We start from the raw sequence: 54,299 nt of genomic DNA on the forward strand, positions 1-54,299 counted from the left end.
ACGATGCGGCGGGTCGCGCCGTCCACGCGATAGAAGCCGGCCTCGAAGGCGCGGCCGCCCAGGTCGGTCTGATCCAGCCGGTCCATGGTCTCGATCAGCAGGTCGGACAGGACCCGCTCTACGTCCTCGGGCGCCGAGATCGGCTCGAAGAAGACGCGGTCGACGATCACGGGCGCAGGCGGGCGATGCGGGGTGATGCGCATGTCCTCGTCGCCCAGAACCCGCGCCAGTCGGGTCGGGAAGTCGGCGCCGAAGCGGGCGGCCAGGGGCGCGCGGGGCCGGTCGTCCAGGTCGCCCAGCCGCTTCAGGCCCAGACGGCGCAGGGCCTCGTCCTCCCTGTCCGAAAGCTCCAGGGCGGCGACCGGCAGGCGGCGCGCGGCGGCGCGGTCCTGGCCGGGCTCGAACCGGCCGTCGGAGCCGAAGCGAGCCAGGGCGCGAGCGACCTGGGGCGTGCCGGCCAATGCGCATCGCGTCTGAAGGCCGGCGCGTTCGGCCCGCGCCTGGACCGTCTGCATCAGGCCCGTCTCTCCGCCGAACAGGTGGGCGCAGCCGGTCACGTCCAGCATCAGACCGTGCGGCGGGTCCAGCGCAATCATGGGGGTGAAGCGGCCGAAATCCTCCAGCACCCGTGCCAGCAGGGCGTCGTCGAGGTCCGGTCGATGGGCGACGACGCGCAAGGCGGGCGTTCGCGCTCTTGCATCGGCCAGGGCCAAGCCGGGGATCAGTCCCGCCCGCGCCGCCGCCGGATCGACGGCCGCCAGCCTCAGCGCGCCCTTGATCTTCTCAGCCAGGACGACCGGCGACGCATCCTCAGGCGGCGCGTCGTCCCGCTGCTCCTGACGCCGCAGCCGGTCGCTGGGCAGCCAGGGGAACCAGGCCGCCAGATAGCGGCGCGGGCGGGCGGAAGGTTCGCTGTTCACGATCCCACTCCATGATCCAGGTTCCGGTCGCCCCGCCGCCGCGCCGCCGCAGCAGGGTCGCGGAAAAAGACGGCCGCCCCGGCGCTCCGCCTTCCAGAGGCTCTGAAGCGCAGGACGCCACCGACCAGCGGGTCTCGACCGCGCTGGGGCAGGGCAAGGCGCCCGCCCGCGCCAGGAACAGGGTCGCGCCGCTCGTCTCGGCCGCCAGAGCCAATCGCCGGCTGGCCGTCAGGTTGAAGGCCTTGGCCTCGCCCCAGGCGCTCAACAGCACGGCGCCCACGGCGGGACTGCGCAGGGCTTCTTCGCCCACCGCCAGCAGGGTCTGCACGTCGCGCGTCCGCACCAGCAGCAGGTCGCGCGGCGACAAGCCCATTTCATGCAGGCCGGGCCCATGCGGCCGTCCCGCCTCCTGGGCCATCATCTCATGCAGGCCCCAGACGATAGGCCGCCCCGCCGCCGCCCGCAGCGCCATGCCCAGGCCGAAAGCGTTGACGGCCGCTGCATCGGCAGGCGCTGCGGCGTAGAGATCATGCAGAACGCCCGTAGCCAGCGGCGCAAAGGCGTCGCCGCCTCCCGCGCGCACGCCTGCGCCGACGCGACGACCGCCGGCCCGATCCAGGGCCTCCAGGCGAGTCTTCAGCGCCGCTAGAGCGTCAGGCTGAGAATGAATGTTCCGCATATGTTCTTATATGCGCGCCAACCCCCTGGGGGAGTCAAGCGAAGCGGGAGACAAGACTCGATACGGTCACTGACAACGACCGATCCTGGCGTTTGGTTGGCCTCAATCCCCACTTCGCCGTCGTGCAAACGCGGGCGTGTCTGATGCTTCCAGCCGAACACCCGCCCCGACCACCTCGTCCGCAGGCAGAAACACCACGCCTAGATTCTGAAGCACTGTGACCAACAAGTTGGCGTTGGCGCGGTTGATGGGGGCGAAGTCGTTCGTCGCTTCGGCGCGCTTGATGGTGTTCACGGCTAGGCCGGTGCGCTCCGACAGGTCCAGGACCGACAGATTTAGAAGGCCTCGGGCGCCTCGCAGTTGGGCGCCTGTGGGGTGGTTGGGGGAGCGCGCTCGAGGTGTCTTCATAATTAAATTTGACTCTTTAGACTCATTTTGAATTCATGGACTCATTATCAACCTGGAGTCTTATCTGTCCATGAAGAACCAATTCGAATTGAATTGTCCCATTCACGGAGCCCAGCTGAAGCGCGCGGACTGTCGGCGCTGCAACGCTCTCTATATGAGCGCCTATATGCGCCAGCGGCGGCGTCGCGACCCGGTTGCGGCCTTGCTGGACCGGGCACGAGAAAGGGCGGTGCGCCTGGGCTTGCCGTTCAATCTGCGCAGTCGCGACGTGGTGGTGCCGCCGGTTTGCCCCGTGCTCGGCGTGCCGCTGGCGGCAGGTTCCGAACGGTCGAGCGGATCGCCTTCGCTGGACCGCATCAGGCCCGCCCAAGGTTATGTGCGCGGGAATGTTCGCGTGATCAGCGACCGCGCCAATCGCCTCAAGGGCGCCTGTACGCAGGAGCAGGCCAAAGAACGCGCTCGGTCGGCGCCGCCGCCGCGTCGACCTGATCTGGAAAAGATCGCGGCCTATATCGAACGGGAGGAACTTTTGGCGGAGGTGCGCCGGAAGGCCGCGCAAGGCGGTCGTGCAGGCGCCGAATGGGAGAAGGTGGCGATCTTTTTGGACAGGACGTTTGTTTCTGCAGAGTGGTTGCAGAAAAAATAGAAGAGGTGCGGTCCAGATCAAGACCAATCAGCAGTGGATTAGCAGAGTGGAACTATATGTTACCTCACCTGTAACCATTCACCGACCAGTGAGAAGATCAAGCGGATCAACTTTCAGGACCTCTGCGATTCGCTCTATGACACCCAGCGTTGGGTTCCTTTGTCCGCGCTCTAGCTGCCCCAGGTAGCTGTAGGCCAGCCCGACCTCATGAGCGAGCGTTTCCAGAGTCATTTCCCGCTCACGCCGGATACGCCTTACATTTTCGCCAAGAACCTGGGCCATTCGCATCGCCCAAAGCGCAAGGAAATCTTCACCTTCATCCAGTCATTATAGTGACTAAATTGGGAGGGCGTGATGGAAGCTGTGGTTGTTATGTGTCTGGCCGCCTTAGTGTGGTTCGGTCGATGGATACATTTGCGGCTTCGTGTGACCGAAGTACGGGTCGATGAGCTCCGCAGAGATTTAGATAGTCTGTCTGAACGACAAACGGTCAAATTCCCGGAATTTGGCCGACGCTTACAACGGCCTGATGTGAAAGAGATCGCGCGCTCGTAAATGGGTCGGCTTCTAATATCGCAGCGCGCGTGGAGGCACTAAGAACGTGATCTGCTGATATGCGCATATCATTTCTTAACAAAAACAATAAGATAAGTGATTTTTCTTGTTGCAATCGGAACGCTGTTCGGTATATATGAACGGCGACGACAAATGACGCCCGTCGGGGTGTCTGTCCCGGTATCCCGCCGGTCGCCTTGCGATTGTCGTCTCTGACGATCGAGTTCGCTGTTTTGTCCCATGTAGAGCGTTATCTTCACGGCCGCGGGTCTGACGCCATCACGTCTTCGACCCCGCTTCGCCTGTCTGTGGCGGCGCGTCTCGCCTTTCCTGACGGCTCCGTCTCGGTGCGCACGCTGCGGTTGGAGGCCAGCCGAGGGCGCCTGGTCATCGAACGGATCGGCAACAAGGATTTCACCACTCTGGCCGCCATCGAAGCGATGAGGGAAATGTGCCGCGTCCCGCCCAACCCCCGCGCCTCTATCTGCGTGAACGAAAGGGCCGAGAGGCCCGCTATGTCATCCTCGACCGTGGACGTGAAATCGGCACGGGCTTTGGCGAGTCGGACCAGCGAGGCGCTGAAGAGGCGTTCGGCTGCTATCTAGCTGACAAGCACCGGCCTGATTTTGGCGATGGCCACCCGTCTAAGGTCGCGGTCGCCGACGCGCTGACCTATTATCTGGAATCTCTGCGGGACGATCATTCCGGTCCGGAGCCCTATCATGTCGACCGTCTGCTGGAGGGTTTGGGCGACCAGACCTGCGACGCCATCAACATCGAAGCCTGCCGCACGTATGTGAAGGCGAGAACCAGCGGCGCCCATGGGCGCAGGCCGGTGGTGGAGGCCACCGCCCGGCGTGAACTCGAGACCCTGGCGGCCGCGCTGAACCTGCTCCATCGGCATGGAAAACTGGATCGGCCGATCCCGATCGCGAAGCCGGATGCGGGGCAGCCCAATGAGCGTTGGCTCACGCGGATGGAAGCGGCGCGGCTTCTGCGCGGGGCATTGGGGTATGAGGCGGTCGGCGTTGACGATCAGGGCGGCGTCGAGGCGTGGCGTCGTGTCGCCGAGCCCAACTATCATGTGGCCCGTTTCATTCTGATCGCCCTCTATACGGCGACGCGCCATTCGGCCGTTTTGGCTCTGCGCTGGACGCGGAGCCCGACGGCAGGCTCGGTCGATCTGGTCACGGAAACCATCCATCGTCGGGGCTCTGCGGAACGGGAAACGCGGAAGCGTCGGCCGCCCTGTCCGATCCCGCATCGGCTGATGCCGCACCTGCGGCGATGGCGTCGGCTGACGATCCATGGCCCGTGCGAATACGAAGGGGAAATCATCCAGCGTCAGCGCAGCGGCTTTGAAAGCGCCAAGGAGCGGGCGGGCCTGGGTGCGGACGTGACGCCCCATACGCTGAAGCACACCTGCATTACCTGGCTGCTTCAGAAGGGGGTGCCGACCTGGCAGGTCGCCGGCTTCACCGGCACCAGCGAGGGGCTGATCACCAGGGTCTATGGGCACCACAGCCCGAACTACATGGAAGAGGCGCGCTCAGCGATTGGTCGGCGATGACCTGGGCGGGGAGCGTTTCATGGGCGTTTCCTGGGCAGGGCGACTTCCCGAGTAGGGAGCAGTTCCAAAAAGCCTAAGGAAAAGAATGGTGGACGCGACAGGGATTGAACCTGTGACCCCTACGATGTCAACGTAGTGCTCTCCCGCTGAGCTACGCGTCCGCCTGTTCTGCGGCCCCTCGGCGTGTGCGCCGGTGGGCGGGAAGGCGGCGTCTATAACCCGCCGTTTGCGGGGGCTGCAAGGGGCTTTGACGCCTTTGTTCGACTTTTCTTTCGGTTAGGCCGCGATCATGCGTTCGACCTCGTTCACCAGGTCGCGCAGGTGGACGGGTTTGGACAGGACCTTGGCCTGGGGCGAGGCCTGGGCGGCGCTGAGGGCGACCGCCGCGAAGCCGGTGATGAACATGATGCGCAGGCCCGGCTGGCGGGCGGCGGCGACGCGGGCGACCTCGATGCCGTCGGCGCCCGGCATGACGATGTCGGTCAGCAGCAGGTCATAGGGACCCTGGTCCAGGGCGTCGATGGCGTCGTCGCCGTTTTCGCAGGCCACGACCTCGTGGTCGGCCCGCTCCAGGGCGCGGGTCAGGAAGCCGCGAAGAGAATTGTCGTCTTCGGCCAGAAGAATGCGCGCCATGATCGAATCGAAACCGTTGGGAAATTGGCGGCCAGCCTAGGCCCTGCGGAGTAAACCGGCGGTGAAGACGACGACGGGCGCAACGGCTTCGGGCGCGCCTTTCGCGACAAAGCAGGCTATGGCCAAGGCATGGATGCGCATCAGCCGCCCTTCTGGATCGTTCCGGCCGAGGCCGGGCGGGCGACGCCTCTGGTGTTCGCCTCGCCGCACTCGGGCGACCTCTATCCCGAGGACATGGAGGCGGCGGCCTCGATGCGCGCGGTCCGCAGCGCCGAGGACGCGGCCGTCGATCAGTTGATCGATGGGGGGCCGGCAGAAGGCGCGGCCCTGATCGCGGCGCGGATCGGTCGAGCCTACGTCGATCTGAACCGGGCGCCGGACGAGTGGGATCCGGCGCTGATCACGGACGCCGTCGCGCCGCGCGCCAGCGCCAAGGCCCAGGCGGGGTACGGCGTGGTGGCGCGATTGGCGGGGGACGGCACGCCGCTCTACGATCGACGGCTGACGTGGCGCGAGGCCGAGGCGAGGGTGGCGCGGGTCCATGCGCCCTATCATGCGGCCTTGCAGGAGATGATGGAGACGGCGCGGGCGCGGTTCGGGCGAGCGGTGCTGATCGACTGGCACTCCATGCCGGCGCGGGCGACGAACGGGGCGGTGGACGTGGTGCTGGGCGATCGACACGGGACCAGTTGCGAGGCGTTGCTGACGCGGCGGCTGCGGCGGCTGTTCGAGGCGCAGGGGCTGACGGTCGGCCTGAACCGGCCCTATGCGGGCGGCTATGCGACCCAGCGCTGGGGGCGGCCGGACGAGGGCTTTCAGGCGATCCAGGTGGAGCTGAGCCGGGGTCTGTACTGGGATGAGGCGGCCTGGGCGCCCTCGCCGGGCTGGACGCGATGTCGCTCGGCCTTGCGGCGGGTCATCGCCGGCCTGTGCGCGGACCAGAGCGCCTGACGACCGCGAACGAGGCAAAAAAAGAGCCGCGCCAAACGGCGCGGCTTTGGAAAGTCTATAGGGAGGAAACGCCCAGGAAGGGCAAGACGCTCGAAAGCGTCGAAAAACAAGTTAGTTTGCAGCGCACAAAAATACAAGCGCCGAGTCAATCTTATACAATCACGGGGTGTTACGAAGTCTGACGTCGCCTCTCGGCGGCGCGAGGCGGCGATGACGATTTCGCAGATGCGAGATAATCATCCGCGTTCAAGCAGACGGCGGGCCTGGCGAATGGCGCTGGCGGCGGGCGAGGCCAGCTGACGCCAGGCCAGAAGGGCGAACACCGACACCGCGCCCAGCATCAGCCACAGCGGCCCGAACAACCAGGCGGCGGCGGCCAGGGCGAAATAATAGCCGCGAACGCCCTGGTTGAAATTGGTCAGTGCGGGGTTCAGCAACCGCCCCACGGCGCGGCCATAGGCGACGCGATCGGCCTCTTCGTGGATTTCCGGCGCGGCGCCGATCAGGGCCAGGGTGTAGTTCAGCTGGCGCAAGGCCCAGATGAAGTCGAGGAAACCGCGCGCCAGGCAGACCAGAACCAGGGCCAGCTTAGCCTCCATCAGGCGCGGAGCGACGGGCTCGGCCCCGACGGCGGCGAAACCGCGCATCGCCGCCTCGCCCCCGAACAGCACCCCGGCCACGGCGGCGATCAGCAGCAGATTGGTCGAGGCGAAGAAGGAGGCCGAGTTGATCGAATGGCCCATCAACTGGCTGTCGATCAGCCGCATCTCGCGATGGGTCATGGCGCGCATCCAGGCGTCGCGCACCGACAGCATGTCCATGTTGAGCGAGCCGCTGCGCCGCGCCACCAGGCGGATCAGCGGGCCATAGCCCAGCCAGGCGACGACGAAGACGAACAGGGCGATCCAATCGAACAGACTCATGTCTGGATTGACGCCACGTCAGCCGCCGCAAGGCAAGCGTGATCGCCGCGACGCTTGCCGTAAAGCCGCGCAAAGCTTATCACGCGCGTCAATTCTCCCCGTTCGCACCTGCAATAAGAGCGTACCATGAACATCGACGCCATCCCGGTCGGCCCTAACGCGCCGTGGGACATCAACGTCATCATCGAAATTCCGCAGGGCGGACTGCCGGTGAAGTATGAGATGGACAAGGAGTCGGGCGCCCTGTTCGTCGACCGCTTCCTGCACACCGCCATGTACTATCCGGGCAACTACGGCTTTGTGCCGCACACCCTGTCGGACGACGGCGATCCCTGCGACGTGATCGTGCTGAACCCGACGCCGGTGGTGCCCGGCTGCGTCATCCGTTCGCGCCCGATCGGCGTGCTGAAGATGGTCGATGAAGCTGGCGGCGACGAAAAGATTCTGGCTGTGCCGGTCGACAAGCTGAACCCCTACTACACCGAGGTCTCCAGCTACCGTCAGCTGCCCGCCATCCTGATCGAGCAGATCGAGCACTTCTTCACCCGCTACAAGGATCTGGAGAAGGGCAAGTCGGTCAAGGTCAACGGCTGGGGCGACGCCGGCGAAGCCGCAGAACTGATCGCGGCGGGCATGAAGGCTCACCAGGCCAAGCTGGCCGCCAAGGCCGACGCCGCCGCCTGAGGCGAGCCTGTCTGAATAGAGAAAGACCCCGTCGGGCGAGCCGGCGGGGTCTTTTTTGTGCGTTGCCGCTCGTCCCATTGAGCGCCGTTTCTGAAGGGGAGGGAGAGGGTCAGCCCTTCGCCCGGAACGCCGCGATCGCCTCGACAGTCTGGCGCACCTTGGCCTCGATGCCGGCCCAGTCGCGCGCCTGAATGGCGGCCTCGGTAATCAGCTTGGAGCCCATGCCGGTCGCCACGATGCCGGCCCCGAACCATTTGGCGATGGAGGCTTCGTCCGGGTCGACGCCGCCCGTCGGCATGATCTTGCTCCAGGGCATGGGGCCCAGAACCGCCTTGACGAAGTCTGGCCCGCCGACGGAGGCGCCGGGGAACAGTTTGACGATCTCGCAGCCCAGCTCCTGCGCCTCGGAGATGTCGCGCACCGAGCCGCAGCCGGGCGAATAGGCCACCTGTCGCCGATTGCAGACCCTGGCGACGTCGGGAACCAGGCAGGGGCTGATGACGAAGCGCGCGCCCGAGGCCAGGTAGAGGGCCGCCGTCGGCGCATCCAGGATCGAGCCCACGCCCATGATGATGTCGGGATCCGTGCGGCTGAATTCCTTGGACAGGGCGGTGAAGGTCTCCCAGGCGAAGTCGCCGCGGTTGGTGAACTCGATCGCCTTGGCGCCGCCGCGGGCGCAGGCCCGGATCACCTCGGCGCAGACCTCCTGGTCGGGGTGATAGAAGACCGGCACCACGCCCTGGGTTTCAAGGGCGGTCAGCACGCTGAGGCGGTCGTGGCGCATGGAGGTCTCCTTCAAGATCCGAGGCCCGCAGATCGGCGCGCGACGCCCCTGACGTCAAGGGTAACCGGGATCAATCCTGGTAAGCGCCGCTATTCGGCGGTCGCCAGCTCCACCAGCCGCTTCACCATGGCGCTGTCGGGATCGGCCAGCGGGTCCAGGACGGTGAAGTGGTCGGCGCCCTCCACGATCTCGACGCGGGTATCGGCGCCCTTGCCGCCCCAGGCGGCGGCCATCTCGCGGCTCTGGCGCACGAACTCATTGCTCTCCTCGCCGCCGACCCAGCAGTCCAGCGCCGTGCCGCCGGGCGTCGAGCCGTTCGGCGCGGGCCAGTGAATGGGCGACAGCGCGCGCGCGATCGGCGCGTCCAGTCCCAGGGCTTCGTTCAGCGAGGTGTGGACCAGCGGCTCCAGATCGAACACGCCCGAGATCGCCAGCGCCGCCCGCGCTCGGCCCTCGGACAGCATCCCCGCCGCCATATGGCCGCCGACCGAATGGCCGAAGACCAGCGGCCGCTTGCCGGTGCGGGCGCGGACCGCTTCCGTCGCCTCGCGCATCTGGCTGATGATCTTGCCGACCGAGACGGCGGGCGCGAGATCGTATCCCGGCACGGCGACGCTGATTCCATGCTCCAGCAGGGCGGGCGCGACCCAGGCGAACCAGCCCCGATCCAACGACTGCCAATAGCCGCCGTGTATGAAGACGGCGACCGGCGCGCCGGACCCGGCATCGAACCACTCCATCTTCTGCCGTTCGGACGGGCCGTATTCGATCGTCTCGGGCCGACGGGCGTCGATCACCCGCAGCGAGTCCTTGCGCCAGCGGTCCAGGATAGCGGGGTGCCCCGGCACGCGGGCGCGGTTGTTATAGGCCGCCTCATAGGCCGCGGCCCGTTCCATCGTCAGCGTCGCCTCGGGCGACAAAGCCTTACCCATGTCGTCTCCATCCGCTAGAGACCTCCACTTGAACGGGAGGCTTGAAGGCCATGATGACCGCCATTTTCGTCTTCATCAAATGCGAGTTGGGCCATGCCCACGATGTTGCGGCCGATCTGGTCGACAATGTCGAGAATGTGAGCGAGGTCTATTCGACCTCGGGCCAGCACGACCTGCTGGCCAAGTTCCAACTGCACCGGGACGCCGACATCGGCGCCTTCGTCACCAAGCAGGTGCAGACGCGTCCGCACATCCGCGACACCTTCACCGTCATCACCTTCTCCCCCTTCATGCCCACCAAGAAGTAGGTTCCGTTTCCAAAAAGGACCGGCTAGCGTCCTCTCCAAGCAAGAACGCGAGGGAGGGCGGCCATGGCCGATCTGGAGACGTTCCGCGCCGAGACGCGCGCCTGGCTGGAGGCGAACTGCCCGCCTGAATGTCGCGGCGCCGCGCCGGGCGAGGCCGAGATGGTCTGGGGCGGCCGCAACGCCGTCTTCCCGACTCCTGCGCACAAGGTCTGGCTGGACCGCATGGCCGAGCGCGGCTGGACCGCGCCGGAATGGCCGCGCGAATACGGCGGCGGCGGGCTGAACCGCGAGGAGGCCAAGGTGCTGGCGTCGGAGATGCGCCGCATCAAGGCGCGGCCGCCGCTCTACAGCTTCGGCGTCTGGATGCTGGGCCCGGCGCTTTTGGCCTTCGGCACGGAAGAGCAGAAGCAGCGCTTCCTGCCGCCCATCGTGCGCGGCGAAATCCGCTGGTGCCAGGGCTATTCCGAGCCGGGCGCCGGGTCCGACCTCGCCTCCATCCAGACCCGCGCCGTGGATCAGGGCGACCACTGGATCGTCAACGGCCAGAAGATCTGGACGTCCTACGCCGACAAGGCCGACTGGATCTTCTGCCTGGTCCGCACCGACCCCGAGGCGCCCAAGCATCTGGGCATCAGCTTCGTCCTGTTCGACATGGCGACGCCGGGCGTGACGACGCGGCCCATCACCCTGATCAGCGGCAAGTCGCCCTTCTGCGAGACCTTCTTCGACGACGTGCGGGTCGAGAAAGAAAATCTGATCGGCACGCTGAACCGGGGCTGGGACGTGGCCAAGGCCCTGCTGGCGCATGAGCGAACCATGATCGGCGCCATGGGCGACACGGGCGTCGGCCGTCCGCTGGGACAGGTCGCGGCCGATCATCTGGGGCTGGACGAGGCCGGGCGGCTGGACGAGCCGCTGCTGCGCGCCCGCATCGCCGACTATGACATCGACGCCGCCGCCTTCCGCCTGGCGATGGAGCGGGCGGGCGATCAGATGAAGGCCAAACAGGCCCACCCGGCCATCGCCTCCATGCTGAAATACTACGGCTCCGAACTGAACAAGCGCCGTCACGAACTGGCCATGGCGGCGGGCGGATCGGACGCGCTGGAATGGGAGGGCGACCGCTCGAACGACGGCCAGGCCGCCCGCGACTGGCTGCGCACCAAGGCCAACTCCATCGAGGGCGGCACCAGCGAAGTCCAGCTGAACATCATCGCCAAACACCTGCTGCAACTGCCGGGGGCGTGACGCCACGCCCGCCGTCATCCTCGGGCCTGACCCGAGGATCGAGGGCTGCGCCGGACTGGACGCCGCCCGCTCGCCACCACGCCCGATGCCCGGATCAAGTCCGGGCATGACGAAGAGAAAGTAGGATTGATGCCCCTGATCCTGACCGAAGAGCAGATCATGCTTCAGGACGCCGCCGACGGCTTCCTGAACGAACGCGCGCCCATCGCCCATCTGCGCCGGCTGCGCGACAGCCGCGACCCGGACGGCGTCTCGCGCGACCTGTGGAGGGCGTTCGGCGAGATGGGATTTTCCGGCGTCGTCATCCCTGAGGAAGACGGCGGCTCGGGCCTCGGCGCCGTCGAGGCGGGCGTCATCGCTGAAAGTCTGGGCCGCACCCTGACGCCGTCGCCCTTCATGGGCTCGTCCGTGCTGGCGGCGACGGTGCTGAAGACGGCGGGATCAGAGACGCAGAAGCAATGGCTGGGCCGGATCGCGGCGGGCGAGGCCATCCTCAGCCTGGCCGTCGACGAAGGACCCAAACACGCGCCCGCGAAGATCGCTGCGCGCGCCGAACGCTCGGGCAACGGCTTCAAGCTGAACGGCGCCAAGGGCTTCGTGTTGGACGGCCACATCGCCGACGCCCTGATCGTCGCGGCGCAAACTGACGACGGCCTGACTCTGTTCCTGATCGATCCGGCGACGCCGGGCGTCTCGGTCGAGCGCACCGTCATGGTCGACGCCCACAACGCCGCCCGCGTGACCTTGAGCGAGGTTCAGGTCGACGCCGACGCCGTGATCGGCGCCGTGGGCGAAGGGCAGGGACCGCTGGACGCCGCCCTGACGCTGGGCCGCGCCTGCGCCGCCTCGTCGCTGGTCGGGGCGGGGGGCCAGGCGTTTAGGATCACGCTCGACTATCTGAAGACCCGCAAGCAGTTCGGCAGGCTGATCGGCGAGTTCCAGGCCCTGCAGCACCGCGCCGCCCATCTGTTCACCGAGCTGGAACTGGCCAAGGCGGCGACGCTGGCCGCGCTTCAGGCCATCGACGCGGGCCGTCCCGACGCCGAACAGGCCGCCGGAATCGCCAAGGCCAAGGCGGGCCGCGTCGCCGAACTGGCGGTGCAGGAGGCGGTCCAGATGCACGGCGGCGTCGGCATGACGGACGAGTTCGACGTCGGCCTGTTCATGAAGCGTGTCCGCGTCCTGAACGAGTTGCTCGGCGACGCCCATTTTCACGCTGAACGCCTGGCCAGGATGCAAGGATTCTGACGATTTCCGTTTGATCCAGGGCAAAGCCGTGCGGCTCGGGGTGACGGTTTCGCGGCGATCGCTTACATCTCCCGGCAAGGGAGAAACGACATGACGCGATCCAACGCGCCCGCCTATCAGAGCGGTTTCGCCAACCACTTCGCGACGGAGGCGGTGGACGGCGCCTTGCCGGTGGGTCGCAACTCGCCGCAGCGCCCCGCGCTAGGCCTCTATACCGAACAGCTGTCGGGCACGGCCTTCACCGCCCCCCGCGATCATAATCTGCGCAGTTGGCTTTATCGCCTGCGGCCGTCGGCCCAGCACGGGCCGTATCAGCCGTCCGCGCAAGGGAGGGTGCGCTCCGGTCCCTTCACCGAGACGCCGCCCAATCCCAACCGGATGCGCTGGGACCCGCTGCCCATGCCGGACCAGCCGACCGACTGGGTCGAGGGGCTGACGACCTATGGCGGCAACGGTTGCGCCGATTCCGGGACGGGGGTGGGCGTCCACCTCTATGTCGCCAACCGCTCGATGGTCGATCGGGTCTTCTATTCGGCCGACGGCGAGCTGCTGATCGTGCCGCAGCAGGGGGCGCAGCGCTTCGTCACCGAGATGGGCGTCATCGAGGCGGCGCCCGGCCACATCCTCGTCATCCCGCGCGGCGTGCGCTTCCGCGTCGAGGTTGATGGCGAGGCGCGCGGCTATGTCTGCGAGAACTACGGCGCGCCCTTCCGCCTGCCGGACCTCGGCCCCATCGGCTCGAACGGCCTGGCCAATCCGCGCGATTTCGAGACCCCGACCGCTTGGTTCGAGGATGTAGATCGCCCGACTGAGTGCGTTCAGAAATACGGCGGCCAGCTGTGGGTTACGACCTTCGACCACAGCCCGCTGGACGTGGTCGCCTGGCACGGCAACTACGCCCCCTGCCGCTATGACACGGCGCGGTTCAACACCATCGGCACGGTCAGCTTCGATCACCCGGACCCGTCCATCTTCACCGTCCTGACCTCGCCCAGCGACACGCCGGGCACGGCCAACTGCGACTTCGTCATCTTCCCGCCGCGCTGGATGGTGGCCGAGGACACCTTCCGTCCGCCGTGGTTCCACCGCAACGTCATGAGCGAGTTCATGGGGCTGATCTTCGGCGAATATGACGCCAAGGCGGGCGGCTTCGCTCCGGGGGGCGCTTCCTTGCACAACCGCATGAGCGGCCACGGCCCGGATCAGGCCAGTTGGGACGGCGCGACGAAGGCCGACCTGAAACCGCACAAGATCGAGAACACCCTGGCCTTCATGTTCGAGACGCGGATGCCGATCCGCACGACGCAATGGGCTGAACAGACGCCGTTGATGCAGCTCGACTACGACGACTGCTGGACCGGCTTCCAGAAAGGCCGCACGGCGTGAGGGGGAAATCGATCATCGTGGCGGCAGGGCTTTCGGCTCTGCTGGCGCTGGCCGGATGCGCGCCGTCCGCCGAAGAGGCGGCCGGTCAGTCCGCCGAGGCCGCGGCCTGCGCCGCTCGGGGCGGAGAGATGCGTCCCGTGGGACGGCTGCAGAGCGTCCAGTGCGTCATTCGCTACGCCGATGCGGGGAAGCCCTGCGCCGACGGCGCCCAGTGTCAGGGGGACTGCCTGGCGTCCGCCGACGTCCGCCCTGCGGCCGGCGCGGCCGCGAGCGGCTTCTGCGCCGCAGACAGCAATCGTTTCGGCTGTCGCACCGTGATCGAGCACGGCCAGGCCAAGCCGACGCTCTGCATCGACTGACGTCATGAAAAAGGGCCCCGTCGCGATCACGACGGGGCCCTTGTTCTGTGCGAGGTCTGTTTAGGACTTCGGCGGGGTGTTCGAGGTGGTCATGCCGCCGTCCAGGTTGCCGGCCTCGGCCTTGATGGCGTCAGCCTTCTCGTCGGCCTTCTTCTGCACGGCGTCGGCCTGGGCGTTGAGGGCGTCGGCCTGTGCGTCGGTCGGGGCGACGTCGGCCTGGTTCTCAAGCTGTGTGGCGGTGACGTCGGCTTCCGCTTCCACGGCGTCGGCGCGAGCGTCCGCTTCCTTCTCGGCCGGGTTCTGGCAGGCGGCCAGGCCGGTCATGGCGGCGACGGAAACAGCGGCGAGAACGAGTTTGCGCATGGTTGTGCTCCAGATGGTTGAGCCTTGGAAACTCGCGGGCTCACAATCGGTTCACGCCTCTGTGATCACGTTTTTCAGCCTGCTTCGGCGAAGGCCACGCGCGCCGCGCCCAAAAGGGCGGCGTGTTCATGCAGGATCACCTTGGTGGGGATGGCCGCCATATAGTCCTGGAAACGTCCCTTGCGCTCGAACCGTCGGCGGAAGGGGCTGGCCTGGATGAAGGGCAGGATGCGCGGGACGATGCCGCCGGCGATATAGACCCCGCCGCGCGCGCCGGTGGTCAGGGCGATGTCTCCAGCCACGGCGCCCAGCATGGCGCAGAAGCGGGCCAGGGTGGCGCCGCAGGGACTGTTCGGATCGTCCAGCGCCTGGGTCGTGATCTGGGCGGGGTCGTCGATATGGCTCTCGCGGCCGTCGATCTCGGCCAGGGCGCGATGCAGGTTCAGCAGGCCCGGTCCGCAGATCAATCGTTCGATGGACACGCGGTCGTAGCGGCGGCGCAGGATGCGGAGGACCTCGTCCTCGACCTCGTCGCCGGGGGCGAAACAGGCGTGGCCGCCTTCGCTGGGCAGGGCCATCTCGCGCCCGCGGGCGTCGCGCGCCAGGGCGGACATGCCGAAGCCCGTGCCGGGGCCCAGCACGGCGATGGCGGCGTGCGGATCGCCTTCGGTCGGCCCGCCCAGGGGCGCCAGCTGGTCGGCCGGCACGATCGGCGCGCCCCAGGCCAAGGCCTCGAAGTCGTTGATCAGCCGGGCCGGATTGAGGCCCAGCGACTGGAGCTCCTTCTCCGACAGACGCCAGGGCGAGTTGGTCAGGTCGATGGCGCCGTCCGTGACCGGCCCGGCCACGGCGATGACTCCGCCTGCGGGCTTGGTCGCGCAGTCGTCGAGGTAGGCCTGCACCCCCTGGAGAAAGGTCGGATAGGTCTCGGCCGGGAAGCTGTCGAAATGCTCGAGCCGAGGATGGCCGTCGACCATGCGGGCCAGGGCGAAGCGGGCGTTGGTTCCGCCGACGTCGCCTACCAATAGGGTCGCGTCCCTCATGCTTTCTCCTTCGCGGGTTCTCCTGGCGGGTTCAGGCGTCCACGGCGCGATCGACCAGGTTCGGATCGGGCGGGCCGTCGTCATGGCCGTTGGCGCCGATGGGCGAGGCGAAGCAGACGCTGGCGCCTTCCTCAGCCGTCGACACCGTCTGACGGAAGGCGCCGAACAGTTCACGACCATAACCCCAGGACGAGCCTTCGGCATGGGCGCGCGAGCGCTTCGCCGCCGGGCGTGCGTCCAGATCCTCGATCCCCACCGTGGTCAGCACCCCCGCCTCGGGGTCCAGCCGGATCACGTCGCCGTCGCGCACGTAGGCCAGGGGGCCGCCGGCCAGGGCTTCGGGGCTGACATGGATGGCGGCGGGCGTCTTGCCGCTGGCGCCCGACATGCGGCCGTCGGTGACGAAGGCGACCTTGAAGCCCTTGTCCTGCAGCACAGACAGGGCCGGCGACAGGCTGTGCAGTTCCGGCATGCCGTTGGCCTTGGGTCCCTGGAAGCGCAGCACCAGCACCACGTCGCGGTTCAACTGGCCGTCCTTGAAGGCTTGCAAGGCGTCTTCCTGCGTTTCGAACACGGCGGCGGGGGCCTCGACGATGCGGTTCTCGGGCTTGACCGCCGAGACCTTGATCACCGCCCGCCCCAGATCGCCCTGCACCAGCCGCAGGCCCCCCTCGCGGTCGAACGGGTCGGAGGCGGGGCGCAGGATGGTCAGGTCCAGACTCTCCTTCACCGTATCGCGCCAGACCAGTTCGCCGTTCTCCAGCCGAGGCTCCTTGAAGTACGGCTCGAGCCCCTGACCCATGATGGTGGTCACGTCGGGATGCAGGTTCCCGGCCTGGACCAGTTCACGGGTGACGAAGGCCACGCCGCCCGCCGCCTGGAAGGCGTTCACGTCGGCCGAACCGTTGGGATAGACCCGCGCCAGCAACGGCGTCACCGACGACAGCTGGTCCATGTCGGTCCAGTCGATCAGCACCCCCGCGGCTCGCGCCATGGCGACCAGATGGATGGCGTGGTTGGTCGAGCCGCCGGTGGCCAGCAGGGCGACGATCATGTTGACGATGGTCTTTTCCGACACGACGTCGGCCATGCGCCCGCGCCCCTCGCGCGCCAGTTCGACGGCCCGCTGGGCCGCCGCCGCCGTCAGGGCGTCGCGCAGCCCCGTGTCGGGATGCACGAAGGCGGTCGAGGGCATGTGCAGCCCGGCGACCTCCATCATCATCTGGTTGGAGTTGGCCGTGCCGTAGAAGGTGCAGGTGCCGGGCGAATGATAGGAGGCGATCTCGCTCTTCAGCAGTTCGGCGCGGTCGATCAGGCCTTGGGCGTATTCGGCGCGGACGCGGGCCTTCTCGGCGTTGGGCAGGCCGCTGGGCATCGGCCCGGCCGGGGCGAAGACCACCGGCAGATGGCCGAAGGCCAGGGCGCCCATGAACAGCCCCGGCACGATCTTGTCGCACACGCCCAGCATCAGGGCGGCGTCGAACGCATCGTGGGTCAGGGCCACCCCCGTCGACATGGCGATGACGTCGCGGCTGAACAGGCTCAGCTCCATGCCGGGCCGCCCTTGCGTGACGCCGTCGCACATGGCCGGGGTTCCGCTCGCCACCTGGGCCGTGGCGCCGATCTCGCGCGCGGCCTGACGGATAACCTCCGGAAAGCGCTCGAACGGCTGATGCGCCGACAGCATGTCGTTATAGGCGGTGACGACGCCGAGGTTGGGCCGGGCGCCGGTCATGGCCGTCAGCTTGTCGGCCACGGTCTGACCCGCAAAAGCGTGGGCCCAGTTGGCGCAGGACAGCTTGCCCCGCCCCGGCCCCGATCCCGTCGTCGCGTCCATGCGGCGCAGATAGTCGGCGCGGGTTTTGCGGCTGCGTTCGACGATGCGGGCGGTGACCTCGGCCACCACAGGATTGAGCGCCATCACTCGGCCTCCGTCCAGAACACTTCAAGGGGGGCGTTCGCCGCGATCAGGGCGGCGATGGGGTTTACGGCGGGATCGCCTGCCGCCTCGCGCTCGAATACGGCGCGCTTGCCGGCTCCGGTCAGAGCCAGCACCAGGCGTCGGGCCGAGACCAGCCAGGGCAGGTTGAGCGTCAGCCGCTCCTGCGGCGGCGCCGCGCCGTCACGTCCGGCGGGCACGCCGTGGATGGCCGGCTTCAGGCCCGGCGTCAGCAGGGTCGTCAGCGTCGGACTGCCGGGGAACATGGAGCAGATGTGTCCGTCCTCCCCCATGCCCAGCAGAACGGCGTCCAGCGGGCGGCCCTCGGCGGCCAGCGCCTGAGAGGCGATTGCGGCGGCGCGATCCACCGTCACGGCGGGGCTGTAGAGGGGTGTGAAGCGCGCGGCGGCGGCCCGGCCGGTCAACAGGGCGCGCTTCAGCAAGGCCGCATTCGAGTCAGGCGAGGTTTCGGGCACATAGCGCTCGTCAACCAGGGTCGCCGTAACCCCGGCCCAGTCGAGGTCGGCCTTAGACAACCGCGCGTAGATGGGCGAGGGCGTCGATCCGCCCGATCCGGCGAACAGGGCGCGTCCGCCTGCAGCCAGGGCGTCCGCCAACGCCTCGGCCAGCGCGTTCGCTGCAGCTTCGGCCCAGGCGTCGCGGGTGGGAAAGGCCTGGCTCGCGATCATCGCGTGTTCCACTTCCGGCCCGTGCGCGACAGCAGCAGGTCGGCCGCCTCCGGCCCCCAGGTCCCGGCGTCATAGTCCAGCGGCCGGCACTCGCGGCAGGCCCAGGCGTCGGCCACCTCATCGATCCATTTCCAGGCCTGTTCCGCCTCGTCTCGGCGTACGAACAGGGTGGAGTCGCCGTGCAGGGCGTCCAACAGCAGCCGTTCATAGGCGATGCGGCGGCGCGGCGGCGCGGCGTCCTTGCCGTCCTGCCCCCACGACAGACTCATCTGGATCGGCTGAAGCTGCATCCTCTGCTCCAGCCCCGGCTTCTTGTTCATGACCGACAGGGAGATGTCCTCATCGGGCTGAAGCTCGATGACCAGGCGGTTGTCGTAGATCGCCCCGCGCTCGCCGTGGCCGAAGATGGAGTGGGGCACCGGCTTGAACTGGATGACGATCTCGGTGCGCTTCTCTGGAAGCCGCTTGCCGGTGCGCATGAAGAAGGGCACCCCCGCCCAGCGCCAGTTGTCGATATCGGCCCGGATGGCGACGAAGGTCTCCGTGTCCGACGGCTGGCCGCGCTCGGTCTCATAGCTGTCGACGGAGCGGCCCTCGACTGCGCCTTCCACATACTGGCCGCGTACGGTGACGCGTTCGGCGTCCTCGGCGGTGACGGGGCGCAGGGAGCGCAGCACCTTCACCTTTTCGTTGCGCACCGAATCCGGGTCCAGGTCGCTGGGCGGCTCCATCGCCACGAGGCACAGCAGCTGCAGCATATGGTTCTGCACCATGTCCCGCAGCGCGCCGTATTCGTCGTAATAGGGCCAGCGGTCGCCGACTCCGACCGTCTCTCCGACCGTGATCTGCACATGGTCGATGGTCAGATTGTTCCACAGCGGTTCGAAGATGGCGTTGCCGAAGCGCAGGGCGATCAGGTTCTGCACCGTCTCCTTGCCCAGGTAGTGGTCGATGCGGAACACCTGCCGCTCGTCGAAGGCGTGGGCCACGGCGTCGTCGATTTCGAGGAAGCTCTCCAGGTCTCGGCCGACCGGCTTCTCCAGCACGATGCGATCGTTCTTCTCGGCCAGGCCGGCCGCCTTCATGGCCGTGACGATGCGGCCGTAGAGTGAGGGCGACACCGCCAGGAAGGAGACGGTGTCCCCTTCGCCGGATCGGGCCTTCAACGCGCGCAGGCTCTCGGCGTCTGTGGCGTCCACCGCCAGGTAGTCGAGCCGGGCGGCCAGGCGCGCCCAACTGGCCTCGTCCCAGGCGTCGTCGGCCTCGGCGCGGGGCTGCACCGCCTGGCGCACCTTGGCGATGTAGTCCTCAGCCGTCTCTTGCGACCGGGCGGCGCCGATGATCTTGAGCCCCTGGGGCAGAAGGCCGTCATGATCCAGGAAGTAGAGCGACGGCAACAGCATCCGCATGGCGAGATCGCCGCCGCCGCCGAACAGGATCAAAGCCGCCATCTAGGGCCTCCCTCGCAGAAGATCGGCCCGCCAAGCGAGACCGTAGTCAGCCAGAGTGATTGGCCGGTTCCGCCCGCCGGGCCAAGACATCCAGCACGTCCTGAAACACCATGTGACGGGCGTGCAGAAGCACCAGCAGGTGATAGATCAAATCCGCCGCCTCGCTGGCGAGTTCCGTATTATCTCCCGCCGCCCCGGCCAGGGCCGTTTCGACCCCCTCTTCGCCGACCTTCTGCGCGGCGCGTTTGGGGCCCTGGGCGATCAGGCGCGCGGTCCAGCTGTCGTTGGGATCGGCCTGGGCGCGGACATGGATGGTGCGCTCCAGCCGGCCGACGCGGCCCAGCCCCGGCGCGTCCTCCTCGCCGAAGCAGCTGATGCGGTTCAGGTGGCAGGCGTTGCCGACCGGGCGCACCTTCACCACCACGGCGTCGCCGTCGCAGTCGGGCGTCACCGAGACGACGTTGAGGAAATCCCCCGACGTCTCGCCCTTGCGCCACCGCCCCCCGCGCGAGCGCGAGAAGAAGGTCGCCTGTCCGCTGTCCAGCGTCTCGCGCAGCGCCGCCTCGTCCATATAGGCGAGGGTCAGCACCTGCAGGGTGTCGGCGTCCTGCACGACGGCGGGGATCAGGCCGTTTCCTTTGGCGAAGTCGATGGATTGAAGGTCGAGCATCATTCTAATCCGCTCATCCCGGCGTCCGCCGGGATGAGCGGGAGGGGAGGGCCAGTTCATATCCTCACCTCCACGCCCTGCTGATCCAGATAACGTTTCAACTCCGGCACTGCGATCGCGCCTGAGTGAAACACGCTGGCCGCCAACGCGCCCGACACATCCGCCTCCACGAACACGTCGCGAAAATGCTCGACCGCGCCTGCCCCGCCCGAGGCGACCAGCGGAATGGTCAGCCGTCGCCGCGCTTCGGCCAACTGGTCCAGGTCATAGCCGCGCCGCACCCCGTCCTGATCGATGCAGTTCAGCACGATTTCGCCGGCGCCCAGCCCCTGCGCCTCGACGATCCACTCCATCGTCAGCCGCCCCGCGCCGCGCCGGGCGTCCGGATCGCCGGTGTATTTGTGCACCCGCCATTCGCCGCCCTGAAAGGCGCTGTCGACGCCGACGACGACGCACTGGCGCCCCAGCCGCGCGGCCATCTCGCCGATCAGTTCGGGTCGCTCGAGGGCGGGCGAGTTGATCGACACCTTGTCCGCGCCGTGATCGAGGCAGCGCGCCGCCTGCTCCACCGTGCGGATGCCGCCCGCCACGCAGAAGGGAATATCCAGCAGCCGGGCGATGTCCTGCACCCAGCCGTAATCCAGCGTCCGCCCCTCGGGGCTGGCCGTGATGTCATAGAAGACCAGTTCGTCGGCCCCCTGATCGCGATAGCGCGCGGCCAGTTCGGTGGCGTCGCCCATGTCGACGTGGCCCTCGAATCGCACGCCCTTGACCACGCGGCCGTCCTTGACGTCGAGGCAGGGGATGATGCGTCTCGCCGTCATGGGGCGACGGCTTTCAGCGCCTCGGCCACGGTGAAGCGGCCGGTATAGAGGGCGCGGCCGGTGATGGCGCCGGCGCAGCGAATGGCCTTGGCGGCGATCAGATCGTCCAGATCGGCCACCCCGCCCGAGGCCTGGATCTCCAGCTCAGGCCGACGGCGAACGGCCTCGGAGAGCAGCTCTTGATTCAGGCCGGTCAGGGCGCCGTCGCGACCGACGTCCGTGATCAGGATATGGCGCAGCATCCCGACCGGATAGCGCTCCAGCACGCTCCACAGATCTACGCCCGACGACTGGGTCCAGCCCTTCAGGGCGGGCACGGGCAGGCCGTCCTCGTAGCGGACGTCCAGGGCCAGGGCGATGGCTTCGGGGCCGAACTGCTCCAGCCATTTCAGCACCTGATCCGTATCGGTGACGGCCAGCGAGCCGATGACGACGCGGCTGATCCCGGCCCCCAGCAGGTGCTCGATATCCTTTTCCGAGCGGACGCCGCCGCCCGACTGGACCTTGATGTCCACGGCCTGGGCCATGTCGCCGATCAGCGCATACTGACGCGCCTCGCCCGCCTGAGCCCCGTCCAGGTCGATGACGTGGATCCACTCGGCCCCCTCGGCGGTGAAGGCCGCCAGCCGGTTGGCGGGATGGGAGTCATAGCGGGTCACGTGATTGAAATCGCCGTGCAGCAGGCGAACCGCATGGCCGTCGATCAGGTCAATGGCGGGATAGATGATCACGCGGGCAGCTCCAGGAAGTTCTTCAGAATACGCGCGCCGAGCGCGGCCGAGCGTTCCGGGTGGAACTGGCAGCCCCAGCGATTGGCGCTGTTGACCATGGCGGGCACGGCGACGCCGTAGTCGGCGGCGGCGAGGGTCGCCGGACCGTCGGGGCAGACATAGCCGTGGACGAAATAGGCCCAGTCGCCGTCTTTCACGCCATCCAGCAGCGGGTCGTCGCGACGGGTCGTCAGACGGCTCCACCCCATGTGCGGAGAGGGGCGCGACGGGGCGGGAAGGAGGGCCTCGACCCGGCCGGGGATCAAACCCAGAAGGTCGGCCTCGCCGTCCTCTGCGCTGGCGTCGAACAGCAGCTGCTGGCCCAGACAGACGCCCAGCAGGGGGCGTTGAAACCGGCGCAGCGGTTCGATCAGGTCAAGCGCTTTCAGCCGCTGCATGGCGTAACCGGCCGCGCCGACGCCGGGCAGGATGATGCGCTCGGCCTCGTCCACATCGGCCGGGTCGTCGGTGATCCGCACGCGCGCGCCCAGCCGCTCCAGCGCGAACCGCACCGAAGCGACATTGCCTGAGCCGTAACCGATCAGGGTGACGTTCACAGCACCCCCTTGGTGCTGGGCACCACATCGCCCTCGACGCGGATGGCCTGACGCAGGGCGCGGCCCAGCGCCTTGAACACGGCCTCGGTCTTGTGGTGGTCGTCGTCACCGGTGACGCGGACGTGGACCGCCGCGCCCAGATTCTCGGCCAATGACCGCACGACGTGCGCCGTCAGATCGGTGCGGTAATCGCCCAGCATTGGCGTGGCGAAGGTCCCTTCGAACACCGGATAGGGCCGCCCCGACAGGTCGATGGAGACGGACGCTTCCGCCTCGTCCATCGGCAGGACGAAGCCGTAGCGGCCGATGCCGCGCCGCTCGCCCAGCGCCTGTTTCAACGCCTGACCCAGAGCAATGGCGCAATCCTCGATCGTGTGGTGCGGGTCGATGTGCAGATCGCCTTCGCACGCCAGGCGGATGGAGAATCCGCCGTGCGCCGCCACCTGTTCGATCATGTGGTCGAAGAAGCCGACGCCGGTCTCGATCTTCACCGGCCCGGCGCTGTCCAGATCGACGGCGCAGACGATGCGGGTCTCCTTGGTGTCGCGGATGGCCTGACCGATGCGATTGCGGCGCACGCCGGGGCCGGCGGCGCCCAGGGCGGCCAGCAGGCGGTCGTTGACCTCGAGCTTCAGCGAGACGGGCAGGCGCAGCCGCTCGCCCGCCGGATCGGCGCTCAAACCATAGCGGCGCAGGGCCTCGACCGCGCCCGCCGGGTCGGAGGGTCTGGCGATGATCACCGGCCCCACCCCGGCCTCCAGCGCCATGATGCGCGACAGGGCCTCGACGACGCGGGCGCGCTCGCGGCGCACGCCGCTGATGCGTTCGGCCGTCTCCATCATCCGCGACGGGTCCAGCGCCTGCATCGCCAGCCGCACCGAGACCTCGGGCAGGGCGTAGGGCTCCAGCACGCCGGCCAGCCGCGCCAGCGTCTCCTCTTGCGCGACCGCCGCCCCGACCCGCGCCCCGGCCAGCCCATAAGCCAGCGACAGGCTGCGCAGCACGATCAGGTTGGCGTGGTCCTTCACCAGGCTCGCGGCCGAGGGTGCCTCGGCGAACTCGACCAGTCCCTCGTCCACGACCAGCAGGGCGGGGGCGACGCGCGCGGCCATCTCGGCCACGGCCTCGGGCGAGCCGAGGGCGCGGACGACCACGGCGGCGGTCTCGGCGCCGTCGGCCGGTTGGGCGTAGAGGGCGGCCAGTTGCGTATAGGGCTCGGCGTCGGGCGCCTGCACCTTCTGCCGGTCGCGCGCGGTCAGGCGCCAGACCAGCTCCAGCCCGTGCGTCAGTCCACGCGTCGGCAGCACCTGATCGGCGCCGACGCCGTAGAGGGCGGCCATGCGAGCCGCCAGCGCGGTCGGCTCGGCCGGATAGCGCTCCAGACCGTCGCCGCCCGACACCAACGGCGGATAGGGGGCGGGCAGGCTCACGACCCTTCTCCCTCGCCGTATTGTCCTTCTCCCCTCGTGGGAGAAGGTGGCCTGCGGAGCAGGTCGGATGAGGGGGCTGCGTCTACACACACGACGGATGAGGGCGAGGCAAGCACACCCCTCATCCGAGCGCCTCCGGCGCCCACCTTCTCCCTCAAGGGGAGAAGGAAGAGGTTGTTGGTCATCCCGCGCTCCTCAGATCGGCGGCTCTGGCGTGGGCCTCCAGCCCCTCCAGCCGGGCCAGGGCGGCGGCGACGGGGGCCAGGGCGGCGGCGCCCTGTTCGCTGACGGTCTGCACCGACATGGTGGTCATGAAGCTGGCGGTGGTCACGCCGCCCAGCGTCCGCGCCGCGCCGTCGGTCGGCAGGACGTGGCTGGGCCCCGCCGCATAGTCGCCTAGCGTCTCCGCCGCCCAGCGCCCGACGAAAACCGCCCCGGCCGCGCTGATCCGCTCGACCAGCCGTTCGGCCTCCTGCGTCTGGATCGATAGGTGTTCGGGACCATAGAGGTTCGCCACCTCGCACGCCTCGGCCATGTCGCGCACGCGAATGGCGCGAGCCTCGGCCAGCGACGCGCGGGCGATGGCGGCGCGGGGCAGGCTTTCGATCTGACGCTCGACCTCGGCGATGATCTCGCTCAGGGCCGTGCCGCTGTCGGACACGAGGATGACCTGCGCATCGGCGTCATGCTCGGCCTGACTCAGCAGGTCCGCCGCGACGATCTCGAAATCGGCGTCGCGGTCGGCGATGACCAGCAACTCCGACGGCCCCGCAGGCAGGTCGTAGGCCGGGCCGCCGGGCAGGGCGGCGGCATAGCGTTTGGCTTCGGCCACATAGGCGTTGCCGGGCCCGAACAGCTTGTCGACAGGGGCGATGACGCCGTCTTCCAGCTCGACGCCGAAGGTCAGGGCGGCGATGGCCTGCGCCCCGCCCAGCAGCCACAGTTCGTCCAGCCCCGCCTCGGCGGCGGCGGCGATCATGGCCGGGTGGACCGAGCCGTCTTTCGACGGCGGCGTCACGGCGACGCGCCGTCCGACCCCGGCCACGCCCGCCGGTATGGCCAGCATCAGCAGCGATGAAAACAGCGGCGCCGTTCCGCCCGGAACATAGAGCCCCGCCGAGCCGATTGGCCGCCAGACCAGCTTCGACTTCACACCCGGCGTCGTCTCGATGAAGGGGGTATTTTCTGGCCGGGTCGCCTGATGGAAGACGCGCACATTGTCGGCGGCGACGCGTAAGGCGCGGGCGGCGGCGGGCGGCAGGTCGTTGCGGGCCTTCGCGGCGGCCGCCTCGGTGATCTCAATGCGGCGCGGCGCGGCGCCGTCCAGCCGGGTCGCCCAGTCGGTCACGGCCTCGCCGCCGCGCGCCTGCACGTCGTCGAAGATTTCGCGCGCCACGCTGGTGACGAAGCCCTCGGTGCGACGCTGCGGGCGGGCCAGCGCGGCCTTGCGCCCGGCGGCGTCCAGCAGGTTCCAGTCGATACGCTTCATCACATCATCTTCTCGATGGGCAGGACCAGTATGGCCGACGCCCCTTCGGCCTTCAGCTTCTCCAGCGTCTCCCAGAAGACCGCCTCCTGACAGACGGCGTGGACGGCGACGGCGTCGTCGCGCCCCGACAGGGGCATGACGGTCGGCGATCCGGCGCCGGGCAACAGGGCGGTGATCCGGTCCAACGCCGCGCGCGGCGCGTTCAGCATCACGTATTTGGCCCCTTGCGAGGACACCACGCCCGCCATCCGCTCGACGATGGAGTCCAGCAGGTGTTGGAGCCCGGCCTCGGGCGGCGTCGGCGCCTTGATCAGCACCGCCTGACTGTCCAGCACCGTCTCGCGCGCGCTCAGGCCGTTGGCCTCCAGCGTCGCCCCGGTCGAGACCAGATCACAGATGGCGGCGGCCAGCTTCAGGCGGGGGGCCACCTCGACCGCGCCGCGCATGGTGACGATGTCCGCGTCGACGCCCGCCTCATCCAGAAAGCGACGCAGGATCCTGGGGTAGGAGGTCGCGATCCTTAAGCCCTGCAACGACGACGGCCCGGCGTAGTCCAGCCCCGGCGGCGTCGCGATCTTCAGCGTGCAGCGGCCGAAGCCCAGCGGCATGACGACCTGCGCGTTCGGCCCGCCGTTCTTCACCTCTTCCAGCACGTTCTCGCCGACGATGCCCAGATCGCAGACCCCGTCCGCCACGAAGGTCGGAATGTCGTCGTCGCGCACCCGCAACAGGTCGATCGGATAGTTCTCGATCCGGTACAGCAGGTCGTTGTTGCCCTTGACCACGCGCAGGCCCGCATCGCGGACCAGATCGAGGCTGCGCTCGGCCAGACGGCCGGATTTCTGGACGGCGATGCGCAGCCGCCCCTGAACCGTACTCATGATGTCAACTCAGGCTTTCAGTCTGTCCAGCACCAGCCGATAGCCCTGGTGCGGCATGTCCTTCAGGGAGCGCGCGACGCGCACGACGGTGGTCGGGCTGGCCGGGGCCTCGGCGGCGATCTCGCGATAGGTCCTGTCCCCGGCGTCCAGCATCCGCGCCACTTGCCACCGCTCGGCCATGGCGCGCATCTCGGCCGGGGTGCACAGGTCGGCCAGAAAGGCGTCCGCCTCGTCCCGCGTTTTCAGCGAGAGCAGGGCGTCCAGCAGGGCGATCTTGGCGGCGTCGGTGCTCATGGCTTGTTCCATTATGCTGTAACAATGGAACGGTCAAGGGCCCTTCGTCATGTCTGGCTCTGCGCGGCAATGTGGGCGGAGAAGCTTGGCGGTGGACATGCGGGGCGGGCGTCCCGGGAGGCGATGGGCTATGGATGCGGGATTCTCGGGATAGCGGGGTGGATCATGCTGGGTGTTCGGTTCGGCCTTACGGGCATGTTGTTCGATGATCGCCGGCCCGCTGCTGTCGTGCTGGGCTTCATCGACGCTGTGTTGCGCGGCGTCGGCCAGGTCATGCTCCAGAACAACACCTATGCGGGCCTGCTGTTTCTGGCCGGCGTCTTCTACAATTCCGCGCTGTTCGGCGCCGGTGTCTTGGTCGGGGCGACGACGAGCACGGCGATCGCCTGGATTTTCGGGGCTGACCCCGCGCGGCTGCGCGCTGGCCTGTTTGGCTTTAATGGAGCCCTGGTCGCTGTCGGCCTGCTTTACTTTTTGCAGCCTGGGGCGCTGACATGGGTCTGCGTGGTTTTCGCGGCCGCCTGTTCCAGCGTCGTGATGGCGGCCATGCTCAATCTGTTCAGCCAGTGGAAGATGCCGGTGCTGACAGCGCCCTTTGTCTTCACCACCCTGTGCGTCTTTCTGGCGACGGCGCGTTTTGGACGATTGCAGTCCACGGACATGTTGCCGACGGCTGGCTTGCCGCACGCGGTGACGGTCGAAGGCGTGGTGAACGGATCGACGTTGATCGAGGGCCTCTTCAGCGGCGTCGCCCAGGTCTTCTTTCAGGCCAGTCCGATCACAGGCGGTCTGTTTGTCGTCGGCCTGTTGATCAGTTCGCGCCCCGCGGCCGCGGCGGCGCTGGGCGGTTCGCTGATCGGCCTGCTGGGGGCCTGGGGGATGGGGGCGGCCGAGCCGGCCATTCGTTCGGGCGCCTTTGGCTTCAATAGTGTTCTGACGGCTATCGCCTTGGCGAGCGTCTTCCTCCGTCCCGGCGTTTTCTCCCTGGTCTATGCCGGCTTGGCGACCATAGCCGCAGCGGTGGTCTTCGCTGCCGTGTCTGCGGCCCTGGAACCCATCGGCATGCCGGCCATGACGCTGCCGTTCGTTCTGGTCGTCTGGGTTTTCGTGATGGCGGCGTCCCTGTTTCCTCGCGTCGGCGTGGTGGAGACAGGCTGACGCGAACAACTCCCGGCCCTTGGCTGCCCTCGCCGTCTGCCGGCGATCGGGAAAAGGCGCATCTCGCCACTCGCCACTCGCCGCTCGTCGCCCTATCTGTCCGCCATGAGCAAGGTTCTGATCATAGGCGCGGGACACGCGGGGGGCTCGGCGGCGGCGCTGCTGAGGCAGTATGGGTTCGAGGGCGAGATCGTCCTGGCCGGGCAGGAGACGGCGCCGCCCTATCAGCGGCCGCCCCTGTCCAAGGCCTGGCTGAAGGGGGAGGCGGGTCTGGAAGACCTGCTGCTGCGCCCAGAGAGCTTCTACGCCGAGCAAAACATCGCCCTGCGCACCGGCGTCACGGCGACCGCCATCGACGCAGGCGCCAAGACCGTGACCTTCGCCGATGGAACGGTCGAGGCTTACGACACCCTGATCCTGGCCACCGGCTCGATGGCGCGCAGACTGGCCATCCCTGGCGCGGATCGGCCCGACCTGCTGGAGCTTCGCACCCTGGAGGACGCAGAGCGGCTGAAGGCGGTTCTCGCCCCCGGCAAGCGACTGGCGGTGGTTGGCGGCGGCTATGTGGGTCTGGAGGCGGCGGCCTCGGCCCGTGCGCTGGGCGCCGAGGCGGTGGTGATCGAGCGCATGGACCGGGTGCTGGCCCGCGTGGCGTCGCAGCCCCTGTCGGCCTTCTTCACCGAACTGCACAAAAAGCACGGCGTCGAGATTCTGACCGGAGTCGAGGTCGCGGGGTTCGAGGATGCGGGCGTGCGTCTGGCGGACGGCGAACTGATCGCGGCGGACGCGGTGTTGATCGGCGTCGGCGCCTTCGCCTGCGAGGCTCTGGCGCGAACGGCGGGGTTGGCCTGCGACAACGGCGTGGTCGTCGATGCGGCGGCCCGCACCAATGACCCGAACATCTACGCGATCGGCGATGTGACGCGGCGGCCCATCCCGGTCCACGGCGGCGTCATGCATCGGCTGGAGAGCGTGCCCAACGCCCTGGAACAGGCCAAGCAGGCGGCCTCGGCCATCGTCGGCCGCGCAGCCCCGGCGCCGGAAGTGCCGTGGTTCTGGTCCGACCAGTACGACGTCAAGCTGCAGATCGCGGGCGTGCCCTTCGACGCCGACCGCCAGCTGGTGCGGGGCGATCCGGCCGGCGGCGCCTTCTCGGTCTTCCACCTCAGCGGCGAACGCATCGTCTGCGTCGAGGCGGTGAACGCCCCGGCCGACTTCATGGGCGGGCGACTGCTGATCGGGAAGGGGACGCCGGTCGACGACGCCCTGCTGGGCGACCCCTCGACGTCGATCAAGGCGGTGGCCAAGGGGTAGGTGTGACTTCTGTGTGACACCCGACCCGCAAGTGCGATTTAGTCGCAGGAGTCAGATTGTCGCACCTTGAAATGGTGCTAATGCGAGCCGGTCTCAATCACTGACCGGTTCCTCCCCATGTCCGACACTCGCTCCGCCGCCCTCAAGGCGCTCCTGTTCGCGTCCAGCGCCGCCGGGATGCTGTGCGCGGCGCCGGCGATGGCTGCGGTCGCCGATGAGGCCGCGCCCGCCGACGGCGTGGTCAGTCAGGACGCCACCAATCTGGGCACGGTGGATGTGAACGGCCATCGCGTGAAGCGCGAGCCGAAGGACCCGCAGTTCGTCACGCCTCTGGTCGATACGCCGCGCACCGTGACGGTGATCCCGCAACAGATCATCGAACAGACCGCCGCCACCTCCTTGCAGGATATTCTGCGCACCTCGCCGGGCATCACCTTCGGCGCGGGCGAGGGCGGTCAGCCCCTGGCGGATCGGCCCTTCATCCGGGGACAGGCCTCGGGCAACAACATCTTCGTCGACGGCATCCGCGACACCGGCGGCCAGCAGCGCGAGGTTTTCAACCTGGAGCAGGTCGAGGTCATCAAGGGCGCCGATTCCGTCTATTCGGGCCGGGGATCGGGCGGCGGCAGCATCAATCTGGGCTCCAAGTCGCCGCGTCTGACCAACTTCGTCCATGGCTCGGCCAGCGTCGGCACGGACGACTATCTGCGCGGCACGGTGGACGCCAACTGGCAGGTCGGTCCGACCGCCGCCATGCGCCTGAACGTCATGGCCTCGCAGGGCGACGTGCCGGGCCGCAACGGGGCCGATTTCGACAAGTGGGGCGTCGGCGCCTCGATCGCCGCGGGCCTGGGCACGCCGACGACCGTCACCGCCAGCTACTACCATCTCGACAGCAATCAGACGCCTGACTACGGCATCCCGCTCTACACCAAGCTGGGCGGGGCGACCGCGCCGCGCCCGGACGCCTCGGGGGTGCTGGACGTGCCCTACGACAGCTTCTACGGTCTGAAGGCGCGCGACTATCTGAACAATACGGTCGACAGCCTGACGCTGGAGGTCGAGCACCGGTTCAGCGACAATCTAGCCCTGCGCAACGTCACCCGCTACTCGCAGACGCTGAACGACTATGTCGTCACCAACCCCGGCGACGGCGGCGCGGCCGAGCAGATCAACGGCGTCTGGTGGATGAAGCGGGGTCTGAAGTCGCGCTGGAACCCGGCCGAGACCCTGGCCAACGTCACCGACCTGCACGGCTCCTTCCTGACCGGAGCGATCAAGCATGACTTCGACGTCGGCCTGGAGCTGTCGCGTGAGAAGAACCGTAACGCCTCCTATAATGTCACCACCCTGACCGGCACGGCCTGCCCGGCGCCGCTGACGGGACTGGACTGCACCCAGGTCTATGCGCCGAACCCGAACGACCCGTGGACGGGTACGATCACGCGCGGGCCGGAGACCTATTCGGACACGGATGCCTTGGGGCTTTACGCCTTTGATTCCGTCAGCCTGGGCGAGCGGTGGAAGCTGAACCTGGGCCTGCGCTACGACCGCTATGACGTCGAGGGCACGGAACTGCCGCGCGGCGCCACGGCGCCCATCATGCGCGAGGCGGACTGGGACTTCGTCAACTATCAGCTGGGTGTGGTCTACAAGCCGACGGCGAACAGCAGCGTCTACGCCTCCTTCTCGACCGCTTCGACGCCGCCCACGATCTCGGCGGGCGATCAGAACGGCGTCGGCGGCGTGGGCAGCGGCAACCTGGCCAGCACCGTGCTGGATCCGGAGCAGACCGAGAGCTTCGAAATCGGCGCCAAGGCCAATCTGTTCGATGACCGGCTGGCGCTCAGCGGCGCCCTGTTCCACCTGACGCGCAAGGACGCCGCCATCGAAGTGGCGCCGGGCCTGTTCGAACAGGCGGGCGAGACCAGGGTCCAGGGCGTGGAGCTGGGCGTGTCGGGCAACATCACCGACAAGTGGCAGGTCTTCGGCGGCTACACTTGGATGGACTCCGAACTGGTGCGCGGCGCCTACAACAGCATCAATCTGGGCGATCCGCTGGCCAATACGCCCGAGCACAGCGCCAGCCTGTTCACCACCTATCGCGTCCTGCCCAAGCTGAGCCTGGGCGGCGGCGTCTATTACGTCTCCAAGTCCTGGGGCGGGAACCAGGGCGGGGCCGGCGGCGGCGGCAACCGCGTCTATGCGCCGGAATACACCCGCGTCGACCTGTTCGCCTCCTACGACATCAACGACCGCGCCTCGCTGCAGCTGAACGTCCAGAACGCCGGGGATGAGGAGTACATCATCCGCACCAACGGGGTGCATCACGCCGATGTCGCCCCGGCGCGCCAGGCGATCCTGACGCTGAACGTCCGCTACTAAGAGGTCGCGTTTCGCGCCATCATGTCGGCCCCGTCGTTCGTTCGAGCGGCGGGGCCGATGCGTTTCCAGACGGTGAGAGAGCCATGCTGCTGCACATCCCCGAAGTCTTCACCAAGGCCGAGGTGAAGGCCCTGCGCCAGACTTTGGACACCGGCCCCTGGGCCGACGGCAACATGACCTCGGGCCATCAGTCGGCGAGCGCCAAGCGCAATCAGCAGCTGCCCGAGGACAGCGCCCAGGCGCGCGAGGTGTCGGCCCTGGTGGTCCAGGCGCTGAACGCCAATCCGATGTTCGTCTCGGCCGCCTTGCCGCACACGATCTTTCCGCCCCTGTTCAATCGCTATGAGGGCGGCGGCGAGTTCGGCACCCACGTCGACAACGCCATCCGCCAACGCGACGGCCATCGCATCCGCAGCGACCTGTCGGCCACTCTCTTCCTGTCCGAACCCGAGGACTATGACGGCGGCGAGCTGATCATCGAGGAGATGTACGGCGCCCAGTCGATCAAGCTGCCGGCGGGCGATCTGGTCCTCTATCCGTCCAAGAGCCTGCACCGGGTGACGCCGGTCACGCGCGGCGCGCGCGTCTCCAGCTTCATGTGGCTGCAGAGCCTGATCCGCGACGACGCCGATCGCGAGAACCTGTTCCGCCTCGACGTGGCGATCCAGCGGGTGAACCTGGACAAGGGGCCGAAGGATGCGGCCGTGATCGAGCTGACCGGGGTCTATCACAACCTGCTGCGGCGCTGGTCCGAGGTGTGAAGGGCTTGGGCGATCAGGCCGCCTGGGCCGCCTCGCCGCGCGACAGGACCAAGCGGATGGCGTTCAGCAGGGCCTCGGGCTGGATGGGCTTCTGCGCCACCCCGTCCATCCCCGCCGCCAGATAGGCGGTTTCGTCGCGCGGATCGGCGTTGGCCGTCAGCGCCAGGATCGGCAGGGCGGCCGCCGGACCGGGCAGGGCGCGGATCGCCCGCGTGGCGGCCACCCCGTCCATCACCGGCATCTTCACGTCCATCAGGATCAGGTCGAACGTCGCCGCCGCCGCGCGCTCGACCGCCTGGCGACCGTTCTCGGCGGTCTCGTGGGTGCAGCCGAACAGCTCCAGCACCTTGCCCGCCACGAAGCGGTTGGCGGCGTTGTCGTCCACCACCAGCACGTGCAGCGTGGCATGGGCGGTGGGGTCGGCGAGGGCTTCGGGATTGCGGAGACCGTCCGCCTCGGCCAGGGGGAGGCGCAGGTCGAAACGGAAGCGCGCCCCGCCCTGCGGCGAGCGCTCGACGGCCAGCTTGCCATCCATGCGCTCGACGATCTGCCGACAGATCGCCAGCCCCAGACCGGCGCCGGCGCCCTGGCGACCCGCCTCGCCGGTGTTGAATGGTTCGAAGATGGCGCGCGCCGCCTCGTCGCTGACGCCGGGGCCGCTGTCGTCCACCGTGGCCGACAGGCGCACCTGGCCGGTCTCGAGCGTCGTGGTCAGCCGCACCGCGACCGAACCCGCTTCGGTGAACTTCAGGGCGTTGCCGATCAGATTGTTCAGCAATTGCTTCAGCCGCATCTCGTCGCCGACGATCCAGCGGGCGGCGGCGAGGTCGTTCTCGACCCGCAGGTCCAGCGCCTTCTCCTCGGCGCGTGGGCTCCACAGGGCGGACAGGTCCGCCGACACCGCCTGCAGGTCCAGCGGGGCGGGCTCCAGCGTCAGCATCCCGGCCTCGGCGCGCGACATGTCCAGCGCGTCGGTCAGCAGGCGCAGCAGGCTGTTTCCCGAATCCAGAATGGTGCGGACGTGGGGGCGCAGAGCCTCCTGCGTCAGTTGCCGCTCCATCAGGGCGGCCACGCCCAGAACCCCGTTCAGGGGCGTGCGGATCTCATGGCTCATCACGGCCAGGAACTCGGACTTGGCCCGGCTGGAGGCGCGGGCCTCGGCCTCGGCGCGGACCAGGTTCTGGGCCAGTTCGGCCATGGCCTCGGCACGCCGCTTGTGGATCGCCACTCCGGCCTGCAGCACGTGCAGCCCCGCCCCCACGCCGACGTAGCGGCCGCGCGAGACGACGATGAACCCCTTCAGCAGGGCGCCCAGTCCCGCCGCGTCCATCGACTGGAACAGGACGTCGGCCGAGGCGTCGGCCTCCACGACCATGGGGGCGGGGTCCATCAGCGCCGAGACCGGCCGTCGGGCGTAGAGGGCCCGGCCGAACTCGGCCGCCAGCTTCAGGGTGAAGGCGTTGCGCTCGATCAGGCCGACGGGCCGGCCGTCGGCGTCGGCCACGGCGATGACCAGGGTCGCGGGCTCGGCCTCGAAACGGGCCAGGGCGTCGGCCCCCGGCGCGTCCGGCGCCATGGGCGACGAGGCGTCCACGAAGTCTCCGATCCTGGCCATTCCCAGCCGTCCCCTGCGTTCTGCAAGCGCAGGGTTAGGTCAGGCCGCTTAACAGCCGCTTTTCCGTAAATGAATGTTTTGTAAGAATAATCTTACATATGATCCGGTAGCGGATGATCAGAGGCGCGCCAGCAGTTCGGCCGCAAAGGTCGACAGGCTGTCGTCGCGCGCGCCCATGACCACCACGCGGTCGCCGGGCTGCGCCGTCTCGACGATGCGGTCGCCGCAGTCGGCGCGGGTCGCCAGGGCCTGCGCCTGACGCCCAGCCGCACGCACGCCCGCGGCGATGTCCTCGCTGCCGACGCTGCGGTCCGTGGTGCCGCCGTAATAGACGGGCTCGGGCATCAGCAGCACGTCGCCCTGCCGCATCAGCCCGGCGAAACCCTCGATGAATTCCTGCTTCATCAGCTTCAGTGGGCCGAAGCCATGCGGCTGGAACAGGATCAGCAGCCGCCCGTCAAAGGCGTGCAGGGTCTTCAAGGTGGCGGCAATCTTGTCCGGGTTGTGGGCGAAGTCGTCGATGACGGTGACGCCGTTCCGTGTCCCCACCACCTCCAGCCGGCGCCGGATGCCGTTGAACGTCTCCAGCGCCGCGACCGCCTGATCCACCGGCACGCCGAGCGCCTTGACCGCGCCCAGGGCCGCCAGGGCGTTGGCGACATTGTGCGCGCCCGGCACGTTCAGCGTCACCGCCTGGGCCGCCTCGTCGCGCACGCGCAGCTCGAACTTCATGCCGGTCGGCAGGGGCTCAAGGTCATGCGCCGACAGATCGGCTTCTTCCTCGCCGAGCGCGAAGGTGATCGCCTTGCCGGGCGCCAGGGTCTGCGCCAGCGCCGCCGTCTCGGGGTTGTCGAGATTCAGCACCGCCGTCGTCGCCCGGCTGACGAAGCCGCCGAACAGGTCGCGCAACTCCTCCATCGACTTGTGGTCCAGCGAGATGTTGGAGACGACCGCCACCATCGGAGCATAGCGGGCGATGGAGCCGTCGCTTTCGTCCACTTCAGCAACGAACAGGTCTGGTCCGCCGATCAGGGCGCTGGCGAACGGCTGGTCGGGCGAGGCGAAGTTCTTCATCACGGCGCCGTTGACCACGGTCGGGGCGCGGCCAGCCTGATCCAGAATCCAGGCGACCATGCCGGTGATGGTGGATTTGCCGCTGGTGCCCGCCACGCCGATCGAGGTCGGAGCCGCGTTGAACAGTTCGCTCAGCAACTGGGGCCGGGTCTTGATGACGGCGCCGACGCGTTTGGCCGCGCCGATGTCGGGTACCGTGTCCTCGACCGCGCCGGTGGCGACGACCACCTGATCAGCGCTGACCACGCCCGATCCGTCCTGCGGGTGCAGGGTGACGCCGTGGGCGCGCAGCCAGTCGAACTTCTCTGGCGTGCGGCCTTGATCCAGCGCCCGGTCTGACCCGGCGATGCGGGCGCCCGAGGCCTGAACGATCATGGCCAGCGGCATCATGCCGGAACCGCCGACGCCGCAGAAGAAGTAGTCTTTGTTCATCGGCTTGATTTCAATGCGAGAAACCGGGGAATGTCCGGTCTGACTAGCACGCAAGACGCTCAAGGCCACCCCGTCCATGCAGACCAGACCGTTCCGAATCGGCGTCGTCAACGCCAGCTCCCGTCTCGATCCGGCGCGGGGCGAGGCGATCCGGGCCTGGGCGGCGGCGACCTGGCCGGACGGGGAGGTCGAGCTGGTGCTGCATCCGGCCCTGTTCGAGGTGCACGGCCATTTCGGCGGCGACGACGCCACCCGCGCCCGCGCCTTCGTCGAGACGGCCAACGACCCCGCCATCGACGCCGTCTGGTTCGCACGCGGCGGCTATGGGGCCTGCCGCATCGCCGAGGCGGTGATCCCCGAGTTGACCGCCCATGCCTACGCCAAGCGCTACCTCGGCTATTCCGACGCGGGCAGCCTGCTGGCGGCGCTCTATCGCGCGGGCTTTCCCCATGTCGCGCACGGGCCGATGGCGTCGGACGGATCGCGCCATGACGCTACGGGGCGCCGGGCGGTGAACTGGCTGAGGTCGGGCGATCCGACCTCGCTGGAGCCGTCCCTGCTGGCGGACGCCCGACCCGCCGTCGGGTTCAACCTGACCATTCTCAACGAATTGGTCGGGACGGCGATCGAGCCGGACCTGACCGGCCACGTTCTGATGCTGGAAGAGGTGTCCGAGGCTCTCTATCGCGTCGACCGGATGATGTTCCACCTGACCAGCCAGGCTTCGATCCGTCGTGTGGCGGGCATCCGACTGGGCCGTGTCTCTGACGTCACCGTCAACGATCCCGACTTCGGCCTGACGGCGGAGGAGATCGTGCGTTACTGGTGCGTGCGGTCAGGGATTCCCTATCTGGGCGACGCCGACATCGGCCACGACCGGGATAATAAGGTGGTGCCCTTCGGCGTGCGCGGCTGAGCCGCCCTCAACCTCTCAGGATCAAGCCGTCGGGCCGCGCTTCGAAAGCCGACAGCCGGCCCAGGAAGCTCATGCCCAGCAGGGCTGCGGGCATGTCGCGGTCGATCACCAGGGCTTCAACCGAGGTCATCTCCACCCCCGCCACGGATACGGAGGTCAGCAGCACCCGCGCGGCGGGCGTCTGGCCCGAGGCGGTGTTCAGCGTCTGGTTGAAGTCATGCGGTTTCAGCCGCACGCCCAGCCGTTCGGCGTCGGCGCGGCTCAGCGTCACCACGCTGGCGCCGGTGTCGACCAGCATCCGCATGGGCCGCCCTTCGACGGTCGCCTCGGCCCAGTAGTGGCCGTCGGCCGCGCGCGTCACCGAAGGCGCCTCCTTTAGGGCCACGGCGGCGTAGGCCTGGGCCGGGCCTTCCCACCACATCAGGGCGCCGACGCAGGCCGAGGCCGACGCCAGGGCGGCGGCGAAGACGACAGCGGAGCGCGGGTCAAAGCGGATCATGTCGCGGACTATGCGGGCTGGCGTCTTCCCATGCGGTGAAGCGACGTGGCGAACGAAAGGTTGACGACGCCCGCCCTTCACTCGCCCAGCAGCCGAGGGTCGATCCGCTTTTTGCGACCCGGCAGATCGTCCATGACGGCGGCGCGGGCCTCGTCCGTCATCCGGCTCCAGGTAGCGATCTCCTGAAGGGTGCGCAAACAGCCCAGGCACAGGCCGGACGCGCCGTCGACGGTGCAGACCATGATGCAGGGGCTGACGATCGGACGCGGGGGGACGGAGGCGGGAGCAGGGGGCATGGTTCGTGACGATATCGCAACAATGAGTCCGAGAACGGACTATAATTTCTTGACTTTTCGCGCCGGGCGGCTATGTTCATCCTCGACGCGAAACGACTGACAGGGTGAGAGTCCCAAAAAGCACGACGTGTCTTCTTTCATCGTTCAACGAAAGGAGACGCCAAAAATGAACGAAAACAAAGAGCGCAATCTCCAGCACGCCATGCTGTCCTTCGCCCTTTTCGGCGGGATGCTGGTGAACACGAAGCAGATGAACGGCGCCGGCGACCGCGTGGTCAGCCACCCGTCCAACTTCGTGCCCATAACGATCAAACGGCCGCGCGCGTAGTCGCGAGACTGGATGATCCAGCCAGAAGCCCCGGTCAGAACGACCGGGGTTTTTCAATTGCGCCCTTGCCAGCGCGCCGCCCTGTGGCCGAAACCGGCGACTTCACTGGTGAAAGGGAATGCGGCATGGGTCTGATCGTCGAAGAGCGCACGGGCGCGGTCATGGTCTGGACCCTGGATCGGCCCGATCGACTGAACGCCCTGCCAGACCTGGAAGACGGCGAGGCCTTCGCCGCCGCCTGCGACGCCGTCAACGCCGACCCCTCCATCCGCTGCGTGGTGCTGACCGGCGCCGGGCGGGCCTTTTCGGCGGGCGGCGACCTGAAGGCGATGAAGGATCGCCGCGACCTGTTCGAGGGCTCGGGCGCCGCCATCCGCGAACGCTATCGCCGCGTCGTCCATCGCATCGTGCGCGCCCTCTATGGCCTGGAGGTTCCGCTGGCGACGGCGGTCAACGGACCGGCCATGGGGCTGGGTTGCGACATCGCCGGACTGGGCGACATCCGCATCGCCTCGGACCGCGCCAGCTTCGGCGTGCCCTTCATGAAGCTGGGCATCATTCCCGGCGACGGCGGTTCGTGGCTGCTGCCGCGAAACATCGGCTACGCCCGCGCCGCCGAACTGCTGTTCACCGCCCGCTCGATCGACGCGGCGACGGCCGACCAGTGGGGCCTGGTCAACCGCGTCGTCCCGCATGAGACGCTGATGGACGAGGCGATGCAGACGGCGGAACAGATCGCCGCCCAGCCGCCCCAGGCCCTGCGCATGGCCAAAAGTCTGCTGCGTCAGGGCCGCGACATGAATTTCGACCAGATGCTGGAACTGTCCGCCGCCATGCAGGCCCTGGCCCACCTGACCGACGACCACATCGAAGGCGTGACGGCGGTGCTGGAGAAGCGTAGCGGTGAGTTTACGGGGAACTGAGCTTCCCTTCTCCGCCGGGCGAGCGGGTGAAGACCGTGTCGCCGTAAAAAAAGGGCCCCTCGCGAGGCCCTTTCTCCGTCTTCATCCTGACCGCTGTTACGTCCGAGCGGGCGCCTTCATGGCGCGCGCGGCGGGCACGCCGGTGGAGGCGTTGTCCCGCTTGGCGCCGGCGGTTTCGCCCGGCTTCATGAACTTGACCAGGACGCGCTGGCCGATCAGCAACGGGGCGTCGTCCACGGCGACCACCACCTCGACCACGCGTTCGTCGGTGCGCTGCGAGGGATCGTCCGAGGCCAGCTTGCGGGCGCCGAAGACGGCGGCGCGGCGCAGCACCTTGCCGACATAGACCTTGGTCGGGTCGCCTTCGGGGGTGATCTCCACGGCCTGGTCGACGGCGACGTTCGGGATGTCGGCCTCGACGATCTCGGCGCGGGCGATGCGCGGGGCCGCCGGCTCCAGATCGAACATGTTCGACACGTTCAGGGTTGAGGCGCCGGCGCCGGGGTTGGCGTAGCGACGCACGATGCGGCCGTCGGCGGGCGAGCGGATGACGGTCAGTTCGACATCGTAGGCGGCCTGATCGCGACGGGCGCGGGCGCTCTGCACCGCCGACTGCTGCGAGCCGAGGCGGGCCTGGGCCTGGGCGATGGCGTCGCGGGCCTGATCCATGCGCTGGGCGGCGACGAAGTTGGTGGCGACCAGCTTCTGCAGACGGTCGTATTCGCGCTGGGCCGCAGCGATGTCGACGTTGATCAGGCGCAACTGGCTCTCGGCTTCGGCCAGGGTGGCCGAGGCGGTCTGCAGCGCCAGGCGCGGCTCGTCGTCCTCCTGGCGGGCCAGGATCTGACCGGCCTTGACCAGATCGCCTTCCTGCACCAGCACCTCGCGGACCACGCCGCCGCGTCGCGCGGCGATCTGGATGATGCCGCCCTCGATGTCGATCTTGCCGTTGGCGATGGCGGAGTAGGGGCTTTCGACCTTCTTCTCGGCCGCCTCGGCCAGTTCGGCCTTCTTGGCGGCCCCGGCCTTCTGCATCATGCCGAAGCCGATGATCAGCACGACCAGCAGCGCCAGGCCGATCCAGAGCCATTTGTTTTTCAGAAATGCGGGCATGGGGGTCCTCAAGGGGATCGGTGTCAGTGCGACGCCAGGATGGCTTCGGGATTGGGGGTGCGGCGCTGATCGTCGATGATCACGCCGTCTTCGATGTGGATGACCCGGTCGGCCCAGGCCTCCAGGCGCGGGTCGTGCGTCACGCAGATGACGGCGGCGCCGTGTTCGGTGGCGGCGCGGCGCAGCAGGCGGATGACCACCTGGCCGTTCTCGCCGTCCAGCGCCGAGGTCGGTTCGTCGGCGAACAGGATCTGCGGGTCCTTGGCCAGGGCGCGGGCGATGGCGACGCGCTGCTTCTCGCCGCCGGACAGGGCGGCCGGGCGCTGGTGCAGGCGATGGCCCAGGCCGACCTCCTCCAGCGCCAGGGCGGCGCGCTTCTTGGCGCGATCGGGCGACAGGCCCTGGAACTTCAGCACCGTCGTCACCTGTTGCAGGGCGGTCAGTGACGGGAACAGGTTGAAGCCCTGGAAGATGAAGCCGCAGTGATCCAGGCGGAACTTGTCGATCCTGCCGCCCGACAGCTTCCATAGGTCATCCACGTCCAGGGCGTCGACGCGCCCTTCCTCGGGCCGCAGCAGGCCGGACAGGGCGGCGATCAGCGTCGACTTGCCCGAACCGGACGGCCCCATGACCATGGTCAGGTCGCCGTGGCGCGCGTCGAAGTCCACGCCCTTCAGCACCTCAACATAGGACCGGCCGGACTTGAACCGCTTGACCAGACCCTTGGCCTCCAGGGCGAACTCGCCGTGCTTGCCGTGAACTTTCGTGTGCCCAAAAGCCATGGTGTTCATCGCAGCAGGTCCGCAGGTTGGCTCTTCTTCAGGATGCCCATCGACAGGAAGCCCGACAGCATGGAGATGCCGATCAGGCCTCCGCCGACCACGAGCAGCAGGCTGAGGGGCATGGAGATGATGACGGCGTTGGACAGGGCCAGCAGGGATAGCAGCCAGGTCAGCAGGATGGCCGCGCCGACCCCGACCATGCCGACCCAGAAACTCAGCTCCATGACAATGCGGCGCAGCGAGCCCATGCCGACGCCCAAGGCGCGCAGGGAGGCGAACTCCTTGATGTTGGCCATGATGGCGCCGCGCAGGGTCTGCCAGGTGATGGCCACGCCGATGATGATCCCCAGCACCACGCAACCGCCGATGATGATGACCAGTATGCCTTCCTCGAACATGGCGCCGGCGTTGGCGTCGGCCAGCTGCTGACGGGTCCAGGCCTTCCACTGGCCGTTGCCCATGGCGTTCAGTTGGGCGACGACGTGTTCGGCGCGCGCCGGGTCCTTGATCTTGATCATGAGCGGGCCGACGCGCGGCCCCTCGAAGGCCTGGCCCAGCATCCGCAAGCTGTCGCGCGACATGACGATGGTCGGCTGCATCATGTTGGGATAGCCGCGCAGCACCCCGACCACGGTTACGGTCTGGCCGTTGAACAGGGCCTTGTCGCCCAGCTTGACGCCCAGCGGCGTCAGCGCCGTCTCGTCCACCGCCACGGTGAAGGGCTGACGCAGGGCGTCGACCAGTTCCTCGGAATAGTCGCGCGGGATGGTGACCGAGCCGGGCGCCGTGTCGATGATGTTGACCAGGACGCTCCGTTGCTTGGGCGCGCCCTGCCTGGCGCGGTCCGCCGCCGACATGGTCGGGTCGACGTCCTTGATGTTCTGGAAATTGCCGCCGGATATGTCGAGCGTCTTCACCTCGACCACCTCGGGGTGGTTATAGGCCAGGGGCACGAAGCGGCGCGGCATTCCTATCGGGCCGCTGAACAGGGCCTTGGCGCCGGGCTGCATGATGAAGATGTCGGCGCTCGAGCGCTCGATGGCGGCGGTGAAGCCCTTGCCGATGCCGATGAAGACCCCGGTCATGGCCAGCACGAGCAGGCCCGAAAGGGCCAGCGCCATGATGGCGGCCATATAGCGGCGCCACTCGAAGAGCAGCGTGGATAGCGCGAGCGACATGACGCGTATTCATTCCCCTGACTTGCGCTGTTATCTGACCGCCGCCCCGCCGGAGGCCAAGTTAAATCGGGGTAAGGCTGGCTCGGCCGGATCTATTGCGGGGCTTGAGGGGGCGGGCCTTGCGGGTCTAGTGACGGCGCCACAGCAAGACGGGGCGTGATGTCACGCTCTAGGGAGACGCCCATGTCACTTCGCCGCACCCTTTCCTTCGCCGCCTCTCTGGCCGCCCTCGGCATGGCCGCCGTCGTGGTCAACGCCCCTGCTTCCGCCGCACGCGCGGACGAGGGCATGTGGACCTTCGACAACTTTCCGATCCAGACGGTGAACGACAAGTACGGCACGCGCATCGATCAGGCATGGCTGGATCGCGTGCGCAATGCGGCGGTGCGCCTGCAGGGCTGTTCGGCCTCGTTCGTGTCGGGCGAAGGCCTGATCCTGACCAACCACCACTGCGTCATCTCCTGCGTCCAGGATCTGTCGAGCGCCCAGAACGACTACGTCAAGAACGGCTGGATGCCGGCCACGCGCGAGGAAGAGAAGACCTGCCCCGGCCAGACCGCCGAGGTCCTGACCGACATCACTGACGTGACCGATCGCGTCCTGGGCGCCGGCGCGGGTCTGGAAGGCGCGGCCTTCGTCGCCGCCCGCTCGGCCGAGATCGACGCCATCCAGAAGGAAGCCTGCGGTGACGACCGCAAGCTGACCTGCCAGGTCATCAGCTTCTATCGCGGCGGCAAATACGCCCTCTACAAGTTCCGCAAGTACGAAGACGTGCGTCTGGTCTTCGCGCCCGAGTTTCAGGCGGCCTTCTTCGGCGGCGATCCGGACAACTTCAACTTCCCGCGCTACGCCCTCGATGCCGCCTTCCTGCGCGCCTATGAGGACGGCAAGCCGGTCGCCACGTCCAACCACCTGAAGTGGAACCCGAACGCGCCGGTCGACGGCGAAGTGACCTTCGTGGCGGGCAACCCCGGCTCGACCTCGCGCCTGCTGACCATGAGCCAGCTGGAGCGCCTGCGCGACCAGCAGATCCCGATCACCCTGATCCAGGGCGCCGAGCTGCGCGGCCGCCTGATCGAATATTCGACGATCGGCGAGGAAGAGAAGCGCGTCGCGCTCGATCCCATCTTCGGTCTGGAGAACAGCTTCAAGGTCTACTACGGCCAGCAGGGCGCGTTGACCGATCCGGCCTTCATGGCCAAGAAGCGCCAGGAAGAGGCGGAACTGCGCCAGCGTGTCGCCGCCGATCCGGCTGTGGCCGAACGCATCGGCGACCCGTGGGCCGATCTGGAAAAGGTGCAGGCGACCGCCCGCGACCTCTACCTGCCCTATCGCCAGCTTGAAGCGAACGCCGGCGGCGGTTCGACCCTCTATTCCTACGCCCGCGCCATCGTCCGCGCGTCCAAGGAACGCGCCAAGCCCGTCGCCGAACGCCGCGCCGGCTACGCCGACAGCGACATCGCCGCCCTGGGCCGCCGACTGGCCTCCGAGGCACCGATTCCGGTCGGCGTCGAGGAGATCCAGCTGTCGCACTGGATGTTGAAGACCCGCGAATACCTGACGGTCGACAGCGCCGACGTGAAGACCATGCTGGGCGCCGAAAGCCCCGAAGTCATCGCCGCCCGCCTGTCGCAAAGCCGCCTGATCGACCCGGCCTTCCGAGCCGAGGCCCTGGCCATGACGCCGGAACAGCTGGCCGCCTCGGGCGACCCGATGATCGCCTTCGTCCTGGCCAATGACGACGCGGCGCAAGCCGTCCGCACCCAGTGGGACGCGGGCGTCAACGCTCCGACCGCCCGCGCCGCCGAAAAGGTCGCCCAGGCCCGCTTCGCCGTCTATGGCGAGAACCAGTATCCGGACGCCACCTTCTCGCTTCGCCTGTCATACGGCCAGGTGAAGGGCTGGACCTATCGCGGCGTGACCGTTCCGTCCTTCACCCACATGGGCGGCCTGTACGAACGCGCCACCGGCGCCGAGCCGTTCAACGCCGCCGAGCGCTTCCTGGCGGCGCAGGACCGGATCAACAAGGACGTCGTCTATGACTTCGTCTCGACCAACGACATCATCGGCGGCAACTCCGGCTCGCCGGTGATCAACGCCAAGGGTGAAGTGATCGGCGCCGCCTTCGACGGCAACATCCACTCGCTCGGCGGCTCGTTCGGCTACGACGGCGAGCTGAACCGCACGGTGTCGGTCTCGACCGCCGCCGTCACCGAGGCCCTGCGCAACGTCTACGACCAGCCGCGCCTGCTGCGCGAACTGGGCGTGCGCCGCTAAGCCTGTCGGATTGATATCCGGGATCTGGGGGCGCCTTCGGGCGCCCCTTTCTCTTTGCCCGCAGGCCTATCTCGACTTGCCCTGCTTCTCGATGAGCACAGCCTGTTGCCAACGGCCGGGAGCCTTGTCGGAGCGATGGATGCAGCCGACCCAGCAGCACGGCCGCCGCTTGCCTTCGTGCAATTCCTCAACCGCACGCTCGATCCGTTTCTGACGGGTGGCGGCCTGTTTGGCGTCTTCGACCCAGCAGATGAACTCATTGCGCCCCAGCGGGGTGAGGCCGCGCCACAGGTCGAGGGTTTCCGGCTCGGATGAGAGCCGCGCCCTCATGTCGTCCGGAACCTGATGCGCCACGCCCTGGGGGAAGTCGTCCGACATCGCGTCAATCCCGTCCCGTTTCGTCATTCGCCGAATCTAGACCCGCGAAGGCGCGATGTGAATGCTTTCGCCGGGGGTTGCGGTTTGCCTCCAGGTTCTGTTCAGACTGACCGCAAAGACGGCCTCGGGTTTAAGGGGCTGAAACCGGGCCTCGGCGATGACCAAGGCCGCGACGCCGAGGATGTCTCATGCGCACCACCTACGCCCCCCTTCTGTTCGCCTCGGCCGCCGTTCTGGCCTTCGCCGCCGCCTCTTCGGCCAAGGCGGAGGAGGGCATGTGGACCTATGACAACTTTCCCATCGCCCGCGCCAACCAGACCCTGGGCACGAACATCGACCAGGCGTGGCTGGACCGCGTTCGCCTGTCGTCGGTGAAGTTCGGCGGCTGTTCGGCGGGCGTCATCTCGGCCGAGGGGCTGGTGATGACCAACAACCACTGCGTCTCCTCGTGTGTCGCCAACCTGTCGACGCCGCAGCTTCAGTACAATGAGACCGGGTTCACGCCCAAGAGCCGCGAGGAAGAGCTGCAGTGCCCCGGCGCCTCGGCCGAGATCCTGACCGACATCACGGACGTGACCCAGCGGGTGCAGAAGGCGGGCGAGGGTCTGGACGGTCAGGCCTTCACCCAGGCGCGCGAGGCCGAGGCCGGCCGTATCGAAGCGGAAGCCTGCGGTTCCGATTCCAAAATCCGTTGTCAGGTCGTCAGCCTGTATCGCGGCGGTCAGTTCAAGCTCTACAAGTTCCGCAAATACTCGGACGTGCGTCTGGCCTGGGCGCCGGAAGACCGCGCCGCGACCTTCGGCGGCGACCTGGACAACTTCTCCTTCCCTCGCTTCGCCATCGATGCGGCCTTCATCCGCCTGTATGAGGACGGCAAGCCCGCCGCGACGCCGACCCACTTCACCTGGAACCCGAACAAGCCGACCGAGGGCGAGCCCGTCTTCGTCACCGGCAACCCCGGCTCGACCCAGCGCCTGCTGACGCAGGCCCAGCTGATGACCATTCGCGACGTGGTCCTGCCGCTGGACCAGCTGATCGCCTCGGAGCTGCGCGGCCGTCTGATCCGCTATTCGGAAGAGGGCGCCGATCAGGCCTTCATCGCCATGGACCCGCTGTCGGGGGTGGAGAACACCTACAAGCGCGGCCGCGGCCGCATGGCGGCCCTGATCGACCCGGCCTTCATGGACCAACTGGCCGGGCAGGAGACCGTCTTCCGTCGCGGCGTGGCCGAGAACGAGGCCCTGTCCGCCGAAGTCGGCGACCCCTGGGCTGTTCTGGCTGATGTCCAGCCGCTGGCGCGCGAGCTTTATCCGGCCATGGCTCTGCTGGAAGGCGGCACCGGCATGGGCACCACCTCGGTCGCGGGCGGCTCTCCCCTGTTCCAATGGGCGCGGGCCATCGTGCGCGGCGCCCAGGAGCGCGCCAAGCCGTCCGACCAGCGTCTGTCCGAGTTTTCCGACAGCCGCCTGGCGGGGGTCCAGTCCAGCCTCTTCGCCGCGCGCCCGACCTATCCGGCGCTGGAGCAGATCCGCCTCGAGTGGTGGTTGTCCAAGACCCGCGAATGGCTGACGGTCGACAGTCCCTATGTCCGCACCCTGCTGGGCAAGGAAAGCCCCGAGGGCCTGTCCACGCGTCTGATCGAGGGCACGAAGCTGGCCGACCCCGCCGTGCGCCGCGCCCTGTGGGAAGGCGGCCTGCCCGCCGTCCAGGCCTCGACCGACCCGCTGATCCAGTACGTCCTGGCTATCGACGCGCAAGCCCGAGCCGTCCGCGCGGATTGGGAGAACCGGGTGCAGGCGCCGACCGACCGCGCCTCCGAACAACTGGCCGCCGCCCGCTTCGCCGTCTTCGGAGACGCCGTCTATCCGGACGCCACGGGCACCCTGCGTCTGACCTACGGCCGGGTAGAGGGGACCGACGTGCCGGGGCAGCGCATCCCCGCCTTCACCACCTTCGCCGGACTGTGGGACCGCGCCACCGGCGCCGAGCCGTTCAACGTCGCGCCCAAGCTGCTGGCCGCCAAGGATCGCATCGACCCCGCGACGGTGATGGATATGGCGGTGTCGTCGGACACCATCGGCGGTTCGTCAGGCTCGCCTGCGGTCAACGCCAGGGGCGAGATCATCGGCGCCAACTTCGACTCCACCGTCCTGACCCAGCGCAACGCCTATGGCTATGACCGCAACGTCAACCGCAGCGTCATCGTCACCACCCAGGCCGTCACCACGGCCCTGCGCGACGTCTACGGCATGGATCACCTGGTCGAGGAACTCGGCGTTCAATGAGCGAGCTGAGCTTGCGCCCTGCCGCGCCGGACGATGTTCCGGCGCTGCATCGTCTGATCGAAAGCGCCTATCGCGGGGACAGCGCCAAGGCGGGCTGGACCCATGAGGCCGACCTGCTGGGCGGCCAGCGCACGGACGAAGTTGAACTGCGCGACATCCTGGCCGACGCCTCGCGGGTCATCCTGCTGGCCGAGGTCGAGGGCGGCCTGACCGGCTGCGTCCAGGTGGCGGATCAGGGCGAGGGGCTGGCCTATCTCGGCCTGCTGACCGTCGATCCGGCGCGTCAGGCGGGCGGTCTGGGGCGGGTGCTGATTGAGGCTGCTGAAGCCCAGGCCGTCGCCCGCTTCGGCGCGACACGCATGGAGATGACGGTCATCCGTCAGCGAGGCGAACTGATCGCCTGGTACGAACGGCGCGGCTATCGCCTGACCGGCGAGACGCGGCCCTTCCCGCTGGACGACGAACGCTTCGGCCTGCCCCAGACGCGCGAGCTGGAGTTCGTGGTGCTCGAGAAGACGCTCTGACATCCTTCGCCCCTTGTGAGAGAAGGATTTAGAGATCCCGCATCTGCTTCTGGGCGGCGCTGAAATACTGCCAGCCGGTCCAGATGGTGACGATCGCCGCCAGCCAGATCAGGGTGTCGGCGAAGGGCTGGAAATAGTTCAGCAGACCGAAGTCCAGGCCGAAACTGTCCCAATTGCGAGCGAACAGCTGACAGCCCAGGGCGACCATCTGCAAGGTGGTCTTCCACTTGGCGGCCAGGGTGACGGGCAGATTGATGCGCCCCGCCATCGTCTCGCGCAGAGCCGAGACGGCGAACTCGCGGAACAGGATCAGGCCGCAAGGAATGATGATCTGCTGCACCGACCCGCTCGTCAGCACGCCCAGCACGGCGCCGGTGACCAGGATCTTGTCGGCGATCGGGTCCAGAATGGCGCCCCAGCGCGTCTCGGCCTTCCAGCGGCGGGCCAGATAGCCGTCGATCCAGTCTGTCGAGGCGGCGATGACGAAGATCCAGAAGCCGATCTTGTACATGGCGAACTGGTCGTCAGGGCTCAGCCAGGCCGAGACGAAGGGGAAGCCGCTGGTCGCGCCCGCCAGCAGCAGGAACATGACGATCCCGGCCGCCAGCCGCAGGCTGGTCAGGATGTTGGGGATGGCTTTGTAGGCAGGGGCCATGACGTCTTCCGTTGCAACACGCCGGGTGTGCCACGGTTCGCGGCCAGAGGCGAGGGTGGAGGCGAGGGCGCCGTCCTCAGTCCAGCCGCTCGAACCGCCCCGGACCCGTCAGCTTGGACAGGATGCCCAGGGCGATGCCGAAGTGCAGACCGCTGAGTTTGAGTTCGCCCGCCGCTTCCTTTTCCGCGATCCAGGGGAAGGTGCGCAGATTGTCCAGCGACAGGCGCACCACGGCCTCCTCGGCCGCGCATTCGACCTGATCAGCGGGCAGCGTCTCGACCACGCGACGCACGGTCGGCGCGGCCTGCTCGACCCAGGGGGCGACGAAGTCCTGACAGTTGTCGGGCGAGCCCTTGAGCATGGCGGTGACGCCGCCGCAGGAGGCGTGGCCCATGACGACGACATGTCGGACCTGCAGGACATTGACGCCGAACTCCAGCGCCGCCGAGACGCCGTGCAGCTTGCCGTCGGGCTGATAGGGCGGAACCAGGTTGGCGACGTTGCGCACCACGAACAGCTCGCCCGGCGCCGTGTCGAAGATCAGGGCCGGATCGGCGCGGCTGTCGGAACAGGCCACCACCAGGGTGTGCGGCTTCTGGCCGTTGGCGGCCAGGGCTTCGTATTCGGCGTGTTCGGACGGCCACCGATTCTGGCGGAAGCGGTGATAGCCCTTGGTCAGTTCGTCGGTCATGACCTAGCCCTTAGACCCGCGACGGTTCGTCGCTCAACCCGAAAACGCCGCTGGCCGAAATGCGTCTGGTTCAGGACTTGTGAAAGAAGCCGTGGATGCGCTCGGCCAGGGCCTGGCTGACGCCGTCCACCTTGACCAGATCGGCGACCGAGGCGCGACTGACCCCCTTGGCTGAGCCGAAGGCGTGCAGCAGGGCCTTCTTGCGTCCCGGCCCGACGCCCTCGATTTCGTCCAGCGGATTCTTCTTGATGTCCATCGAGCGGCGCTTGGCGTGGGCGCCGTTGGCGAAGCGGTGCGCCTCGTCCCGCAGGCGTTGCAGGTAGTAGAGCGCAGGGCTTTTCAGCGGCAGCATGAAGGGCGCCTTGCCCGGCATGAAGAACTTCTCCAGCCCCGCGTCGCGGTCCGGCCCCTTGGCCACCCCGACCACGGCGATGTCGTCGACGCCCAGATCGGCCATGACGGCCAGCACCTCGGCCAGCTGACCCGCCCCGCCGTCGATCAGCAGCAGGTCGGGGCGCTCCACCGCCTCGCCGGCCTCCTCGTCCTTGACCAGTCGGCCGAAGCGGCGGCGCATGACCTCGCGCATCATGCCGTAGTCGTCGCCGGGCGTCAGGTCTTCGCCCTTGATGTTGAACTTGCGGTACTGGTTCTTGCGGAAGCCCTCGGGCCCCGCGACGATCATGCCGCCGACGGCGTTGGTCCCCTGGATGTGGGCGTTGTCATAGACCTCGATCCGCTCGGGTCGGGCGTCCAGACCGAAGGCCTCGCACACCTCGTCGAGGATTTTGCCCTGCGCCGAGTTCTCGGCCAGCTTGCGGCCCAGCGCCTCGCGGGCGTTGGTCAGGGCGTGGTCGACCAGGCTGGCCTTGCCGCCGCGCTGGGGGCGGGCGATCTCGACCCGGTGTCCGGCCTTCATGCTGAAGGCTTCCTCCAGCAACTCCAGTTCGTGCGGGCGGACGTTGGACAGGATCAGGCGCGGGACCGGCTTGTCCTCATAGAACTGGCCCAGGAAGGCGGCGAGGATTTCCGGGTCGCTGTCGCTCTTGTCCACGCGCGGGAAATAGGCGCGGCCGCCCCAGTTCTGGCCCGCGCGATAGAAGAAGACCTGGACGCAGGCCTGACCGCCCTCGGAATGCAGGGCGAAGACGTCGGCCTCGGCCACCCCGTCGGCGTTGACGCTGCTCTCCATGGCGATGGCCGACAGGGCGCGGATGCGGTCGCGCACGCGGGCGGCGGTCTCGAAGTCCAGGTCGTCCGACGCCGCCTGCATCTCCTGCGACAGGCGGCCGATGACGGCGCGCGACTTGCCGCGCAGGAACTGCTCCGCCTCGGTGACCAGATCGCCGTAGTCCTCAAGCGAGATCAGGCCGGTGCAGGGCGCTGAGCAGCGCTTGATCTGGTGCAGCATGCAGGGGCGGGTGCGCGTCTCATAGACGCTGTCCGAACAGGACCGCAGCAGGAAGGCTTTCTGCAGGGTGTTCAGCGTGTGGTTGACCGCCCAGGTCGAGGCGAAGGGGCCGAAATAGTCGCCGGGAATGGTGTGGGCGCCGCGATGCTTCCTGACCTGGGGCGCGCGGTGGTCGCGACGGATCATCAGTTCGGCGAAGGACTTGTCATCGCGCAGGACGACGTTGAAGCGCGGCTTCAGCTTCTTGATGAAGTTGGATTCGAGCAGCAGGGCCTCGGTCTCGGACGCCGTGACCACCAGCTCCATCGAGCGGGTCAGGCTGACCATCAGGCCGATGCGCTGGGTGTGGAAGCGGCCTTGCGCGTACTGGACAACCCGCTTCTTCAGCGACTTGGCCTTGCCGACATAGAGGCAGGCGCCGTCCTCGCCGTACATCCGATAGACGCCGGGCTTGTCGGGCGCGCGCCGGGCCTCGTCCGCGATCAGCTCGGCGGCCTGAAGCGGAAGGGCGTTCGCCTGCGAGTCGGGCGTCTCCGGGATGTCGGGCGTCGGGTCGGTCATCAGCCGGGATATAGGCTCAGCCGCGCCGGACCAGAAGCACCCCGCCGATCACCAGCAGCACGCCGGCGATGCGCGTCAGGCTGATCGGCTGCTGCGGCACGCCCATGACGCCGAAATGATCGAGAATCAGGCTCAACGCCAACTGGCCCGCGACCATCAGGGTGATGGTCAGCGCCACGCCGATCTTGGGCACGCCCCAGGCGGCGGCCACCACGAAGACGCAGCCGTAGAGCCCGCCCAGCCAGGCCCAGGCAGGCAGGGCCTTCATCGCCTGCACGTCCGGCCGCGCCTGCAGCGTCACGGCGACGAGAGCCAGGGCGACGGTTCCCACGGCGAAGGAGACGAGCGCCGCATTGACCGGCGAGCCGACGGCGCTGGCCAGCCGCGCATTGGTCGGCCCCTGCAGGGCGGTGGCGGCGCCGCCGATGATCATGGCCAACAGGGCGAGGACGGGTAACGGCATCGGCTGTCTCACCAGTTTGGATCGGGCGCGGCGCCGCCGAAGATCTCGGCCAGTCGGGCGCGAGTGGCGCGGGTTACATCCTCGGGCAGGGCGTCGGGGGAAAACCAGCCGATCTCGGCGATTTCGCCGTGACTGGTCCGCTCGATCATGTCGAAGGCGTCGATGCGGAAGACCAGCACATGATCCCCCGGAAAGAAGCGCTCATTGGAATGAACCGACAAAAGGCGCGGCTCGCCCCTGACGATCAGCCCGGCCTCTTCGCGCAGTTCGCGGATGACGGCGGCCTGCGTCGTCTCGCCCTTGTCCACCCCGCCGCCGGGCAGCCACCAGCCCTCCAGATAGGTGTGTTTGACCAGCAGCACCCGCCCCTCGCCATCGACCGCCGCGCCGCGCACGCCCAGCGTCATGCCCCGGCTCATCCGCGACCAGGCGAAGAACAGCGGCCGGGTGAAGGGTTCGATGCGGGTGCGCCAGTTTGCCATGCGGGAACGATAGGCTGTCGCCGGGCGGCTTGAACAGGGGCGCGCTTGCCCCTATTCGGGGGCGGAACAGGAGACCCATCATGCTGGCCATCGCCACCATCTTCGCCTTCATCGCCGTCGTCGCCGCCTTCAACTACTTCGAGTTCGGCCGGGTTGACTGACTCCAGGTCGGCTGACGCCCCTTGGCGGGGCGTGGCGCTGGTCACGGCCGCCTCGCGCCGGATCGGGGCGGTGCTGGCGAAGGCGGCGGCCCAGGCGGGCTATGACGTCGTCGTCCACTACCGTTCGGACGCGCAGGGGGCCGAGGCCGTGGTCCGGGCCATCGAGGGTCTGGGGCGGCGCGCCGTCGCCGTTCAGGCCGAGCTGACGGACGCCGGGGCGCGCGCCGCCCTGATGGATCAGGCCGCCGCCTTCGGGCCGTTGCGGGTGCTGATCAACAACGCCTCCCTGTTTGTTTATGACCAACTGGAGACCTTCCAGGAGGCGGACCTGCGCCTTCATCACGAGGTCAATGTCCTGGCCCCCCTGGCCCTGATCCGCGACTTCGCCGCGCGCCTGCCTGACGGGGACGAAGGCGTGGTGGTCAATATGCTGGACTATAAGGTCACGGCTCCGAACCCCGACTTCTTCTCCTATACGGTCAGCCGCGTGGGCATCGCCCATATGACCGGCGCCCTGGCGCTGGCCCTGGCGCCGCACATCCGCGTCTGCGGCATCGCGCCGGGTCTGACCCTGCCCTCGGCCGGGTGGCCCGAGGCCGACTATGAGGCCGGGGCGGAGGCCACGCCGCTGAAGCGGCCGGTGGCGGTCGAGGACCTGGCGGCGGCCCTGACCTTCATCCTGACGACGCGCAGCCTGACCGGCCAGAACCTGGTGGTGGACGCCGGGGCCGCCCTGACCTGCCGCGACCGCGATCTGGAGTTCGCCTGAGGACGTTCGCCGCCACATGACCTTTATTTGCCGATAGGTTGGCGCCTTAGCTGCCGCCGTTCATTCTGAGACCTCCATGCCCGCTGTCCGTTTTACTCGCCGCTTCTCGATGGCGCACCGGCTGATCGCCGATGCGGGGTCGAAATGCGCCGTGCCGCATGGGCACAATGAGTTCGTGACGGTGACGCTGGAGCCGACGGCCGAGATCGCCTTCGGCGGGGCCAACCACGCGGCCTCCTTCGAGCGACTGAAGGCGCGCTGGCACGGCTTCGTCGACCGCAGCCTGGACCACGCCTTTCAGCTGAACCGCGCCGACCCCCTGCTGGCCTGGTTCCAGCAGCATGAGCCGCACCGCCTGAACCAGGTGCTGACCGTGGACGGCGATCCGACGACCGAGGCCCTGATCATCGCCCTGTGGCGCAAGCTGGAGGCCATCCTCAATGCCGAAGGCCTGCCCTTCCGCTTGGCTGAACTGGCCATCGAGGAAACGCCGACCAACATCGTTCTGACGCGCGGCCTGACCGAGGCGGAGCGGGCCTGGGATCTGGGCGCCTGGTGCGACCGGGCGGATTTCAGCATCAATGATCTTCTGCCGCCGGAGACCTGGTCTTGAGCGCCGTCGTCACCCCCCTGCCGTCCGTCGAACCGCGCCGCCTGGGCCTGAAGGTCATGGTGCGCGCCCTGAAGGTCGAGGCTTCCATCGGCTTCTATGATCATGAGCATGGGCGGCTGCAGCCCCTGGTGGTGGACGTCGAACTGGAACTGGGCGCTGCGCCGGTCGAGCGGTTGGCCGATACGCTGGATTACGACGGCGTGGCCCGCATCGTGCGCGAACTGGCGGCGGGGCCGCACATCGCCCTGATCGAGACCTTCGCCGAGCGCACGGCCGTCGCCTGCCTGGCCGATCCCCGCGTGCTGAGCGTCGTCGTGCGGGTCGAGAAGCCCGGCGCCATTCCCGATGCGGCGGCGGCCGCCTGCGAAGTCGCCTATTCGCGCTGAGGCCGGTTGCGCGGGGCCGTTCGTCCCGCCATCATCCCGGCCTGACAAGAGGTTCCGATGGTCCAGTCCGGCGATTACAGCAGCAACAGCGGCGGCGAGGTCTCGGCCGACCTGACGGGCCTCTATGCGGGTTACGCCCTGATCCTGCTGGCGGCGCCGACCTTCGGCGCGGCGGCGGCGATCGGCCTGCTGCGCGTGTGGCGCCGACCCGCGCCCGTCGATCCCATGCTGCGCAGCCACTTCGTCTTCCAGCAGCGGACCCTGTCGGCGGCGGTGTGCGCCATCATCGCCGGCGCGGTGCTGATCCTGGTCAACGTCGGGGTCTTCGTCCTGTTCGTCATGGCGGTCTGGACCATCGTGCGCGGCGCCCTGGGGCTGAAGGATCTGCTGACCGGGCGGCCCATCGCCGAGCCGCGTCGTCTCTTCTACTGAAAGGTCCGCCGTCATGAGCGATCAGAATACCGCCGCGCCGGTCGCGGGCCGAGACGGCGCCGTGGTGGCGTGGATTCTCTACATCCTGTCGATCCCCAGCGCGAACGTGCTGGTGCTGGTCGGACTGGTGCTGGCCTATGTGAACCGGGGCTCGGCGACGGGGCTGGCGGCCCAGCACGTCGAGGCGCAGATCAGGCTGTTCTGGTCGGTGTTCTGGATCAGCGCCGTCCTGTGGGTGCTGGTGGCGGTGAGCGCCGTGGCCTCGGCCTTCCTGATCGGGATTCCGTTCCTTCTGCTGTTCGGGCTTCTTTTGCTGCTGGTGTCGATCTGGTTCACGGTGAAAAGCGTTCTGGGTCTGCTGGCCCTGCTGAGCGACCGGCCGGCTTGAACTGATCCATTCGGGAGGAGCCGCCGTGCCCGCCTTCAAAGACCACGCCGCCGACCGCCGCTTCCAGCAGATGTTCGCCGATGCGGACGGGACCGAGCATCCCGTCTGGGCCGAGTATGCGGTGCGCGGCCGCGCCCGCGTCATCCTGCACGTCGAGGCTCACCCGGCCCTGCGCGGGACGGGGGCGGCGGGCCGCTTCATGCAGGCCCTGGCCGAGCACGCCCGCGCCGAGGGGCTGACCCTGATCCCGCATTGCAGTTATGCGGTCGCCTGGCTGAAGCGCCACCCCGAGTACGAAGATGTGGTGGGGGCGTAGCAGCGCGCCTCCTGGATCCTCGGGTCAAGCCCGAGGATGACGGCGTTGAAGGAAGGCGCGGTGCGAAGCGCCCAGGCCGCGTCGGGTCGAGAAGGCGGAGCC

General features: G+C 68.1%; 60 protein-coding genes and 1 tRNA gene. 26 read left to right on the forward strand and 35 right to left on the reverse strand.

Translation table 11 applies throughout. The features are described from left to right. The 3 genes from ACWGL1_RS10965 to ACWGL1_RS10975 form a co-directional block, all read right to left on the reverse strand. The coding region (locus ACWGL1_RS10965) for a Y-family DNA polymerase (RefSeq protein ID WP_452112014.1) at positions 1-920 on the reverse strand (920 nt) is incomplete at its 3' end. Further along, a complete protein-coding gene (locus tag ACWGL1_RS10970; protein WP_452112015.1) occupies positions 811-1,599 on the reverse strand; it encodes an ImuA family protein in 789 nt (262 codons plus the stop codon). The genes ACWGL1_RS10970 and ACWGL1_RS10965, both read right to left, overlap by 110 nt. 102 nt (positions 1,600-1,701) lie before the next feature. Beyond that, positions 1,702-2,007, reverse strand: a complete 306-nt coding sequence (locus ACWGL1_RS10975) for a hypothetical protein (RefSeq protein ID WP_003166169.1) — start codon at positions 2,005-2,007, stop codon at positions 1,702-1,704. A 70-nt stretch (positions 2,008-2,077) separates the two neighbouring features. On the opposite strand from ACWGL1_RS10975, the gene ACWGL1_RS10980 reads away from it, so the two are divergent. After that, positions 2,078-2,653 (forward strand): hypothetical protein, encoded by a 576-nt coding sequence (locus ACWGL1_RS10980; RefSeq protein WP_452112016.1) that lies wholly within the window; start codon positions 2,078-2,080, stop codon positions 2,651-2,653. A gap of 78 nt (positions 2,654-2,731) precedes the next feature. Here the strand turns inward: ACWGL1_RS10980 and ACWGL1_RS10985 are convergent, their stop codons facing one another. Next, the gene (locus tag ACWGL1_RS10985; protein ID WP_346522419.1) at positions 2,732-2,941 is read right to left on the reverse strand and encodes a helix-turn-helix domain-containing protein; all 210 of its coding nucleotides are present in this window, start codon (positions 2,939-2,941) and stop codon (positions 2,732-2,734) included. Between the two features lie 718 nt (positions 2,942-3,659). On the opposite strand from ACWGL1_RS10985, the gene ACWGL1_RS10990 reads away from it, so the two are divergent. Continuing rightward, positions 3,660-4,778: a tyrosine-type recombinase/integrase gene (locus ACWGL1_RS10990; RefSeq protein WP_452112017.1), complete on the forward strand. Its 1,119-nt coding sequence runs from the start codon at positions 3,660-3,662 to the stop codon at positions 4,776-4,778. Between the two features lie 86 nt (positions 4,779-4,864). Here the strand turns inward: ACWGL1_RS10990 and ACWGL1_RS10995 are convergent. Both ACWGL1_RS10995 and cpdR read right to left on the reverse strand, forming a co-directional pair. After that, a tRNA-Val gene (locus ACWGL1_RS10995) sits at positions 4,865-4,939 on the reverse strand. A 115-nt stretch (positions 4,940-5,054) separates the two neighbouring features. Further along, positions 5,055-5,411: a cell cycle two-component system response regulator CpdR gene (cpdR, locus tag ACWGL1_RS11000; protein ID WP_003166166.1), complete on the reverse strand. Its 357-nt coding sequence runs from the start codon at positions 5,409-5,411 to the stop codon at positions 5,055-5,057. Between the two features lie 129 nt (positions 5,412-5,540). Between cpdR and ACWGL1_RS11005 the strand changes: the two genes are divergently transcribed. Beyond that, a complete protein-coding gene (locus tag ACWGL1_RS11005; protein WP_452112018.1) occupies positions 5,541-6,362 on the forward strand; it encodes an N-formylglutamate amidohydrolase in 822 nt (273 codons plus the stop codon). Positions 6,363-6,598: 236 nt separating this feature from the next. Here the strand turns inward: ACWGL1_RS11005 and ACWGL1_RS11010 are convergent, their stop codons facing one another. Further along, on the reverse strand, positions 6,599-7,285 hold the full coding sequence (locus ACWGL1_RS11010; protein WP_291779066.1) for a DUF599 domain-containing protein: 687 nt from the start codon (positions 7,283-7,285) through the stop codon (positions 6,599-6,601). Positions 7,286-7,411: 126 nt separating this feature from the next. On the opposite strand from ACWGL1_RS11010, the gene ppa reads away from it, so the two are divergent. Beyond that, positions 7,412-7,969 carry an inorganic diphosphatase gene (ppa, locus tag ACWGL1_RS11015; protein ID WP_291779068.1) on the forward strand — a complete coding sequence of 186 codons (558 nt, stop codon included), beginning with the start codon at positions 7,412-7,414 and terminating at the stop codon, positions 7,967-7,969. A 109-nt stretch (positions 7,970-8,078) separates the two neighbouring features. Here ppa and ACWGL1_RS11020 read toward each other — a convergent pair whose 3' ends face one another. Both ACWGL1_RS11020 and ACWGL1_RS11025 read right to left on the reverse strand, forming a co-directional pair. Continuing rightward, complete coding sequence (locus ACWGL1_RS11020) at positions 8,079-8,753, reverse strand: bifunctional 4-hydroxy-2-oxoglutarate aldolase/2-dehydro-3-deoxy-phosphogluconate aldolase (protein WP_338577884.1); 675 nt, start codon at positions 8,751-8,753, stop codon at positions 8,079-8,081. An 89-nt stretch (positions 8,754-8,842) separates the two neighbouring features. Beyond that, positions 8,843-9,685, reverse strand: a complete 843-nt coding sequence (locus ACWGL1_RS11025; protein WP_452112019.1) for an alpha/beta hydrolase — start codon at positions 9,683-9,685, stop codon at positions 8,843-8,845. A gap of 50 nt (positions 9,686-9,735) precedes the next feature. Here ACWGL1_RS11025 and ACWGL1_RS11030 point away from each other — a divergent pair, with 50 nt between their 5' ends. The 5 genes from ACWGL1_RS11030 (at position 9,736) to ACWGL1_RS11050 (ending at position 14,234) form a co-directional block, all read left to right on the forward strand. Next, positions 9,736-9,993 (forward strand): Lrp/AsnC ligand binding domain-containing protein, encoded by a 258-nt coding sequence (locus tag ACWGL1_RS11030; protein ID WP_343831832.1) that lies wholly within the window; start codon positions 9,736-9,738, stop codon positions 9,991-9,993. A 63-nt stretch (positions 9,994-10,056) separates the two neighbouring features. After that, positions 10,057-11,241 carry an acyl-CoA dehydrogenase family protein gene (locus tag ACWGL1_RS11035; protein WP_452112020.1) on the forward strand — a complete coding sequence of 395 codons (1,185 nt, stop codon included), beginning with the start codon at positions 10,057-10,059 and terminating at the stop codon, positions 11,239-11,241. Between the two features lie 129 nt (positions 11,242-11,370). Then, the gene (locus ACWGL1_RS11040) at positions 11,371-12,489 is read left to right on the forward strand and encodes an acyl-CoA dehydrogenase family protein (protein WP_338578585.1); all 1,119 of its coding nucleotides are present in this window, start codon (positions 11,371-11,373) and stop codon (positions 12,487-12,489) included. 90 nt (positions 12,490-12,579) lie between these two features. Next, entirely contained in the window at positions 12,580-13,875 is a 1,296-nt protein-coding gene (gene hmgA / locus ACWGL1_RS11045; RefSeq protein WP_452112021.1) for a homogentisate 1,2-dioxygenase, read from the forward strand. After that, entirely contained in the window at positions 13,872-14,234 is a 363-nt protein-coding gene (locus ACWGL1_RS11050; RefSeq protein WP_452112022.1) for a hypothetical protein, read from the forward strand. The genes hmgA and ACWGL1_RS11050 overlap by 4 nt, the downstream gene beginning before the upstream one ends. A 60-nt stretch (positions 14,235-14,294) precedes the next feature. On the opposite strand, the gene ACWGL1_RS11055 is transcribed toward ACWGL1_RS11050, so the two are convergent. From ACWGL1_RS11055 to ACWGL1_RS11115, 13 genes are all read right to left on the reverse strand, one after another. Further along, the gene (locus ACWGL1_RS11055; protein WP_338577891.1) at positions 14,295-14,597 is read right to left on the reverse strand and encodes a hypothetical protein; all 303 of its coding nucleotides are present in this window, start codon (positions 14,595-14,597) and stop codon (positions 14,295-14,297) included. 74 nt (positions 14,598-14,671) lie between these two features. Then, on the reverse strand, positions 14,672-15,640 hold the full coding sequence (glk, locus tag ACWGL1_RS11060; protein ID WP_452112023.1) for a glucokinase: 969 nt from the start codon (positions 15,638-15,640) through the stop codon (positions 14,672-14,674). 31 nt (positions 15,641-15,671) lie between these two features. After that, positions 15,672-17,561 (reverse strand): phosphogluconate dehydratase, encoded by a 1,890-nt coding sequence (edd, locus tag ACWGL1_RS11065; protein WP_452112024.1) that lies wholly within the window; start codon positions 17,559-17,561, stop codon positions 15,672-15,674. Beyond that, entirely contained in the window at positions 17,561-18,268 is a 708-nt protein-coding gene (gene pgl / locus ACWGL1_RS11070) for a 6-phosphogluconolactonase (RefSeq protein ID WP_452112025.1), read from the reverse strand. Before pgl ends, edd begins: the two co-directional genes overlap by 1 nt. Further along, complete coding sequence (gene zwf, locus ACWGL1_RS11075) at positions 18,265-19,719, reverse strand: glucose-6-phosphate dehydrogenase (protein WP_452112026.1); 1,455 nt, start codon at positions 19,717-19,719, stop codon at positions 18,265-18,267. The genes pgl and zwf overlap by 4 nt, the downstream gene beginning before the upstream one ends. 46 nt (positions 19,720-19,765) lie before the next feature. Then, on the reverse strand, positions 19,766-20,389 hold the full coding sequence (gene hisIE, locus ACWGL1_RS11080; protein ID WP_452112144.1) for a bifunctional phosphoribosyl-AMP cyclohydrolase/phosphoribosyl-ATP diphosphatase HisIE: 624 nt from the start codon (positions 20,387-20,389) through the stop codon (positions 19,766-19,768). 56 nt (positions 20,390-20,445) lie between these two features. Then, positions 20,446-21,213 (reverse strand): imidazole glycerol phosphate synthase subunit HisF, encoded by a 768-nt coding sequence (hisF, locus tag ACWGL1_RS11085; protein ID WP_452112027.1) that lies wholly within the window; start codon positions 21,211-21,213, stop codon positions 20,446-20,448. Continuing rightward, positions 21,210-21,944 (reverse strand): 1-(5-phosphoribosyl)-5-[(5-phosphoribosylamino)methylideneamino]imidazole-4-carboxamide isomerase, encoded by a 735-nt coding sequence (gene hisA / locus ACWGL1_RS11090; RefSeq protein WP_452112028.1) that lies wholly within the window; start codon positions 21,942-21,944, stop codon positions 21,210-21,212. Before hisA ends, hisF begins: the two co-directional genes overlap by 4 nt. After that, positions 21,941-22,540: an imidazole glycerol phosphate synthase subunit HisH gene (gene hisH / locus ACWGL1_RS11095; RefSeq protein ID WP_452112029.1), complete on the reverse strand. Its 600-nt coding sequence runs from the start codon at positions 22,538-22,540 to the stop codon at positions 21,941-21,943. Before hisH ends, hisA begins: the two co-directional genes overlap by 4 nt. Then, positions 22,537-23,970 carry an imidazoleglycerol-phosphate dehydratase HisB gene (gene hisB, locus ACWGL1_RS11100; protein ID WP_452112030.1) on the reverse strand — a complete coding sequence of 478 codons (1,434 nt, stop codon included), beginning with the start codon at positions 23,968-23,970 and terminating at the stop codon, positions 22,537-22,539. The genes hisH and hisB overlap by 4 nt, the downstream gene beginning before the upstream one ends. A 181-nt stretch (positions 23,971-24,151) precedes the next feature. Further along, on the reverse strand, positions 24,152-25,459 hold the full coding sequence (gene hisD, locus ACWGL1_RS11105) for a histidinol dehydrogenase (RefSeq protein WP_452112031.1): 1,308 nt from the start codon (positions 25,457-25,459) through the stop codon (positions 24,152-24,154). After that, a complete protein-coding gene (gene hisG, locus ACWGL1_RS11110; RefSeq protein ID WP_338577909.1) occupies positions 25,459-26,340 on the reverse strand; it encodes an ATP phosphoribosyltransferase in 882 nt (293 codons plus the stop codon). Before hisG ends, hisD begins: the two co-directional genes overlap by 1 nt. 9 nt (positions 26,341-26,349) lie before the next feature. Beyond that, positions 26,350-26,646, reverse strand: a complete 297-nt coding sequence (locus ACWGL1_RS11115) for a YerC/YecD family TrpR-related protein (RefSeq protein ID WP_422388312.1) — start codon at positions 26,644-26,646, stop codon at positions 26,350-26,352. A 57-nt stretch (positions 26,647-26,703) separates the two neighbouring features. On the opposite strand from ACWGL1_RS11115, the gene ACWGL1_RS11120 reads away from it, so the two are divergent. The 4 genes from ACWGL1_RS11120 to ACWGL1_RS11135 all read left to right on the forward strand — a co-directional run bounded on the left by ACWGL1_RS11120 (position 26,704) and on the right by ACWGL1_RS11135 (position 32,252). Then, positions 26,704-27,792, forward strand: a complete 1,089-nt coding sequence (locus tag ACWGL1_RS11120) for an urea transporter (RefSeq protein ID WP_338577911.1) — start codon at positions 26,704-26,706, stop codon at positions 27,790-27,792. Between the two features lie 105 nt (positions 27,793-27,897). Beyond that, positions 27,898-29,106: an NAD(P)/FAD-dependent oxidoreductase gene (locus tag ACWGL1_RS11125; protein ID WP_338577912.1), complete on the forward strand. Its 1,209-nt coding sequence runs from the start codon at positions 27,898-27,900 to the stop codon at positions 29,104-29,106. Positions 29,107-29,223: 117 nt separating this feature from the next. Next, the gene (locus tag ACWGL1_RS11130) at positions 29,224-31,491 is read left to right on the forward strand and encodes a TonB-dependent receptor (protein ID WP_452112032.1); all 2,268 of its coding nucleotides are present in this window, start codon (positions 29,224-29,226) and stop codon (positions 31,489-31,491) included. A gap of 83 nt (positions 31,492-31,574) precedes the next feature. Continuing rightward, positions 31,575-32,252: a Fe2+-dependent dioxygenase gene (locus tag ACWGL1_RS11135; RefSeq protein ID WP_291779138.1), complete on the forward strand. Its 678-nt coding sequence runs from the start codon at positions 31,575-31,577 to the stop codon at positions 32,250-32,252. 13 nt (positions 32,253-32,265) lie between these two features. Here the strand turns inward: ACWGL1_RS11135 and ACWGL1_RS11140 are convergent, their stop codons facing one another. Further along, a complete protein-coding gene (locus ACWGL1_RS11140) occupies positions 32,266-33,867 on the reverse strand; it encodes an ATP-binding protein (RefSeq protein WP_452112033.1) in 1,602 nt (533 codons plus the stop codon). 117 nt (positions 33,868-33,984) lie between these two features. Next, positions 33,985-35,373, reverse strand: a complete 1,389-nt coding sequence (locus ACWGL1_RS11145) for a UDP-N-acetylmuramate--L-alanine ligase (RefSeq protein WP_452112034.1) — start codon at positions 35,371-35,373, stop codon at positions 33,985-33,987. Positions 35,374-35,449: 76 nt separating this feature from the next. Here ACWGL1_RS11145 and ACWGL1_RS11150 point away from each other — a divergent pair, with 76 nt between their 5' ends. Next, a complete protein-coding gene (locus ACWGL1_RS11150) occupies positions 35,450-36,289 on the forward strand; it encodes an LD-carboxypeptidase (protein WP_452112035.1) in 840 nt (279 codons plus the stop codon). Positions 36,290-36,296: 7 nt separating this feature from the next. On the opposite strand, the gene ACWGL1_RS11155 is transcribed toward ACWGL1_RS11150, so the two are convergent. Continuing rightward, positions 36,297-36,788 carry a retropepsin-like aspartic protease family protein gene (locus ACWGL1_RS11155; RefSeq protein WP_291779150.1) on the reverse strand — a complete coding sequence of 164 codons (492 nt, stop codon included), beginning with the start codon at positions 36,786-36,788 and terminating at the stop codon, positions 36,297-36,299. A gap of 77 nt (positions 36,789-36,865) precedes the next feature. After that, entirely contained in the window at positions 36,866-37,084 is a 219-nt protein-coding gene (locus ACWGL1_RS11160; protein ID WP_291779153.1) for a DUF1289 domain-containing protein, read from the reverse strand. 166 nt (positions 37,085-37,250) lie between these two features. Here ACWGL1_RS11160 and ACWGL1_RS11165 point away from each other — a divergent pair, with 166 nt between their 5' ends. After that, on the forward strand, positions 37,251-37,412 hold the full coding sequence (locus tag ACWGL1_RS11165) for a hypothetical protein (protein WP_162938831.1): 162 nt from the start codon (positions 37,251-37,253) through the stop codon (positions 37,410-37,412). Between the two features lie 125 nt (positions 37,413-37,537). Further along, complete coding sequence (locus tag ACWGL1_RS11170) at positions 37,538-38,335, forward strand: crotonase/enoyl-CoA hydratase family protein (protein ID WP_452112036.1); 798 nt, start codon at positions 37,538-37,540, stop codon at positions 38,333-38,335. Positions 38,336-38,431: 96 nt separating this feature from the next. Here ACWGL1_RS11170 and ACWGL1_RS11175 read toward each other — a convergent pair whose 3' ends face one another. Genes ACWGL1_RS11175 through ACWGL1_RS11185 form a run of 3 tightly spaced genes read right to left on the reverse strand, consistent with a single transcriptional unit; the run spans position 38,432 to position 41,408 of the window. Continuing rightward, positions 38,432-39,448 carry an HlyD family secretion protein gene (locus tag ACWGL1_RS11175; protein ID WP_452112037.1) on the reverse strand — a complete coding sequence of 339 codons (1,017 nt, stop codon included), beginning with the start codon at positions 39,446-39,448 and terminating at the stop codon, positions 38,432-38,434. Between the two features lie 23 nt (positions 39,449-39,471). Continuing rightward, the gene (locus ACWGL1_RS11180) at positions 39,472-40,230 is read right to left on the reverse strand and encodes an ABC transporter ATP-binding protein (protein ID WP_291779169.1); all 759 of its coding nucleotides are present in this window, start codon (positions 40,228-40,230) and stop codon (positions 39,472-39,474) included. Positions 40,231-40,235: 5 nt separating this feature from the next. Then, the gene (locus tag ACWGL1_RS11185) at positions 40,236-41,408 is read right to left on the reverse strand and encodes an ABC transporter permease (RefSeq protein ID WP_452112038.1); all 1,173 of its coding nucleotides are present in this window, start codon (positions 41,406-41,408) and stop codon (positions 40,236-40,238) included. Between the two features lie 183 nt (positions 41,409-41,591). On the opposite strand from ACWGL1_RS11185, the gene ACWGL1_RS11190 reads away from it, so the two are divergent. Beyond that, positions 41,592-43,685, forward strand: coding sequence for a S46 family peptidase (locus tag ACWGL1_RS11190; protein ID WP_452112039.1), 2,094 nt, complete (start codon positions 41,592-41,594; stop codon positions 43,683-43,685). A gap of 66 nt (positions 43,686-43,751) precedes the next feature. Here ACWGL1_RS11190 and ACWGL1_RS11195 read toward each other — a convergent pair whose 3' ends face one another. Then, complete coding sequence (locus ACWGL1_RS11195; RefSeq protein WP_291779179.1) at positions 43,752-44,090, reverse strand: YdeI/OmpD-associated family protein; 339 nt, start codon at positions 44,088-44,090, stop codon at positions 43,752-43,754. A 161-nt stretch (positions 44,091-44,251) separates the two neighbouring features. On the opposite strand from ACWGL1_RS11195, the gene ACWGL1_RS11200 reads away from it, so the two are divergent. Together ACWGL1_RS11200 and ACWGL1_RS11205 are read left to right on the forward strand one after the other, a co-directional pair. Next, positions 44,252-46,348, forward strand: coding sequence for a S46 family peptidase (locus ACWGL1_RS11200; RefSeq protein ID WP_452112040.1), 2,097 nt, complete (start codon positions 44,252-44,254; stop codon positions 46,346-46,348). Then, positions 46,345-46,872 (forward strand): GNAT family N-acetyltransferase, encoded by a 528-nt coding sequence (locus ACWGL1_RS11205; RefSeq protein WP_338577927.1) that lies wholly within the window; start codon positions 46,345-46,347, stop codon positions 46,870-46,872. The genes ACWGL1_RS11200 and ACWGL1_RS11205 overlap by 4 nt, the downstream gene beginning before the upstream one ends. A gap of 28 nt (positions 46,873-46,900) precedes the next feature. On the opposite strand, the gene pgsA is transcribed toward ACWGL1_RS11205, so the two are convergent. From pgsA to ACWGL1_RS11230, 5 genes are all read right to left on the reverse strand, one after another. Continuing rightward, positions 46,901-47,527, reverse strand: coding sequence for a CDP-diacylglycerol--glycerol-3-phosphate 3-phosphatidyltransferase (gene pgsA, locus ACWGL1_RS11210; protein ID WP_312218613.1), 627 nt, complete (start codon positions 47,525-47,527; stop codon positions 46,901-46,903). A gap of 76 nt (positions 47,528-47,603) precedes the next feature. Beyond that, on the reverse strand, positions 47,604-48,218 hold the full coding sequence (locus tag ACWGL1_RS11215; protein ID WP_312218612.1) for a carbonic anhydrase: 615 nt from the start codon (positions 48,216-48,218) through the stop codon (positions 47,604-47,606). A gap of 70 nt (positions 48,219-48,288) precedes the next feature. Beyond that, entirely contained in the window at positions 48,289-50,187 is a 1,899-nt protein-coding gene (uvrC, locus tag ACWGL1_RS11220) for an excinuclease ABC subunit UvrC (protein WP_291779196.1), read from the reverse strand. Positions 50,188-50,203: 16 nt separating this feature from the next. Further along, the gene (locus ACWGL1_RS11225) at positions 50,204-50,650 is read right to left on the reverse strand and encodes a DMT family transporter (protein WP_291779200.1); all 447 of its coding nucleotides are present in this window, start codon (positions 50,648-50,650) and stop codon (positions 50,204-50,206) included. Between the two features lie 8 nt (positions 50,651-50,658). Further along, complete coding sequence (locus tag ACWGL1_RS11230) at positions 50,659-51,132, reverse strand: NUDIX domain-containing protein (RefSeq protein WP_452112041.1); 474 nt, start codon at positions 51,130-51,132, stop codon at positions 50,659-50,661. Positions 51,133-51,161: 29 nt separating this feature from the next. Between ACWGL1_RS11230 and ACWGL1_RS11235 the strand changes: the two genes are divergently transcribed. The 7 genes from ACWGL1_RS11235 to ACWGL1_RS11265 all read left to right on the forward strand — a co-directional run bounded on the left by ACWGL1_RS11235 (position 51,162) and on the right by ACWGL1_RS11265 (position 54,197). Then, entirely contained in the window at positions 51,162-51,293 is a 132-nt protein-coding gene (locus ACWGL1_RS11235; RefSeq protein ID WP_003166112.1) for a hypothetical protein, read from the forward strand. 31 nt (positions 51,294-51,324) lie between these two features. After that, positions 51,325-52,062, forward strand: coding sequence for an SDR family NAD(P)-dependent oxidoreductase (locus tag ACWGL1_RS11240; RefSeq protein WP_452112042.1), 738 nt, complete (start codon positions 51,325-51,327; stop codon positions 52,060-52,062). Positions 52,063-52,138: 76 nt separating this feature from the next. Then, entirely contained in the window at positions 52,139-52,675 is a 537-nt protein-coding gene (locus ACWGL1_RS11245) for a 6-pyruvoyl trahydropterin synthase family protein (RefSeq protein WP_452112043.1), read from the forward strand. Beyond that, a complete protein-coding gene (folB, locus tag ACWGL1_RS11250; protein WP_452112044.1) occupies positions 52,672-53,061 on the forward strand; it encodes a dihydroneopterin aldolase in 390 nt (129 codons plus the stop codon). The genes ACWGL1_RS11245 and folB overlap by 4 nt, the downstream gene beginning before the upstream one ends. Positions 53,062-53,118: 57 nt before the next feature. Then, positions 53,119-53,493, forward strand: a complete 375-nt coding sequence (locus ACWGL1_RS11255) for a serine/threonine protein kinase (RefSeq protein ID WP_452112045.1) — start codon at positions 53,119-53,121, stop codon at positions 53,491-53,493. A 13-nt stretch (positions 53,494-53,506) separates the two neighbouring features. Then, the gene (locus ACWGL1_RS11260) at positions 53,507-53,881 is read left to right on the forward strand and encodes a hypothetical protein (protein WP_269298737.1); all 375 of its coding nucleotides are present in this window, start codon (positions 53,507-53,509) and stop codon (positions 53,879-53,881) included. 25 nt (positions 53,882-53,906) lie between these two features. Continuing rightward, a complete protein-coding gene (locus ACWGL1_RS11265) occupies positions 53,907-54,197 on the forward strand; it encodes a GNAT family N-acetyltransferase (protein WP_312218602.1) in 291 nt (96 codons plus the stop codon). Positions 54,198-54,299: the final 102 nt, after the last annotated feature.

Source organism: Brevundimonas sp. NPDC055812 (genome assembly GCF_053616535.1).

Bases quoted from the DNA above. Each gene is read 5' to 3' on its own strand.
- ACWGL1_RS10970 (WP_452112015.1), bottom strand. From the start codon at position 1,599: ATGCGGAACATTCATTCTCAGCCTGACGCTCTAGCGGCGCTGAAGACT.
- ACWGL1_RS10975 (WP_003166169.1), bottom strand. From the start codon at position 2,007: ATGAAGACACCTCGAGCGCGCTCCCCCAACCACCCCACAGGCGCCCAA.
- ACWGL1_RS10980 (WP_452112016.1), top strand. From the start codon at position 2,078: ATGAAGAACCAATTCGAATTGAATTGTCCCATTCACGGAGCCCAGCTG.
- ACWGL1_RS10985 (WP_346522419.1), bottom strand. From the start codon at position 2,941: ATGCGAATGGCCCAGGTTCTTGGCGAAAATGTAAGGCGTATCCGGCGT.
- cpdR (WP_003166166.1), bottom strand. From the start codon at position 5,411: ATGGCGCGCATTCTTCTGGCCGAAGACGACAATTCTCTTCGCGGCTTC.
- ACWGL1_RS11005 (WP_452112018.1), top strand. From the start codon at position 5,541: ATGGATGCGCATCAGCCGCCCTTCTGGATCGTTCCGGCCGAGGCCGGG.
- ACWGL1_RS11010 (WP_291779066.1), bottom strand. From the start codon at position 7,285: ATGAGTCTGTTCGATTGGATCGCCCTGTTCGTCTTCGTCGTCGCCTGG.
- ppa (WP_291779068.1), top strand. From the start codon at position 7,412: ATGAACATCGACGCCATCCCGGTCGGCCCTAACGCGCCGTGGGACATC.
- ACWGL1_RS11020 (WP_338577884.1), bottom strand. From the start codon at position 8,753: ATGCGCCACGACCGCCTCAGCGTGCTGACCGCCCTTGAAACCCAGGGC.
- ACWGL1_RS11025 (WP_452112019.1), bottom strand. From the start codon at position 9,685: ATGGGTAAGGCTTTGTCGCCCGAGGCGACGCTGACGATGGAACGGGCC.
- ACWGL1_RS11030 (WP_343831832.1), top strand. From the start codon at position 9,736: ATGATGACCGCCATTTTCGTCTTCATCAAATGCGAGTTGGGCCATGCC.
- ACWGL1_RS11035 (WP_452112020.1), top strand. From the start codon at position 10,057: ATGGCCGATCTGGAGACGTTCCGCGCCGAGACGCGCGCCTGGCTGGAG.
- ACWGL1_RS11040 (WP_338578585.1), top strand. From the start codon at position 11,371: ATGCCCCTGATCCTGACCGAAGAGCAGATCATGCTTCAGGACGCCGCC.
- hmgA (WP_452112021.1), top strand. From the start codon at position 12,580: ATGACGCGATCCAACGCGCCCGCCTATCAGAGCGGTTTCGCCAACCAC.
- ACWGL1_RS11055 (WP_338577891.1), bottom strand. From the start codon at position 14,597: ATGCGCAAACTCGTTCTCGCCGCTGTTTCCGTCGCCGCCATGACCGGC.
- glk (WP_452112023.1), bottom strand. From the start codon at position 15,640: ATGAGGGACGCGACCCTATTGGTAGGCGACGTCGGCGGAACCAACGCC.
- edd (WP_452112024.1), bottom strand. From the start codon at position 17,561: ATGGCGCTCAATCCTGTGGTGGCCGAGGTCACCGCCCGCATCGTCGAA.
- pgl (WP_452112025.1), bottom strand. From the start codon at position 18,268: ATGATCGCGAGCCAGGCCTTTCCCACCCGCGACGCCTGGGCCGAAGCT.
- zwf (WP_452112026.1), bottom strand. From the start codon at position 19,719: ATGGCGGCTTTGATCCTGTTCGGCGGCGGCGGCGATCTCGCCATGCGG.
- hisIE (WP_452112144.1), bottom strand. From the start codon at position 20,389: ATGCTCGACCTTCAATCCATCGACTTCGCCAAAGGAAACGGCCTGATC.
- hisF (WP_452112027.1), bottom strand. From the start codon at position 21,213: ATGACGGCGAGACGCATCATCCCCTGCCTCGACGTCAAGGACGGCCGC.
- hisD (WP_452112031.1), bottom strand. From the start codon at position 25,459: ATGAAGCGTATCGACTGGAACCTGCTGGACGCCGCCGGGCGCAAGGCC.
- hisG (WP_338577909.1), bottom strand. From the start codon at position 26,340: ATGAGTACGGTTCAGGGGCGGCTGCGCATCGCCGTCCAGAAATCCGGC.
- ACWGL1_RS11115 (WP_422388312.1), bottom strand. From the start codon at position 26,646: ATGGAACAAGCCATGAGCACCGACGCCGCCAAGATCGCCCTGCTGGAC.
- ACWGL1_RS11120 (WP_338577911.1), top strand. From the start codon at position 26,704: ATGTGGGCGGAGAAGCTTGGCGGTGGACATGCGGGGCGGGCGTCCCGG.
- ACWGL1_RS11125 (WP_338577912.1), top strand. From the start codon at position 27,898: ATGAGCAAGGTTCTGATCATAGGCGCGGGACACGCGGGGGGCTCGGCG.
- ACWGL1_RS11130 (WP_452112032.1), top strand. From the start codon at position 29,224: ATGTCCGACACTCGCTCCGCCGCCCTCAAGGCGCTCCTGTTCGCGTCC.
- ACWGL1_RS11135 (WP_291779138.1), top strand. From the start codon at position 31,575: ATGCTGCTGCACATCCCCGAAGTCTTCACCAAGGCCGAGGTGAAGGCC.
- ACWGL1_RS11140 (WP_452112033.1), bottom strand. From the start codon at position 33,867: ATGGCCAGGATCGGAGACTTCGTGGACGCCTCGTCGCCCATGGCGCCG.
- ACWGL1_RS11145 (WP_452112034.1), bottom strand. From the start codon at position 35,373: ATGAACAAAGACTACTTCTTCTGCGGCGTCGGCGGTTCCGGCATGATG.
- ACWGL1_RS11150 (WP_452112035.1), top strand. From the start codon at position 35,450: ATGCAGACCAGACCGTTCCGAATCGGCGTCGTCAACGCCAGCTCCCGT.
- ACWGL1_RS11155 (WP_291779150.1), bottom strand. From the start codon at position 36,788: ATGATCCGCTTTGACCCGCGCTCCGCTGTCGTCTTCGCCGCCGCCCTG.
- ACWGL1_RS11160 (WP_291779153.1), bottom strand. From the start codon at position 37,084: ATGCCCCCTGCTCCCGCCTCCGTCCCCCCGCGTCCGATCGTCAGCCCC.
- ACWGL1_RS11165 (WP_162938831.1), top strand. From the start codon at position 37,251: ATGAACGAAAACAAAGAGCGCAATCTCCAGCACGCCATGCTGTCCTTC.
- ACWGL1_RS11170 (WP_452112036.1), top strand. From the start codon at position 37,538: ATGGGTCTGATCGTCGAAGAGCGCACGGGCGCGGTCATGGTCTGGACC.
- ACWGL1_RS11175 (WP_452112037.1), bottom strand. From the start codon at position 39,448: ATGCCCGCATTTCTGAAAAACAAATGGCTCTGGATCGGCCTGGCGCTG.
- ACWGL1_RS11180 (WP_291779169.1), bottom strand. From the start codon at position 40,230: ATGGCTTTTGGGCACACGAAAGTTCACGGCAAGCACGGCGAGTTCGCC.
- ACWGL1_RS11185 (WP_452112038.1), bottom strand. From the start codon at position 41,408: ATGTCGCTCGCGCTATCCACGCTGCTCTTCGAGTGGCGCCGCTATATG.
- ACWGL1_RS11190 (WP_452112039.1), top strand. From the start codon at position 41,592: ATGTCACTTCGCCGCACCCTTTCCTTCGCCGCCTCTCTGGCCGCCCTC.
- ACWGL1_RS11195 (WP_291779179.1), bottom strand. From the start codon at position 44,090: ATGACGAAACGGGACGGGATTGACGCGATGTCGGACGACTTCCCCCAG.
- ACWGL1_RS11200 (WP_452112040.1), top strand. From the start codon at position 44,252: ATGCGCACCACCTACGCCCCCCTTCTGTTCGCCTCGGCCGCCGTTCTG.
- ACWGL1_RS11205 (WP_338577927.1), top strand. From the start codon at position 46,345: ATGAGCGAGCTGAGCTTGCGCCCTGCCGCGCCGGACGATGTTCCGGCG.
- pgsA (WP_312218613.1), bottom strand. From the start codon at position 47,527: ATGGCCCCTGCCTACAAAGCCATCCCCAACATCCTGACCAGCCTGCGG.
- ACWGL1_RS11215 (WP_312218612.1), bottom strand. From the start codon at position 48,218: ATGACCGACGAACTGACCAAGGGCTATCACCGCTTCCGCCAGAATCGG.
- uvrC (WP_291779196.1), bottom strand. From the start codon at position 50,187: ATGACCGACCCGACGCCCGACATCCCGGAGACGCCCGACTCGCAGGCG.
- ACWGL1_RS11225 (WP_291779200.1), bottom strand. From the start codon at position 50,650: ATGCCGTTACCCGTCCTCGCCCTGTTGGCCATGATCATCGGCGGCGCC.
- ACWGL1_RS11230 (WP_452112041.1), bottom strand. From the start codon at position 51,132: ATGGCAAACTGGCGCACCCGCATCGAACCCTTCACCCGGCCGCTGTTC.
- ACWGL1_RS11245 (WP_452112043.1), top strand. From the start codon at position 52,139: ATGCCCGCTGTCCGTTTTACTCGCCGCTTCTCGATGGCGCACCGGCTG.
- ACWGL1_RS11255 (WP_452112045.1), top strand. From the start codon at position 53,119: ATGGTCCAGTCCGGCGATTACAGCAGCAACAGCGGCGGCGAGGTCTCG.
- ACWGL1_RS11260 (WP_269298737.1), top strand. From the start codon at position 53,507: ATGAGCGATCAGAATACCGCCGCGCCGGTCGCGGGCCGAGACGGCGCC.